Here is a 56,053-nt window from a genome sequence, read left to right as displayed (position 1 = left end):
AATCATTTCCAAGGCGGCACTGTGGGTCAGCGCGGTGCCGCGATCGTTCATCGCCTGGCGCAGGCGTTTGGCCTGGGCCTTCAATTCGTCAATGGCAGGATAGGTGGTCGTCATGGAGTGAGCCTTCGCAAGGCATGCTCTTCGACTGTAGATGGGAGCTCGCATTGCCGCCAGTCAGCATGCACAAGGGCCGTGACCATGATCGCGAGGACTTCACCATGGATTTTCATCCGCGAGCGGCCGGTGCCTCGAACCGGCCTTTGTATGCGCGAAGGCTGCCGACATGTCAAGAATGGCTGACATTGAGCTGGAGTGAGCAAATTTGGGGCAAATCTGCCCGAAATCGGTGCGATTTTCCCGCAAGTCCCCCATAAGCATTCAATCTTCACAATGTTCTTCAGCAATCGTCAGCATTCTTCAACTAATATCCTGTGGTAGAACAAGCGGAGGCTAAAAGGGCCTTTCAGATGCACCTCGACACAGACCACCCCAAGCCGGAACGTGCTTACAGGGAATTCAAGCTCGACAGGCCCGGCAATATCATTTTCGTCGGCCACCACCTCAGCACCGGAACGCAGGTGCGCTGCCTGATCCGCACGATCACCCTTGCCGGCGCACTGCTCGAAGTCAGCCCGAACCTGGAAATGCCGAGCCATTTCTTCCTCGAAATCCTCGGCATCCATGACGAGATCGGCGCGACCATGGTCAAGCGCGAAGGCGAATGGGTGACGGTCAGCTTCAACATGCTGCTCAATCCGGAATTCCTGCACCACGTGCTGCGGCTGAGCTTCGAAACCTGAGGCTTCGTCCAAGCTGCGCCTTGTGGCGGCGCCATCTCCTCGTCTCGCCTCTTCTCGAGGCCAGGTATGCCATGATCGGAACGATCCAGAGAAGTCCGCGCCATTCCGGTCCATCGAGCGGATCGGCCATGGGATCGCGGCGCATGCGGCGACTGCGGGATTCGACTTCCTCGAACAGAATGATCCAGTTGAGAAGCATTGCTTCATCCTCCATCTATTGCTGGAGCACTTGAGCTAGGCCTTCACGCCTCTCCGATGTAGAGGCGCTGGGGAAAGGGGGTTTTCATCCATGAAAGATGCGAACTGGGACGACCTGCAGCTGTTCTTCCATGTCGCGACCGGCGGCGGGCTTTCGGCGGCAGCCGCGCGCACCGGCCTCAGCGCGCCGACGATCGGCCGGCGCATGCTGGCGCTCGAACGGGTGACGGGCCGATCGTTGTTCAGCCGCGGCCCCACCGGTTATCTGCTGGCGAAAGATGGGCAGGAACTGCTCGACCGCGTGCGGCTGATGCAGGATGCGGCGCGGGCGATCTCCGACTGGCGCGGCGAGGTTCTGACGCTGCCGATCGTCTCGACGGCCGCCGACAGCTGGACCTCGCGCTTCATCGCCGACCATCTCGCCAGCGTCTGGACGCCGAAAGACAGCTTCCGCATGTGCTACAAGACCTGCGATACCGGCGTCGATTTCACCTATCGCCAGGCGCATATCGCCGTTGGCCACAGCCGGCCCGACAGCGGCAACGTCGCGATCCGCCGCTCGGTCAAGGTGGCGCATGCGGCTTACCAGGCAGCGGATTATGACGCGTCCAACTGCAACTGGATCTCGCTCGGCACCGATACCGCCGTCACGCCGGCGGATAAATGGACGTTTGAGCAGCCGGACTACTGGATCACCAGTTGGACAAACACGCCGCATATGCTGTTTCATCTGATCCGCGGCGGCGCCGGCCGCGGCGTGCTTCCCTGTTTCATCGGCGATCAGGACCGCAAGCTTGTCCGCGCCGGGCCGCTCATCGACGCGCTGACCTACGATATGTGGATCGTCGCGCATGACGACGAGAGGCAACGGCCGGAGGTCAGAATCGTCATCGACCGCCTGGCAGCGCTCTTTGCCGATCATGAAGCGCTGTTTGCCGGGCAGAGCCCGGCGATATAAAGCGAAAACGCGGGCCGTCAAACCCGCGTTTTCCCTATCGCTTTGTTTTGGATGTCTGGGAGATCGGCTTACCCTCAAGCAGCGAGATGCCGCTCGATCTCGTCCACCGGCATATTGGTATAATCTTTTGCCACCTCCGCGGTGATCGCGGCTTGCGTGTCGGCACGAAGCGCCGGCCGCAATGTACCGAGCGCCTTTGGCGGTGCAACGATAACGATGCGACGGGCGTTCTTCTTCTGCACCAGCTCATCGAGCTTTTCGGCCACCTGTTTCAAAAATCCGGCTTCGGCCTGGTCCTGCCAACTGGTCTCCTCAACAGCGCTGCCGCTCAAGCCGTCTGCGGCATGGGTCCGGCCTGGCTTATCGGCGCCCATCTCGCGATCCGGCGCGCTCGGCTGCGTCAGGGTTTCAAGCACCTTTAGGTTCATCAGTTGAGCGTCGCCAGCATTCTGCATGATCAGAGCCTTGGCTCCGTCGCAGACCACGACCCATGATTCCCAAGGGATTTTGACGTTGGTCATTTTCAACTCCTCGCTGTCGTCATTCGAAGCGCGCCGTGCTTCATCGATCAAGGCAGAACGCCCGGCCATTGAAAGAGTTCGCAAAAATTGCAGCAAAATCGATCGGACAGCGATCCGATCGGCCGTTGCCGCGTAGAAAGACAGGTTCGGAGATCAACGATGAAAACAGCATTGTTTGCTTATGCCGGCACCTTTCTCACCCTTCTCGTCTGCGACGGGATCTGGCTTGGACTGGTGGCGCGCAATTTTTATCGCGACCAGCTGGGAGCGCTGATGCTGCCCTCGCCCAATCTTGCCGTCGCCGCGCTGTTTTATCTGTTCTTTGCCGCCGCGGTGGTTGTGCTTGCCGTGCTGCCGGCATTATCAGCGGGCTCGATCGCCACGGCCCTTCTCCACGGTGCCATTCTGGGACTGGCGGCCTATGGCACTTACGACATCACCAATCTCGCAACGCTCCGCAACTGGCCGCTCACGATGAGCCTCATTGACATGGCCTGGGGCACGTTGCTGACGGGGGTGACTGCCGTCGGCGGATATCTCGCCGTCAGAATCCTTGGCTGAAAACGAGACCTCCGGTTGAAAGCCCGCGTCCCGATAATGAACATCGGGGCGTCCCGCTTGGGAACAAAGTTTGAACTCGTTAAAATTGTAATTTTATCCTTGACGAATGTGCAAAACATTCGTGTGACCTTGATCGTGATCAAGACCCCGCTTGATCGTGATCAAGACCGCTCGCTTGTGATCAAGACCCGCATGCTTGTGATGAAGACCCCAAATGCGTCCTGACTGACGGAGAATGTGAATGTCTATGCTCCGCGCCACACACCTTGCCACGGTCAAATCCGCCGTCTACGACCTGCGCTGGGAAGAGTTCAGCGTCAAGCGGCCAGCCCGTATCGTCGCCGTCCGTCCATGCCTCACCGGCGTCTCGATGCGAAGCGCCGAGATCATCGATATCTCCCAAGGCGGCGCCACGTTCATCGTGTCGACCACCGCCGGCCTGCCGAAACATTATTATCTCAACATTCTCGGCCTCGCCTACCGGATCGGCTGTGCCGAGGTCTACCGTCACAAGGAACGCATCGGGGTGCGGTTCATCAATATCATGGACCCCGAAGTTCTGCGCCGCGTCGTCCGCACCGATTTCCTTGTCGGCAACATGGAAGCAATCGCCGCCCGGCGGGCGCCGATCTTCCGCGCGTAAAACAGGCCGACAACAAGCTGGTTGCAGAAATAATGTTGCTTGCGTCGGTGGTGGCCGGGCCTATTGTTGCGCCGATCGTCAACATATCCGGGAAACTGCCTTCGCATGTCCGCCTTTTCGCGCTTCACGCCTCTTGCCAGCGCCCTGCCCTCCACTGTTCCCTTCGTCGGTCCCGAGGCGATCGAGCGCCAGCGCGGGTTTGCCGTTTCGGCTCGCATCGGCGCCAATGAGAATGGCTTCGGCCCCGCTCCTTCGGTGTTTGCAGCGATGCGCGAGGAGGCCGGCAATATCTGGAAATACAATGACCCGGAGAATTTCGCTCTCCGGCACGCGCTTGCAGACCATCTCGGCGTCCCCGCTGCCAATATCGCCATCGGCAGCGGCATCGACGAATTGCTCGGCCAGATCGTCCGGCTGGTGATCGAGCCCGGCGCGCCGGTCGTCACCTCGCTCGGCGCCTATCCGACCTTCAATTTCCACGTCGCCGGCTTCGGCGGCCGGCTTGTGACCGTTCCTTACGCCAACGACCGCGAGGATCTCGACGGCCTGCTCGATGCCGTCAAACGGGAGAACGCGCCGCTCGTCTATTTCGCCAATCCCGACAATCCGATGGGAAGCTGGTGGGATGCCGACAGGATCGTCGCCTTCGCCCGGGCGCTGCCCGAGACGACGCTGATGGTACTCGACGAGGCCTATAGCGAGACCGGGCCGGCAAGCGCGCTGCCGTCGATCGCCTCGCTGATCGAACTGCCGAACGTCGTTCGCACCCGCACCTTCTCCAAGGCCTACGGACTGGCCGGCTCACGCACCGGTTACGTGATTTCGACGGCCGGGACGGCGCAGGCTTTCGACAAGATCCGCAATCATTTCGGCATGAACCGGCTGGCGACGGCCGCAGCCCTTGCCGCTCTCAAGGACCAGGCCTATCTCGCCGAGGTAGTCGGGAAAATCCAGGCGGCGCGGGAGCGGATCGGCGGCATCGCCCGGGCAAACGGGTTTGAGCCCCTGCCCTCGGCTACGAATTTCGTGGCGATCGACGCCGGCCGCGATGGCGCCTATGCGCGGGCGATCGTCGATGGGCTGATGGAACGCGGCGTCTTCATCCGCATGCCCGGCGTGGCGCCACTCAATCGCTGCATTCGCGTCAGCGTCGGGCCGGAGGCCGATATGGCGCTGTTCGAAGACGCGCTGCCGCAGGTGCTGAAACAGATCGGCTGATAGAGCATGATGCCGAAAAGTGTCAGCGGTTTTCGGGCGACATCATGCTCTTACAGTTGATGTAAAACAGCAGAACCGCGGCCGGTGGAGGATCCGGCCGCGGTTCCGTTCTCCTGGCGTCGGGCCCATCGAAAGCGCCCTGCCGGCTCCCCTCTTTCCGAGGTTCTTATATCCATTCCCGCCGGGTCGGCAGGACAGGTTCAGTGGACCGTCATCCATTCGCGGGCGGCGCGCAGCGCCGCCACGATCTGCATCTTGTCCATGGCGGCGGCCACATCCGCACGAAGCTCGGCGGCGCGATCGTTGCCCTTGATTGCGGCGATGTTCAGCCATTTGTGGGCTGCGACCAGATCGACTTCGCAGCCGCGGCCGGTCGCATACATCAGACCCATTTCACAGAAGACATCGGCGCTGTTGTCGCCACCCATGGTGGCCGTTTCAGCATTGTGCATTTCAAAGCGTGCCATCGGTTTTATCCCTGTTAGCCTGTTTATGACTTACCCTGTTTTACCTCCGGGCCTTGCCGTCTATCGCGGCTTGCGGCCCTTGCGGTCCGGCGGGTTTGCCCCGCTCGTTTGATGGCTTCACTATGCCGAACGGCTTTCAAAAAACGCCTAAAATGCATGATTAATTCTAGACAAACAAAGTGCAAATGCTTGGTAAATTTGGGTTTTTGTTAAACATCAGATGCCTTGCAGCTTAAGGATTTTCGCTCGAATTTTACGAAAGATTCAGATCTGAAAATAAAGGGATCGTTCATCATGAAATCAGCAGCCGAAATTTTGAAAGGTCGCCGCATGAGTGTTTCTCGGCGCTTTTTCCGCCGCTAAAGCTTGTTGTTTTTATGCATGTCGTTATCCCGGGACCGCTGCACACTGCCGGGCGACATGCATTAGCCTGGAAAATGACCACGCATATTTACCTTTACGTTCGCGTCAGTTAATTTCGCGCCCGATCAGGGACATCATGGAGGAAAAGATGATCCGCAGCTTCGTTCTCGCCAGCGCCATCGCAATGATCTCGGGCATCGCCCATGCTGAAGAGCCGATCGTCGGCAGCTGGAAAACAGCCGCCGGCGACACGGCAGTGATCGTCTCCTGCGGCGGCAGTTATTGCGTGACGTTGAAGACCGGTAAATATGCCGGCCGGAAGATCGGCACGCTTGCGGGAACCGGCGGCAGCTATGCCGGGGAGATAACCGACCCGGCCGCCGACAAGACCTATAGCGGCTCGGGCAAGATTTCCGGCAATTCGCTGAGGATGCAGGGCTGCGTGATGAAAGTGCTCTGCAAGTCACAGACCTGGACGCGGCTCTGAGCGCATCAGGCAGTTCAACAACGATCATCAGACGCGGGAATGCCGATGCACCGGCATTCCCGCGGCCTTTCTGCCCCTTCGCCCGGACGCCGCGGGAAAGCCTAACGCATGGGAGCGTGGCCCTGAAAAACCCTCGTAAATTCTCTCCCGATCCCGCCCCCAGCGTGCCCGGCAAGGTGAACGGTGGATGAACCGGTATCTCAGCACTCATTCAGCCGCCCCATGGCAAAACTGTTGTCACGATAGAGTTGCGTATCGGGGGGAACGGCGATGGACATGTATATCTTGGCAAAACGGTTCAGCATTATCACACTGTTTGCGGCGATCTTCGCTGTCACGTTTTCGGCGGTGGTGGTGCATAATGGCGGCGGTGGCGCACAGTCGCATTTCGGCGCGAGCTATACCTGCCTGGAACGAAACGGCACTTTCTGCGCGCCATCGGTGCACTGACGATATCCGACACCAAAGAGGATAAAATAATCAGATTCCGCCGGGGCGCGTCGTTTGCTTGTCAAAAACAAGTCTCTATAATGCGTCATGAACAAACGAATCTCCCCTTTGTCGCCGCTCGACATATCTTCGCCACCTCCTTTCCAGCCTCAGAGCTTTGATGATCCCGCCAAGGCGGTGGAAGCGCTGACGGCGCTTTACGAGCGCAATACAGCGTTCCTGATCAAGAGCTTCACCGAGCTTGCGCAAGGCGCTCCGATCTCCTCGCGCTACCGTGCTTTCTATCCCCAGGTCAGCATCGAGACGACAAGCTTCGGCCACGTCGATTCGCGCCTTTCCTACGGCCACGTCACGGCACCGGGCATCTATACAACGACGGTCACCCGGCCGAAGCTCTTCAAACATTACTTGAAGGAGCAGTTGGCGCTCCTGGTGAAGAGCCACAATGTTCCGGTCATCGTTTCGGAATCGACGACGCCGATCCCCTTGCACTTCGCCTTCGGCGAGGGTGCGCATGTAGAAGCATCGACCAACGCCTTCATCGACATTCCGATGCGCGATATTTTCGACACGCCGGATCTCAACACCACCGACGACGAGATCGCCAATGGCGAATATATCCCGCCGCCGGGAGAGCCCTCGCCGCTTGCGCCGTTCACCGCGCAACGCATCGACTATTCGCTCGCCCGTCTGTCGCATTATACCGCGACGCATGCCGAGCACTTCCAGAATTTCGTGCTGTTTACGAACTACCAGTTCTATATCGATGAGTTCTGCAGCTGGGCGCGCAAGCTGATGGCGGAGGGCGGCGACGGCTACACCGCCTTCGTCGAGCCCGGCAACATCGTCACCCTGCCGGGCTCGAGCGCGCCGGAAACGGATGCGGCACTTGCCCGCCTGCCGCAGATGCCGGCCTACCATCTGAAGAAGAAGGGGCATGCCGGGATCACTATGATCAATATCGGCGTCGGCCCCTCCAACGCCAAGACGATCACCGACCACGTCGCGGTGCTGCGCCCGCATGCCTGGCTGATGCTCGGCCACTGCGCCGGTCTGCGCAACAGCCAGCGGCTGGGCGACTACGTGCTTGCCCATGCCTATATGCGCGAAGACCATGTGCTCGATGACGACCTGCCGGTCTGGGTGCCTATCCCGGCGCTCGCCGAAGTGCAGGTGGCGCTGGAGGCAGCCGTTGCCGAAATCACCGGCTACGAGGGCTTCGAGCTGAAACGCATCATGCGCACCGGCACCGTCGGCACCATCGACAACCGCAACTGGGAACTGCGCGACCAGCGCGGGCCGGTGAAGCGGCTCTCGCAGGCGCGCGCCATCGCGCTCGACATGGAGTCGGCGACGATCGCCGCCAACGGCTTCCGCTTCCGCGTGCCCTACGGCACGCTGCTCTGTGTCTCCGACAAGCCGCTGCACGGCGAATTGAAGCTGCCGGGCATGGCGACGGCCTTCTACCGCACGCAGGTCAACCAGCATCTGCAGATCGGCATCCGCGCCGTGCAGAAGCTCGCCGCCATGCCGACGGAAGCGCTGCATTCACGCAAACTGCGCAGCTTCTTCGAAACCGCCTTCCAATAGGCGGTTTCCTCACCGTCCCGCCACGATAGGTGCTGGGTGATCCGCAAGCATCTGCGGTCTGCCGGCGGCGGCATTCAGCCCCGATATCAGCAGGGTGAAGGCGATGAAGGCGAAAGCGGTGCGCTGGAGAATCTTCAGACCGTCGCTTTCATCGAACTTAGGCTGACGCTTTTCATGGCGGCGTGCCCAGATCTGGCTTGCCAGCGCGATTTCAAGAATGCTCATTTCAGTTCTCCTCGACAGGTTTCGATGAAGCCTTGTCGAGTGCTGCCTTGCGATTTCGACACCTGACCGGCACAAAAGATTTTTTTCCGCCGCTGTCGAAATGTACGGAGGTCGTTCGTCCAGGGGTATGGAACACGGCAAAGGAGGCTGCCTGCGATGAAATATCTCTGTCAGGTGTGGTTCGACGGCGCGATACTCGACGCCATGACGAAAGAAGAGAAGGCCGAGCTCGACGCGAATTCGCTGAACTACGACAAGGATCTCGCCGAAAGCGGGAATATGATCGTCGCCCAGGCGCTGCAGCCGCCGAAATCGGCGGTGACGGTCCGGGTGCGCAGCGGCGAAATGTCGGTCACGGACGGTCCCTTCGTCGAGACCAAGGAGGCGCTCGGCGGCTTCATCCTGATCGAGGCCAAGGACCTCAACGACGCGATCCGCATTGCCGCCGGCATCCCGCTTGCCAGGCTCGGCGCGATCGAGGTGCGGCCCATTCACGAATTCGCAGCTCAATGAGGAGGTACCAATGAAGTTTTTATGCCAGATCTGGTTCGACACGGAAAAAAGCAAGCTGGTCCCTCAGAGCGAATGGGATGCGCTCACACAGGAATGCATCGCCAGCGACAATCGCTGGCGCGACAGCGGTCATCTGCAAGCGGCGTTCGCCTTGCATGAGCCGTCAATGGCGATCACGGTCCGTCTGCACAATGGCGAAGTCTCCGCGACCGATGGACCGTTTGCCGAGATCAAAGAGCATCTCGGCGGTTTTGTGTTGATCGAAGCCGAGAATATCGAGGAGGCGAAGACCATCGCCTCCAGTTTTCCCATCCTCAAATATTGCTCGATCGAAGTGCGCCCGGCCTATTCCATTCAGGATGGGAGATAGGCATGCGCTACATCTGCCTGATCTACAATTGCGCCGATAGCGACGGCACGCTGACACCTGATGAAACCGATGACCTTATCAAAGCGCATTTCGCCTTCGACGAGGAACTGCGCCGTGACGGCATCATGATCCATGCCGATGCGCTAGAGATGCCCGACAAGGCGACCGTGCTGCGTGTGCGAAACAGTGCGCTGTCTGCGACCGACGGCCCTTATGTCGAGACGAAGGAACATCTGGCCGGCTTCTACGTCATCGAGGCGCCTGACATGGCGGCGGCAAAAGAAATTGCCGGGCGGATCCCCTCGGCGCGCTTCGGCGCGGTCGAACTGCGGCCCGTGCGGATGCTGACGTTGCCGGACTGAGGTGCCAGATTGGAAAACGTGATCGACGAGATCTACCGAACACAGTCGCGCCGGGTGCTGGCGACGCTGATCCGCCTGCTCGGCGATTTCGACCGGGCCGAGGAAGCGCTCCACGACGCCTTTGCCGCGGCCGCCAAGACATGGCCGGCGGACGGCATTCCCGGCAACCCCTTCGCCTGGCTGGTCTCGGCGGGCCGCTTCAAGGCAATCGACACGATCCGGCGGCGGGCGCGTTTCGATGCTTCGCAGCACCACATCGAGGACAGCCTCTACACGCCCGAGGCAACTTACATCAGCGACATGGACCCGATCGAGGACGACATGCTACGGCTGATTTTCACCTGCTGCCATCCCGCCATTCCTGCCGATGCGCAGATGGCAATGGCGCTTCGGGAAATCTGCGGACTAACCACCGAAGAAATCGCCCATGCCTTCCTCGTGCCGGCACCGACGATTGCCCAGCGGATCGTCCGCGCCAAAGGCAGGATTCGGGCTGAGAAGATCCCCTACGAGGTGCCGGGCCACGAGGCGCTGCCGCAGCGGCTCGAGCAGGTTCTGCACGTGATCTACCTTGTCTTCAACGAGGGCTATTCCGCTTCTTCGGGCGAAGACGTGGTCCGTGCCGACCTGACCGCAGAGGCAATCCGTCTGGCACGGCTGCTTCTGGCGCTGCTGCCGCATCCCGACGTCTCCGGCCTGCTGGCGCTGATGCTGCTGCAGGAGTCCCGCCGCACCGCCCGCAGCAGCGAGCGGGGGGCGCTGGTGCTGCTTGCCCATCAGGACCGCTCGCTCTGGGATCATGCGAAGATTGGGGAAGGCCTGGCGCTGCTTGCCGAAACAATGAGAGCAGGAGAGATCGGCAGCTTTACGCTGCAGGCGGCGATCGCCGCCGAGCATGCCAGGGCACCGGTTGCGGAAGAGACCGACTGGCGGCGGATCGCCTTCTACTACGATCTGCTTCTGACGGCCCAGCCCTCCCCGATCGTCGAGCTCAACCGCGCCGTGGCGATCGCGATGGCGGAGGGGCCGGCGAAGGGGCTGGAACTGATCGACGCCATTCTGGAGCGCCGGGAACTGCAGACCTATCATCTCGCCCATTCGGCGCGCGCCGATTTCCTGCGCCGCCTTGGCCGGAGGCAGGAGGCGATCGCAGCCTATGAGAAAGCGCTGTCGCTCTGCCGGCAGGAGCCGGAGCAGGTCTTCTTAAGAAAACGGATTTCAGAGCTTGCCGCGACGCCCGAGCGGCAGTGAGATCGCCGTGCCGGTGAGCGCCGAGACGATGATCAGCAGGTGGGCATTGACGCTCGCCTGGGCGAGCGCGGCCAGGGCCAGCCGCTCGCTCGAAGCCCCGAGAGCAATGGCGCCGGCGGTGATGCCGGCCGGATAGGTGCCGACGCCGCCCGGCGCATGGACCGGCAGCACGGAGGAAAGCTCGCCGCCGAGCGCGCCGCCGAAGCTTGCCGCCATCGGCAGCACGCCCATCAGGCCGAGCGCCCAGGCCAGCACCATGACCTTTACCAGCCAGTTGACGATGGTCATCGCCCAGGCGCGCGCAAAGGCGACGGCATCGAGCGGCAAACCGTTTTCGATCTCGGCGACGAATTTCCGCGCCTTTTCCGGCAGCAGCCTGGCAGCGAGGCGCAGCAGCGGCTTGCGGGCGGCAAAGGCTGCGACCGGCAGCAGCAGAAAGCCGGTCCAGAGCGACCAGGCAACGATCGGATCGGCGGAGGCGACGGCAAAACCGATGCCAGCGGCAGCGACAAGCGCGTGCAGGTCGAGCAGCCGCATGACGAGGAGTGCCGAAGTTGCACGCGTCAGCGGAATGCCGAACTCCGAGCGCATCAGCAGTGGAAAGCTGGTCTCGCCGGTGCGGAAGGGCAGCATGATGTTCAACAGGTTGTGGATCTGCGTGACGCGGAAGAGGACGGCGAACCGGCCGGCCGTCTCCTTCGGAAAGTAGTCATAGATGCGCCAGGTGCGCAGGAAATAGGTGCTCGTCAACAGCACCAGCGCGCCGATCACCGGGCCGGCGCCGACATCGGCCCACTGCCGAATAATGACGGGCCAACCCCAGAACCATTGGATGAAGAGGGCATAGGCTGCGACAATGACGACCGTCAGCACCGTCATGCGATTGCGCATAAACCAGGATTGCCGGCTTTCAACGATCGAACTCTTCATGTAGTAGGCATTCCTCGCTTGGCGTCGGCATCGGCCCCGTTCGCCAGGCCTTTTAGGAGAAATGACGGTTGCGCACAACGGCGGAGTTGATGGGCGATGGCAGCGAACACGCTTCCCCGCCGACGATCCGAGCGCTGACCGCTAAATCACTCGCCTTGCCGGCTTGACGCGGAGATCGATGTTGGAGCGGATTACCAGAAACATTCCGAGCGCAAGCCTTTTTCTGGCAGCCTATTTCCTGCTCAATATCGCGCTTCGCATCGCCTTGCCGCATACGCTCGATCTCGACGAGGCCGAGCAATCCTTCTATTCGCAATACCTGCTTGCAGGCTACGGCCCGCAACCGCCGTTCTACAACTGGATCCAATATGCCATCGTTTCGGTGACCGGCATATCGATGTGGGTGCTCTCGGTCCCGAAGAACATCATTCTCTTCGGCTGCTATGTATTCTATGGGCTTGCCGCCCGCGAGGTGCTGAAGAACCGTTCGCTCGCAGCCGTCGCCATGCTGAGCCTGATTACGCTGCCGCAGGTGGGTCTGATGGCGCAGCGCGAATTGACACATACCGTCGCGCTCTTGTTTGCGACCTCGCTCTTCCTCTTCGGTTTTTTCCGTACACTGCGCCAGCCGACGATTACAAGCTTCCTGGTCATCGGCATCGCCACCGGCATCGGGCTGATCTCGAAATATAATTTCGCCATCCTGCCGGCCTCAGCGCTCATCGCCGTGCTGCCGGACCGTGAGTGGCGCAGCCGCCTCATCGACTGGCGCTTGCTGCCGGCGATCGTCGTCGCCATCCTGATCGTGCTGCCGCATGCGCTCTGGCTGCCCGACAATCTCCTCAGCGCCTCTGCGCCGACACTGGAGCGGATGACCGCCGAACATGTGGCGCCTGCAGGCATCCCCCGTATCGGACAAGGACTATTCTCTCTCCTCATCGCCGTGCTCGGCTTCGTCGCATTGCCGATCGTTCTGCTTGCCGCCGCCTTTCGGCGGGATTTCTTTCGCGCGCTGTCCTCGTCCAGCCCGATGATCCGGGTGATCGAGCGGATGATGCTCGTCAGCCTGCTCGCTTTCGTCGGCGTGATCCTCGTCGCCGGCGCAAGCGATATTCACGAGCGCTGGCTCGACCCCTGCCTGCTCGTCCTGCCGATCTATCTGTTCCTGAAACTGAAAACCGCAGATGTCGATCTTTCCGCCGGCCTTGCACGCTTCCGCCCCGTCGTACCGGTGTTCATGGTGATCATCCTGTCGATCCTTCTCTTCCGGATCATCGGCATTCAATACATCGGCACCTATACGAGAACGAACGTCCCCTTCGCCGGCTACGTCGCCGAACTGACCGCGACCCGCAAGCCGGTTCTCATCGTGGCTGGAACCAAGTTCGTCGCCGGCAATATGAAGCTTCAACTACCCGATGTTCCGGTGGTGATACCGTTCTTCCCGGGTTCCGGGGTTCCCGAATATGCGACGGCGAAGGGGCCGGTGCTGGTTATCTGGCGCGGCGAGACCGCAGATGACCCGACAATTTCCCCCGGCTTTGCCAACGATCTGGTGAGATCGGGCATTCATCTGCAGGAGTTGAACACGCTGACGCTGCCCTATCTCTTCGGTGACGGCAAACGCAGTTTCTCCATCGGTTATTCCTGGGTGGAGGGGGGCGCGAAATAGCGTTCCCACAGGTCGGCCGATTGCGGGGAAACCGGCATTGTCCGCTGGCAACCGGTGGACACTTCATGTACTAGCCTTCCGCAAGCGCGGCGGCGGCAGTAAAGATTGCCTGGCCGTCCGGCCTTTTGGAGATGAAAGTTGCAGACAACCGTAGAGCCCATGCGCGGTACGACTGATCCGGTACAATCGCTCGAGCTGTCGCTGGTCGTGCCCATTTTCAACGAAGAGGAAAGCGTCGGCCCGCTCGTCGAGCGCGTCGTGGCTGCGATGGCCGGCTATCCCCATCACTGGGAGTTGATCCTCATCGACGACGGCAGCACGGATGCGACGCTCGTCAACGCCCGCAAATTCGTCGGACGCGAAGGGCTGGCGCTCAGGATCGTCGAGCTGCAGCGCAATTTCGGCCAGACCGCCGCCATGCAGGCCGGTATCGACACCGCCCAGGGCCGCCTGATCGCAACGATGGACGGCGACCTGCAGAACGATCCGAAGGACATTCCTTCGATGGTCGCCGAATTGGAACGGCGTGAACTCGACCTCCTGGTGGGATGGCGCAAGAACCGCAAGGACGGTCTGTTCCTGCGTAAGATCCCATCCTGGTGCGCCAACTACCTGATCGGCCGCATCACCGGCGTCAAGCTGCACGATTACGGCTGCAGCCTGAAGATCTATCGTGCCTCGATCATCAAGCAGGTGAAGCTGATGGGCGAAATGCACCGCTTCATCCCGGCCTGGGTGGCGGGCGTCGTCCCGAGCTCGCGCATCGGAGAGATGGCCGTCACCCACCATGCCCGCGAGCACGGCGTTTCGAAATACGGTATCTCGCGCACCTTCCGCGTCATCCTCGACCTGTTGTCGGTGATGTTCTTCATGCGCTACAAGGCCCGGCCCGGGCATTTCTTCGGCTCGCTGGGACTTGGCCTCGGCGCGGTCGCCATGCTGATCCTCCTCTATCTCGGCTTCGACAAGTTCATCATGGGCAACGATATCGGCACGCGCCCGATGCTGATGGTCGGCGTCGTGCTGCTGCTGTCGTCGGTGCAGATGATCACAACCGGCATCCTGGCGGAGATGATCGCGCGCACTTACTACCGCGACGATGCCTCGCCGAACTATATCGTGCGGCAGATCTTCGACGATCGAAGCCAAGCCTAAGCCGGCAGCACGATGCTGGAGCGCGCGACGAGGACGATCAAAACCGCGGGCCTGCTGCTTGCGGCCTATTTCGTGCTCAACATCGTGCTGCGCATCGCGCTTCCGCATTCGCTGGAGCTCGACGAGGCAGAGCAATCCTTCTTCTCGCAATATCTGCTGGCGGGCTACGGCCCACAGCCGCCCTTCTACAACTGGATGCAATATGCCGTCGTTTCTGTGACGGGCATGTCGATCGGCGCGCTGATCGTGCCGAAGAACATCCTGCTCTTCCTGTGCTACCTTTTTTACGGCCTTGCCGGGCGCGAAGTCTTAAAGGATCAGGCGCTTGCCGCCATCGGCATGCTGGCGCTGATCACCCTGCCCCAGGTCTCCTTTATGGCCCAGCAGGATCTGACCCACACGACGGCGCTGCTCTTTGCCAGCGCATTGTTTCTCTACGGCTTCTTCCGCACGCTCGACCGGCCCGCTATCGGCAGCTATCTGCTGCTCGGGCTTGCCACGGGCATCGGGCTGATCTCGAAATATAATTTCGCGCTGATGCCGGCCGCTGCCTTGATCGCCATACTCCCGGATGCCGAATGGCGGCGCAGGGCGATCGACTGGCGCATGCTGGCGGCGATCGCCGTCGCGCTCGTCATCATCCTGCCGCACGCGATCTGGCTGCGGGACAATCTCGCATTCGCATCCTCCGATACTCTGGTGAAGATGGCCGCCGGCAACGAACCGGCCGGCATCGCGCGAGCCGGCAAAGGCCTCATCGCCTTTGTCGTCGCCATCATCGCCTTTGCGGCCCTGCCGGTCGCAATCTTCGCCGCCGCTTTCCGCCGGGATTTTGTTCGTGCCGTTTCGGCCGGCAACCGCTGGACCCGGATGATCGAGCGGATGATGCTCGCAAGCCTTGCCGGCATCGTTCTCATCGTGCTCTTCACCGGTTCCACCACCGTGCGCGAGCGCTGGCTCGACCCGTTCCTGCTGGTGCTGCCGATCTATTTCCTGGCGAAGATGCAGGCTGCCGGCATCGACCTTTCCGCGGGGCTGCGCCGCCTCCGGCCGGTGCTGCCCGTGCTGATGGCTTGCGTGCTGATCGCGCTCGGCCTGCGTGTCGTCGGCGCCGGCCTGTTCGGCGTCTACGCGAGGCCGAACGTGCCGATGGCGGGCCTTTCCCGCGAGATGACGCGGCAGGCGGAACCGGCGCTGGTGATCGCCTCGGACACCTATATCGGCGGAAACATGCGGCTGCAATTTCCCGATGTGCCGGTGATCATCCCGGATTTTCCGGCACCGGGCATTCCCGCCTATGCCGAGGCGAAGGGACCGGTGCTGGTCGTCTGGCGCGGCAAGAAGACGGCGACGGCCGCCGATGCGGTCATGCCGGAACGGTTTTCGTCGGCACTGGCAACGGCGGGCATTGCGTCGCAGGAGATCGGCTCGCTGTCGCTTCCCTATTATTTCGGCCGCCAGGGCGATAATTTCGCGCTGGGCTATGCCTGGGTTCAGCCGGGGACCAGATAGATGACCGAAACCGACAGCCGCGACATCCGCTGGATTTTCGTCCTGCTGGCCGCCTATTTCGTGCTTCAGATCGGCGTGCGGCTGGCGACCTCGCATTCGCTCGATCTCGACGAGGCCGAACAGGCCTTCCGCTCGCAATGGCTTGCCGCCGGCTACGGCCCGCAGCCGCCCTTCTACAACTGGCTGCAATACACCGTCTTCCAATTTACAGGCGTGTCGCTTGCCGCACTTTCGGTGGTCAAGAACCTTCTGCTGTTCATCTCCTATCTGCTGTACGGCTTGACCGCACGGCTCGTCCTGCGCGACAGGGCGCTGGTGGCGATATCGACGCTGGGGCTGCTGACCATCCCGCAGATGGTTTTCGAGATGCAGCGCGACCTGACGCATACAGTCGCGGTATTCTTCTCGGCCAGCATCTTCTTCTACGGCTTCATCCGCAGCCTGAAGCAGCCGAGCCTTGCTTCCTATCTGATCGCCGGCATCGGCATCGGTTTCGGCCTGCTGGCCAAATATAATTTCGCAATCCTGCCGGCGGCAGCGCTGATTGCCGCGCTGGCGGATGCGCGTCTGCGGCCGCGCATCTTCGACCGGCGGCTGCTACTGACCGCTGTCGTGGCGCTTATCATCGTCCTGCCGCATCTCTTCTGGCTGAAGGACAATCTCGATTTCGCCACCGCCCGCACGCTGGAGAAGATGACCGCGAGCGGTGATGCGAGCTATTTCATGCAGGTCACCATGGGTGTCAGCTCGCTTGCTCTGGCCATCATCAGCTTTGCCGGATTGACCGTGGCGGTCTTCGCCATCGTCTTCGGCAACGCTCTTCGCCCGGCGCTCACCGCCGGCTCGGAATGGACGCAGCTCATCGAGCGGATGATGCTCGTCTTCCTCATCGGCATTCTCTTTCTGATCGTCTTCGGCGGCGCGGCCGGCATCAAGGATCGCTGGCTGGTACCGATGCTCTTCATCCTGCCGCTCTATTTCTGCTTGAAGATCGAGGCCGCCGGCGTCACGACAGGTAGGGCCTTCCGGCGTTTCATGGTCGCCGTCGCCATCATCATGATCGGCGTACCGGCCGCCCTTTACGCCAGCGTCGCGGCGGCACGCTTTTCCGGTCATTACGAACGATTGAACAGGCCCTATGCCACGATGCTGGAAAGCTTGCGAAAACAGGCCGAGCCGGCGGCGATCCTCGCCGGCGACAGCCTGCTTGCCGGCAATCTCAGGCAGGATATTCCCGGCGTGCCGGTCCTCTCCGTCGATTATCCCGGTTTCAACCCCGATCTGACCGGCCGGCGACCACTTCTCCTCGTCTGGCTGATACCGCCGAAGGGCGGCAGCGAAGCACTCCCGCCTGATATGGCGCAATGGCTCCAAGCCAATCTCGGCGCATCCGCACCTGAGGGATTGGTGATCGACGTGCCCTATTTCTACAGGCGCGGCGACGACAGCTACCGTTTCGGCTATGCCTGGATCAACCAGCTGAACTGAGCGAAATCAGGATTTCAGCTCCTTCCAGGCCAAATCCAGCGCCAGCCTGGTAATCCTTGCCATCTCGTCCACCTCCGCATGGCTGATGACGAGCGGTGGCGAGGCGAGCATCCGGTCGCCGGTGGCGCGCAGCACGAGGCCGTTGGCGAGCGCGTGGTTGCGCACCAGCGCCCCGACCTGATCGGGTTTTTCAAAACGGGCGCGGGTGCTTTTGTTGGCGGCAAGCTGCAGGGCGCCCATCAGGCCGATACTGACGGCCTCACCGACGAGATCATGATCAGCGAGCGCCGCCCAAGCCCTGCCGAAATAGGGGCCGATATCGTCGCGCACGCGTTCGACCAGTTTCTCCTCCTCGATGATGCACAGGTTTTCGAGGGCGGCGGCCGCACAGACCGGATGGCCGGAATAGGTGAAGCCGTGATTGAACTCGCCGACCTCGTCGATCAGCACATCGGCGATGCGGTCGCTGACGAGGACGCCGCCGATCGGCAGGTAGCCGGAGGACAGCCCCTTGGCGATCGGCGCGAGATCCGGCTCGACGCCGAAATGCTGGTGGCCGAACCAGGCGCCCAACCGGCCAAAACCGCAGATCACCTCGTCGGTTACCAACAGGATATTGCGCGCCTTGCAGATGCGGTCAATCTCCGGCCAATAGGTCTCGGGCGGGATGATGACCCCGGCAGCGCCTTGCACCGGCTCGGCGACGAAGGCCGCGACGTTCTCTTCGCCCAGTTCGTCGATCTTCGCTTCGAGCTCGCGGGCGACCTTGAGGCCGAATTCATCAGGCGAGAGATCGCCGCCCTCGCCGTACCAGTAAGGCTGGCCGATATGGACAATGCCCGGGATCGGCAGGTCGCCTTGCTCGTGCATATATTTCATGCCGCCAAGGCTGGCGCCGGCGACGGTCGAACCGTGATAGCCGTTCTTTCTCGCGATGACGATCTTCTTCGACGGCTTACCGACGGCGCTCCAGTAAACACGGGCCATGCGGAACCAGGTGTCGTTCGCCTCCGAGCCGGAGCCGGTGAAGAAGATGTGGTTGAAACGCGGCCCGGCATGGGCGGTGACTTTCTGCGCCAGCAGCGTCGCCGGCGCCGAACTCGTGCCGAAGAAGGTGTTGTAATAGGGCAGCTCGTTCATCTGCCGTGCGACGGCCTCGGTGATTTCCCGGCGACCATAGCCGATATTGACGCACCAGAGGCCGGCAAAGCCGTCGAGATATTTCCTGCCGTGATTGTCGAAGATATGGACGCCCTCGCCGCGCTGGATGATGCGCGTGCCATCGGCATTCAGCTTCTTCATGTCGGCGAAGGGATGCAGGTGATGCGCGGCGTCGATCGCCGCAAGGTTCGAGGGTGGGGAAGTATCGGGCATAAGGTGAGGGCTCTCGCGGATTGAAAGGCTGCTATCGATGGGATAGGAGCTTGGCCTTGTCCCGGAGGATTTTCAAGGTCATGGCGAGCGGCAGGATGGACGGCAAGACCGAGGGCGGCGACCCGCGTTTCGAGATCCTGATCGTCGGCATGAACGGCGATCTGCGCGGCAAGCAGCTTCCATCAGGCGCCGAAGGCAAGGTCTGGGCCGGCGAAATCCGCCTGCCGACCTCGACGCAATCGCTCGACATCTGGGGCGACGACAATGACGACATCACCGGCCTGTCGCTGACGATCGGCGATCCGGACGGCAAGGTCATCCCCGACAGGCGCAGCCTGGCGCCGATGCCCTGGGCGCCCGAAGGCTCGATGCAGGTGCTTGCCACCATGCATGAATTCGACGGCAGCCCGAGCTTCATGGATCCGCGCGCCATCCTCGCTTCGGTGGTCGAGCGCTATGCGGCGCGCGGGCTGACGCCTGTCGTCGCCACCGAGCTGGAATTCTACGTGATGTCCGGCGACTGGCGCGAAACCGGGCGCCCTTCCCCGCCTGAAAGCCTCACCTATCGTGGCGAGCCGAACGGTTTCCAGCTCTACGACATGAGCGCAGTCGATGCGCTCGACGGCTATCTCAAGATGCTGAGGGCCTATGCGAAGGCGCAGGGACTGCCTGCGGATGCAACGACGGCGGAATTCGGCCCCGGCCAGTTCGAGGTCAACCTGCTGCATCGCCCCGATGCACTGGCGGCCGCCGACGATTGCCTCTACCTCAAGCGCATCGCCGAGCAGGCGGCGCGCCGCCACGGGCTGAAATCGACCTGCATGGCCAAGCCCTATTCCGACCATGCCGGCTCCGGCCTGCATGTGCATGCAAGCGTCATCGACAGCCAAGGCCGCAACATCCTCGACGCCAAGGGCGGCGAGCCGACGCGGCTGAAATCGGTCACGGCAGGCCTGCTCGACACGATGCGCGCAGCGCAACTGGTCTTCGCCCCCTTCGCCAATTCCTATCGCCGCTTCCAGCCGGGCTCGTTTGCACCTGTCGATCTGACCTGGGGCAACGGCCATCGCGGCACGGCGATCCGCATACCCGACAAGGACGGGCCGGCCGCCCGCATCGAGCACCGCGTCGCCGGCGCCGACGCCAATCCCTATCTGCTGCTGGCGGCGATCCTCGGCGGCATGCTGCTTGGCCTCGACGGCGAACTCGATCCCGGCGAGGAGACGACGCCCGCCCACACGCCTGCCGAGACGACACGGCTGACCCATGATTTCCTCAGCGCGGTCGAGACCTTCCGCACCTCGCCCTTCATCGCCGATACCTTCGGCGCACGCTATCAGGCGCTTTATGGCGACACCAAGCGCAAGGAAGCACTCGCGCATCTGCGCACCGTCTCGGATTTCGATTACCAAACCTATCTCCCGCGGCTCTAAAACTTGCGCCGCGGCCGACTTACGCGGCGGGCTCGCGCCGTTCGGCCTCATCCACCTGCGCTGCCAGGCCCTGCTTGACCAGAACCTTCAATTCGCCCGGATGCAGCCGGATCGAGACATTGCGTTCAAGCGGCAGCAGTTCGCCGTCCATCACGCAATTGGCCTTGGAGCGCAGTTTCGGGAAATGCAGTTGCACTTCGGCCGGGTGCATCACCATGACGTCGGCATTCTCGCGGACCTTGCCGCGCAGCATGTCGATGGCGAGGCGGGCGACACCGAGGGGCTTTAGCGGATTTGCCGTATAGAAGCCGAGTTCGCCGGTTCTGAGATTATCGGCGTAGAGCAGCGCATTCTCGCCGAAAGGATTGTTGGAGACCGAGATTGCCGACACCCAGCGGCGCTCCCGCATGCCGGCCGCCTCGAACTCGACTTCGAATTCCGGCGGATTGAACACGACACCCAAAGCCGCCTTCGTGCTCGCCCGGATCTTGCCCAGGCGGGAACGATAGCTGTAGGCGTTGCGGTAGCGCACCATGCGGGCGTGCAGGCCGGCGGAAAACTGGTGGATGAAGGGGCGTCCGTTGGCGCTGGCAATATCTACATTGTCGATCTCGCCGGTGGCAAGCACATCGAGCGCCTGCCAGATATCGAGCGGCACACGCAGCGAGCGGGCAAAAAGGTTCATAGTGCCGGCCGGCACGACGCCGAGCGCAATGCCGTTTTTCCAGGCGATCGATGCCGCGGCCGAAATCGTGCCGTCGCCGCCGCCGGCGACGATGCCGTCGATATCGTCACGCTTGGCCGCCCGCTCCATGGCGGGAATGATCTCCTTTCCGGAGAAGACGATGGCGTCGAAATCATGCCCCGCGTCGCGGAACGCCTCCTCCGCCCTCTTTTCGTAGGCCAGCATATCGGTGGTCCTGAAGGTGCCGCCGTCGCGATTGAAAAAGCCTACAAGCTTCATAAGGGCTCCCGTCCCTGGCGCGGAATTGTTCCTGCCTTTGCCTTGAGATGGTTGCGGCATCGGCGATTTCAAGCACAACCGCCTTTCCGAAGGAATGACTGAATTGCAAATATTGCAACGGACATATGCACATAGCAGGACGCTGCACTGCGAAAAATGCACTCGACGCCTGCCGGTACATCACGGATAGATCAGATATCGGAGAGATCGTCTCCACTTCCCGCCATAGACCACGATCGCCTCGCGGCCGCGCTTGCGCCTGAGGCCAATGCCAAGCAGCGACCGTCCCGAGGAGCGCTCATGAGTGAGATCGCCATCAATGATTCCATCGAAAGCCAGCCGGATGACGAGCTGCCATCGGCAACGACCGTCGCCCTGGTTCAGCTGGCGCTCGCCTGCGGCGGCTTCGGCATCGGCACCGGCGAATTCGCGATCATGGGGCTGCTGCCGAATGTCGCCGACACCTTCTCGGTGACGACGCCGCAGGCCGGCTACGTCATCAGCGCCTATGCGCTCGGCGTCGTCATCGGCGCGCCCGTTATCGCCGTGCTCGCCGCGAAAATGGCGCGCCGAACGCTGCTCCTAACGCTGATGCTGATCTTTGCCGCCGGCAATATATCCAGCGCCATGGCGCCGACCTTCGAAACCTTCACGCTGCTGCGCTTCGTCAGCGGCCTGCCGCATGGCGCCTATTTCGGCGTCGCGGCGCTGGTCGCCGCCTCGATGGTGCCGGTGCATCGCCGCGCGCGGGCCGTCGGCCGCGTCATGCTCGGCCTGACCGTCGCGACACTTCTCGGCACGCCCTTGACGACATTCTTCGGCCAGTCGCTCGACTGGCAGATCGCATTCTTCTCCGTCGGCATGCTCGGCCTGCTGACGGTAGTGCTGATCTGGTTCTACGTTCCCCAGGACAGGGTTTCCGAAGAGGCAAGCTTCCTGCGCGAACTCGGCGCCTTCCGCCGGCCGCAGGTATGGCTGACGCTCGGCATCGCCGCCGTCGGTTACGGCGGCATGTTTGCAATGTTCAGCTATATCGCCTCGACGACCACTCAGGTGGCGATGCTGCCGGAAACGGCCGTCCCGATCATGCTGGTACTGTTCGGCGTCGGCATGAATGCCGGCAATTTCATTGGCTCCTGGCTTGCCGACAAATCGCTGCTCGGCACGATCGGCGGCTCGCTCGTCTATAATATCGTCGTGCTGACCACCTTCTCGCTGACCGCCGCCAATCCCTATATGCTCGGCCTCTCGGTCTTCCTGGTCGGCTGCGGTTTTGCCGCCGGCCCGGCGCTGCAGACGCGGCTGATGGATGTCGCCGCCGACGCGCAGACGCTTGCCGCCGCCTCCAACCATTCCGCCTTCAATATCGCCAATGCGATCGGCGCCTGGCTCGGCGGCCTCGTCATCGCCTGGGGTTACGGTTTTGCCGCAACCGGCTATGTAGGCGCAGCACTTTCCTTCCTCGGCCTGTTCGTCTTCGCCGCCTCCGCACGGCTGGAGCGCCGCGCCGGCGCATAGAGCCCGTCTGACGCCATGCGCAGCTCACGCCCTTCAGGGCTGCAGAAGACGTAATCGTCGCCCCAGGCGGCGAGCGCGTCGACGACCGGCTTCAGCGTCATGCCGAGCGGCGTCATGGCATAATCGACATGCGGCGGCACGACGGGATAGACGGTGCGCGACACCAGCCCGGACTGTTCCAGTTCCCGCAGTTGCTTGGTCAGCATGCGCTGGGTGACGGCCGGCAGCTTGCGGCGCAGTTCATTGAAGCGCAGCGTGCCCTGCATCAGGTGAAAGAGGATCACCCCCTTCCATTTGCCGTCGAGAAAACCCAGCGTCGCCTCCACAGGGCAACCGGGGAAATTCTTGATGAATTTGGCGCGGGGCAACGACATTTTTACAGTATCCTTTTTGGTACTATGTACAGAATTTGTGCATTCTTGCGCTGTTTCAGCATAGTGCGCATCTAGCCTCCGTGCAAAGAACACAGGAGTTTGCCATGCGCGCCGTTGCGTACAATAGCCCACAACCCATTACCGCCGAAACCTCGCTGATCGATATCGAGCTGCCGATACCGGAAGCCCGAGGCCACGACCTGCTGGTCGAGATCAAGGCCGTTTCCGTCAATCCAGCCGATGTCAAAATCCGCGCTCATGTGGCGCCGCCCACGGACGAGCCAAGGGTATTGGGCTGGGATGCCGCCGGCATCGTGAAGGCCGTCGGCGCCGACGTCACCCTGTTCAAGCTCGGCGACCAAGTGTTCTATTCGGGCGCCCTCGCCCGCCCCGGCACGAATGCCGAATTCCATCTCGTCGACGAGCGCATCGTCGGCGCCAAGCCGAAGAGCCTCGATTTCGCCGCCGCTGCAGCGCTGCCGCTGACCACGATCACCGCCTATGAGGCGCTGTTCGATCGGCTGAAGGTGCAAGATCCGGTTTCGGGTGCGGCGCGCTCCATCCTCATCATCGGCGGCGCCGGCGGGGTCGGCTCGATCGCCATTCAGATCGCTCGGGTGCTGACCGATCTCACCGTCATTGCCACGGCGTCGCGGCGTGAAACGCAGGACTGGGTGAAGGATCTCGGCGCCCATCACGTCATTGACCATTCCAGCCCGATCGCACCGCAGGTGGCAGCGCTCGGCATCGGCGCCCCGGGCTTCATCTTCTCGACGACGAACACCGATCTCCATATCAGCGACATCGTCGAAGTCATCGCGCCGCAGGGCCGCTTCGCGTTGATCGACAATCCGAAGACCCTCGATGTCGTGCCCTTCATGCGCAAGAGCGCCTCTATCCACTGGGAGCTGATGTTTACCCGTCCGCTCTTCGAAACGCCCGACATGATCGAGCAGCACAGGCTGTTGAACAGGATTTCCGAGCTCGTCGACGCCGGCAAGATCCGCACGACACTTTCCGAAACCATTGGCCCCATCAATGCGGCGAACCTGAAGAAAGCGCATGCGATGGTTGAAACGGGCCGGATGAAGGGCAAGGCGGTGCTTGCCGGGTTCTGAGACCCGGTCGCCCGTGCAAATACCTCTCTTGGAATGTTGCATCGCGAGGTGCGACATTCTGGCGTTAAGCATTTCTCCCGCTTGACTTATTCCGCGTTCGGGACCACCTAGCATGACACGTGGATGACACTTGTCTTCCACGGATTTTAACGGAGCCATCACTCAGATGCCAAGCGACAGTAGCAGTCGATTGCCTTTGCCGTACGCGGCCCTCGTGCGCTGACCGACTCCTGTCGGCTCGCCCGTTCGGGACGCTACGGCGGATCGACGGAAAGGCGAGCCTCAATGAACATCAATCGCTTCCCACTTCGGGCAGGCCATGCCGCCCGTGCCTTCATCAACAACAGCCGCGGTGCAACGATCGCCGAACGCGTCGATGCGTTGAACGCGCTTGCCGTCCAGGACGCCGGCCGTGTGCTGACCGGCATGCCGCTCGACTATGCCGTCAATATTCTCGACCGGCCGGAGCTTCGCAACGCCGCGCAGATCCTGGCGCTGGTCAGTGCCGAGGATGCCGCACGGCTGCTGCATGGCATGTCCAACGACCGTGTCGCCGACGTGCTGCTCGAACTCGACGGCGAGACCCGCGCCCGGCTGTTTGCTAGCCTCGACGAACCGGTGCGCATCGCGATCCAGCACCTGATGGGCTATCCGCCGCGCACGGCCGGCGGCATCATGACGACGGAGTTCGTCAGCGTGCCGATGAACTGGACGGTCGCCCAGACACTCGACCATGTGCGCCAGGTCGAACGCTCGCGCGAGACCGTCTATGCGATCTATGTGCTCGACGAGATCAGCCATGCGCTGATGCATGTGGTGACGCTGCGCCGCCTCATCACCGGCGAGCCTGATGCTTCCATCCTCACGGTGGCGCAGAAGGGCACGCCGGTTTCGGCCGATCCGCTGATGAAGCAGGAGGATGTCGCCCGGCTGATCCGCAAACACGACCTGCTCGCCCTGCCGGTGACCGACGAGCACGGGCAGATGCTCGGCATCGTCACCGTCGACGATGTGATTGACACGATGATCTCAGACACGACGGAAGCGGCCCAGAGGTTCGGCGGCATGGAGGCGCTCGGCCAGCCCTATATGAAGATCGGCTTCGCCGGCATGATCCGCAAGCGCGCCGGCTGGCTCGCCGCCCTGTTCCTCGGCGAGATGCTGACGGCAAGCGCCATGCAGCATTTCGAAGGCGAGCTGGAAAAGGCCGTGGTGCTGACGTTGTTCATCCCGCTGATCATGAGCTCGGGCGGCAATTCAGGTTCGCAGGCGACCTCGCTGATCATCCGGGCCTTGGCGCTCGGCGAGCTGAAGCTTTCGGACTGGTGGAAGGTGCTGCTGCGCGAACTTCCCACAGGCATCGTACTCGGCGCGATCCTCGGCCTCGTCGGCTTCACGCGCATCGTCTTCTGGCAGTCGGCCGGGCTCTACGACTACGGCCCGCACTGGCAGATGGTCGCCATCACGGTGTTTGCCGCCCTGATCGGGATCGTCACCTTCGGCTCGATCTGCGGCTCGATGCTGCCTTTCGTGCTGCAGAAGCTCCGGCTCGATCCGGCGAGCGCCTCAGCCCCCTTCGTCGCCACGCTCGTCGATGTCACCGGGCTCGTCATCTACTTCTCGGTGGCGCTGCTCATCCTCAGCGGGACGCTGCTGTAGCACCCAAGACCCCTCGCCAACCCCTGCCCACAAGGGGAGGGGCTTAAACTGCCGCACCCGCATCCCAAATATTGACCCTTGGTGGGGAGCGAGACGGTGCCCCAGATTAGTCCCTCCCGCTTGTGGGGAGGGGTTTTTATTAGCGAGAAAAACTATTGGGAAATCATCTTCCCTCGGGCAGCTTCAACGGTCCGTGTGTCTTGATGCTGCGGATGGCGAAGTTCGAGCGGATGTCGCTGACATTCGGGAGCGTCAGAAGCGTTTCCGTCAGAAGCCGCTCGTAGGCGGCAAGATCCTCCACCACCACTTCGGCGAGGAAATCGGCGGTGCCCGAAATCAGGAAGCAGGAGACGATTTCGGGGATGGCGAGCAACGCCTTCTGCTGCGCCTCGGAATTCTCGCGGCTGTGATGAACGACCTTGAACTCGACGAAGACGGTCAGGCCGAGCCCGACTTCCTTGCGGTCGATATCGGCCGTGTAGCCGCGGATGATGCCGGAGCGTTCGAGATTGCGGATGCGGCGCAGGCAGGGCGACGGCGAAAGGTTCACCTTCTCGGCGATCTCGACATTGGTCGCCCGCGCATCCTCCTGCAGGCACTTCAGTATGGCGATATCGAATTTATCGAGATTTGGCATTTTCGCGATCCCCGTTGGCGTCGTTTGGCAGAAGATTGCGCGTAGCATGATTTTTGAGCCAGAGATAGCAAGGACATGCCCTGCCCTCTCGAACTAATCTTCTCCTCGACCGGAACGCTCCGGATGAAGGAAGGGACAGGACGATGAGCACGATTGCATTTACGAACGACAAGTCGCCATCGCAGGCACTGGGTTATGCCGGCGGCACCGTTACCGTACTGATCTGGGCGACATGGTTTCTTGTCACCCGCCACAGCGCCGCAACGCCGCTCGGCTCGATCGACATCGGGCTAATCCGCTTCGGAATTCCCGCACTAGTGCTGTCGCCGGTCTGGCTGAAGACCGGGCTGCTGCCGAAGTCCGTGCCGCTGCATCTGCTGGCGATCATGGTGTCCGGCTCGGGCGCCGTCTTCTTCCTGCTGACCACGCTGGCAATTCATTCGACGCCGGCTGCCTCTTCGGGCATTCTGCTCGGCGGCTCGATGCCGCTCGCTGCGGCGCTGATCGGTATAACCCTGTTTGGCGAAAGACCCGACACCACCCGCATCGCCGGGCTCGCCGCGATCGTCGCCGGCGTGCTGATCCTGCTCACGCACAGCCTCGCGGATGCCTCGCTGCCATGGACGAGCTTCCTGCTGCTCCCGGCCGGCGCTTTTCTGTGGGCGAGCTATACGCATGCCTTCCGCCGCTCGGGCCTGACGGCCGTGCAGGCAAGCGCGCTAATCGCCGTCTGGTCCTTCCTGATCATGGGCGTGCTTGCCCTCATCTTCGGCATCTCCCTGCCGCAGGCGCCTCTCCCGGAAATCGGCCTGCAGGTGCTAAGCCAGGGCGTTCTTTCCGGCCTCGTCGCCATGGTCGCCTACGGCACCGCCGTCAGAACACTCGGGGGAACACAGGCCGCCGCCTTCACGGCGCTGACACCGGTGCTGGCGACGCTGGGCGGTGGCTTCCTGCTTGGCGAACCGATCGGGCTAACGGAAATCAGCGCCGCCGTGATCACCGGCATCGGCGTGGCACTTTCCACCGGGATCGCCGCCCGGCACCGCTGACCGCCAGCCGGACCTAACAAAGTCGAAAGTCGCCGACAGCCATCGCTGCGGCGGCTCTTTCAATGAAACTGATTTGGACCGCTCAGGCCTGGATGACGACGACCCTGGCGCCGACTTCGACACGGCTATAGAGGTCGATCACGTCATGGTTCATCATGCGGATACAGCCGCTCGACATGGCGAGACCGATTGATTGCGGCTGGTTGGTGCCGTGAATGCGGAAATGCGTGTCGCCGCCGCCGCGATAGAGATACATGGCACGTGCGCCGAGCGGATTGTTCGGGCCGCCCGGCATGCCGCCAGCGAGTTTGCGATAGCGCTCTTCGCGACGCTGCATGTTTTCGGTGGGCGTCCAGCTCGGCCATTCCGCCTTGCGGCCGATATAGGCGTTGCCGGCAAAGGCCAACCCCTCGCGGCCAACACCGACGCCGTAGCGCACCGCCCGGCCGTCGCCGAGGACATAGTAGGCGCGCCGTGCCGGGGTATCGACGATCACCGTGCCCGCTGCATGGGTGGTTTCATAGGCCACTTCCTGGCGGCGGAGCTCCGGCTTGATCTTGTCGATCGGCACCTGCTTCAACGGGAATTTTTCATCCGGAAGTGCGGCGTAATTCGTCTGGCTGTTGAGGCCGGTCGAGGAGCAGCCGGCGACAAAAAGCGGCAGAGCGATCAGAAAGCCCCGGCGGGAGATCGTCATGAAATGTGTCCTTAGTGCGTCAACAAGATGTCGCAAGCTAAGGAAATTATGGTTAACGAACGGCTAACGGCAGCCCGCAGCAAGTGACCACGAAGGCGGCAGCACCTAAAAATTGTCGGCGGTGGGGATAATCCGCCTCACATATTCGGATATACCGGCCCCTCGCCGCCCTGCGGCGGCACCCAGTTGATGTTCTGGTTGGGGTCCTTGATGTCGCAGGTCTTGCAGTGGACGCAGTTCTGGGCGTTGATGACGAAGGTCTCCTGCCCGTCCTTCTCCACCCATTCATAGACCCCGGCCGGACAGTAACGCGTCGACGGGCCGGCATAGATATCGTGTTCCGAACGCTTCTGCAGGCCCATGTCCTTGACCTGCAGATGCACCGGCTGATCCTCCTCGTGATTGGTGTTCGACAGGAACACCGAGGACAGGCGGTCGAAGGTCAGGACGCCATCGGGCTTCGGGTAGGCGATCGGCTTGTGCTGCGCGGCTGGCTCCAGCGACTGCGCATCGGTCTTGCCGTGACCAAGCGTGCCGAAGAAAGAAAAGCCGAACAAGGTGTTGGTCCACATGTCGAGACCGCCGAGCGCCACGCCGAGCGCGGTGCCGAATTTCGACCACAGCGGCTTGACGTTACGCACCCGCTTGAGATCCTTGCCGATGTCGCCCTGGCGCCATTCGTTTTCGATCTCGACGACCTCGTCATGGCTGCGGCCGGCTGTGATGGCGGCGGCGATCTTCTCGGCCGCCAGCATGCCCGACAGCACCGCATTGTGGCTGCCCTTGATGCGGGGAACGTTGACCAGACCGGCCGAACAGCCGATCAGCGCTCCGCCCGGGAAGGAAAGCTTCGGCACCGACTGGTAGCCGCCCTCGGTGATGGCGCGGGCGCCATAGGAAAGCCGCTTGCCGCCCTCGAAGGTGCCGCGGATCGCCGGATGGGTCTTGAAGCGCTGGAACTCCTCGAAGGGATACAGATAGGGGTTCTTGTAGTTCAAATGGACGACGAAGCCGACGGCGACCAGATTGTCTTCCAGGTGATAGAGGAAGGATCCACCGCCGGTCTTCATCCCCAGCGGCCAGCCGAAGGAATGCTGCACCAGGCCCTGTTTGTGGTTTTCCGGCTTGACCTGCCATAGCTCCTTAATGCCGATCCCGAACTTTTGCGGTTCGCGGTCCTTCTGCAGATCGAATTTGGCAATCAGCTGCTTGGCGAGCGAGCCGCGCACGCCCTCGCCGATCAGCACATATTTGCCGAGCAGTTCCATGCCACGGGTATAGTTCGGGCCGGGCTCGCCGTTCTTCTCGATGCCCATGTCGCCGGTGGCGACGCCGATGACCGCGCCCTTATCATCATAGAGCACTTCGGTGGCGGCAAAGCCCGGGTAGATCTCGACGCCGAGCTCCTCCGCCTTACCAGCCAGCCAGCGACAGACGAGCCCGAGCGAGACGATGTAATTGCCGTGATTGTTCATCAGCGGCGGCATCAAAAAATTCGGCAGCCGGATCGAGCCGGCAGGACCGAGCAGCAGGAAGTGGTCGGCATTGACCTCGGTCTTGAAGGGATGGTCGGTTTCCTGGCGCCAGCCGGGCAGCAGTCGATCGATGCCGATCGGATCGACAACTGCGCCCGAGAGAATATGGGCCCCGACTTCCGAGCCCTTCTCCAGCACGACGACCGACAGTTCCGGATTGACCTGCTTCAGCCGGATCGCCGCCGAAAGACCGGCCGGACCTGCGCCGACGATCACCACGTCGAATTCCATGCTTTCGCGTTCGGGCAACTCAGTCGTCTCAGTCATTCACTCGTCTCCGCTTGGCGGCACGCGGCCGTCATCCTCATAAGCACTTTCTTGTCAAAACGAGAAAGCGTTGTCGAGCCGGGATACGACAGCCAATCTTCAATTCGCACAATGATATGCCTTGTGCGTTGAAATTATATGACGCTTACGTCAACGTCAATTAGCGAACGCCGCCGAACCGTCACACTCCCTTTCCTTTTCCGCCGATTGCGCCTTATACAACGCTCGAACAGTTTGGAGGACTACCATGGATCTCGGCATCGAAGGCAAACGGGCGCTCGTCCTCGCCTCCTCACGTGGCCTCGGCCTCGGCATCGCCACGGCACTGGCGCGCGAAGGCGCGAATGTGCTGCTTTGCGGGCGCAGCGGCGAGCAGCTGGAGGCCAATTGCAAGGCAATCAACTGCGAAGGCAAAGGCCGGGCCGACTGGATCTGGGCCGACCTCGGGGACGAACGCTTCGTCGAAACAGTGACGAGCGCAGTGAGGGAGAAGTTCGGCGGGCTCGATATCCTCGTCAACAATACCGGCGGGCCGACGCCCGGCACGACCGAGGACATGACGGGTGAAAAGCTCGAGACCTATTTCCTCTCGATGGTCGCCCGCGTCATCACGCTGACCAATGCGCTGCTGCCCGGCATGAAGGCACAGGGCTGGGGTCGCATCCTGACGGTCGCCTCCTCAGGCGTGATCGAGCCGATCGCCAATCTGGCGCTGTCGAATACGCTGCGTCCGGCACTTGCCGGCTGGAGCAAGACACTTGCCTCCGAAGTGGCGGGCTTCGGCGTTACCACCAACCTGCTGTTGCCGGGCAGCATCCTCACGGGCCGTCTCGACGATCTCGACGGGGCGGCGGCAAAGCGGACCGGCAAGAGCCTCGAAGAAATCCGCAGCGACAAGGAAGCGCGCATTCCGGTCGGCCGCTACGGCCGGGTGGAGGAATTTGCCGCAGCGGCTGCCTTCCTGTGCAGCCAGCCGGCAAGTTACATCACCGGCTCGCTGATCCGCTGCGACGGCGGCGCGGCCCGATCCGTCTGACAGTATTTCAGCCGGCGTGGGCCGCTATGGCCGCCCAACTGGCGGCATTTTGGACCATCGATCCAACATGAGCCGGATCGTCGGCAAGCTCGGCGAGCTCGGACAAACGGTGGAAGCCCGTCAGGATCGCGATGCGCCGCCGGTCGAGTCTGCGTCCGGTCAGCATTTCATAGGCTGATATGATGCGGGCGGTTAGGTCGGGCGAGATGAAGTTCGAGTAGATGAATTCCTGGTGCAACGGCCCGAAGCCCGAATCGGCGAAATCGTAAATGCCATTGAGCCTTCCTTGCGCATGGTTGAAGGCCATGTTCCAGCCATGACCGTCGAAAAAGCCGTAGATGTTGCCGTGGGGATCGGGCGGCAAGGTTTCGAAATCGATAATAAGGGCCTCGGCAAAGCTCCTGATCTCGGGCGGCAACAGCGGTAAAGCCTTTTCTCGCACCGTCTCGGGCGATTGCCAGGGCTGGATCGGCCCGGCGCCGGCCGAGCGCATGCGATCGGCATCGAGCACATGCAACTCGGCGTAAAAGCGTGCCAGATCGTCCGCAAGGTGCTGACGATTGCCTTCGCCAAGCGCATCGTAATCTTCGGCAATGAGATGTTCGCCGTCGATCTTGGCGTGGCTGGAGAAGATCGGCGGCCCGTCGTGAATGTGCATATCGGGAACCGCCATCGACAGCGACGGCCTGATGATGTCGAGCAAGGCGGCTTCCTTGACAAGCGCTCTTTCCGCGCCTGAATGACGGGGAAATTTGAAGATCAGCGTGTCGTCGACGTCGACGGCAAGCGAATCCCAGCCCTTCGCCGCCAGCTTGAAGGCGGAGCCCGTGAGTTTAGGAAACACGCTTATGATGAGAGAGCGAAATTCGCTGGCGTTCAACTCGGTCATGACCGACCTGCTTTCTCTGGTTTTTTCCCGTGTTTTTCGCCGGGCAACGAACGGCACGCGGACCGATTTCGTCTTGTCGCGAACTGCCTGCCTGTCGGCCGTCAAACGGCACCGGATTACACTGGACCTATATTAGTACAGTTTGAATATTACGGAATATTCATTACAAAAATTTAAGCCGTTATAACCACTTAGTGATTGCGACCGGGGAATTATGTCTTTTTTGCGCCGCAATATAAGCGGCTCAATCGGGCCATAAAAATCGCACCCCCCTTTCAACACCCGGTCTCGCCCATGAAGAAATTTTGGATCACTGTCAGCGTTATTGCAGTTGCCGCCGTCGGCGTCTGGCAATTCGGGAATCTGATCCCTTATGCCTCCCGCATTCCCACCCTCTCGCAGTTCATCAAGCAGCCGGTTGGCGGCAATGGCGGGCAGCCGGCACAGGGCGATCAGGCGCAGGCCGATCAAGCGCAGAACGGTGGGCAACATCAGGGCGGCGGGCGTAGACGCGGCGGTGGTGGCCCGACGATCGTGAAGACCGTTGCAGCTGTGAAAACTGCGCTGCCGACGGATGTGACGGCTTCCGGCTGGGCCGATGCCGACGACAACACAACCATTGCCGCACAGGAACAGGGCCTGATCGTCAGCATCAATGGCCAGGATGGGGCGACCGTCAAAGTCGGCGACCTGATCGCCAAGCTCGACGACCGGACGGCCAAGGCCGCCGTCGACAAGGACAATGCGATGATCGTGCGGGACACGGCGACGCTTTCGGAATCCGAAACCGCGCTGGTGCGCGCCCAGGACCTCTTCGATCAGAAAGCCGGCACTCAGCAGAGCCTCGATCAGGCGAGAGCCGCCCGCGATACCGCCGCCGCCACGGTCGACGCCGATAAGGCGACGCTGGCCTCGGATCAGATCATTCTTGAAAATACCGATATCCGCGCACCCTTCGACGGCCGGCTCGGCGATATCGCCATCAGCAGGGGCGCTTTCCTCAATGCCGGCTCGGCGATCGTCACCATCGCCAAATACGATCCGATCTATGTGAAATTTCATCTGCAGGAACGCTATCTCAGGGAATTGAAGACCGCGCTCGCAGCCGGCCCGGTCGAGGTCAGCACGGTTCCCGCCTCCACCAAGGGGCAGGTCCGCAAGGGCGAGATCAGCTTCTACGACAACACCGTCGACACCGCCTCGGGCACGATCCTCGCCAAGGCGAAATTCGAGAATGCCTCCGGCGCGCTCTGGCCCGGCCAGTCGGTCAACATCGTCGTGCATTTCAACAATGACGAACAGCAGGTGGTGGTGCCGACCGTGGCCGTCAGCCCCGGTCCGGAGGGGTTCTTCGCCTTCGTCGCCAAGGACGGCAAATCGCATCTGACGCCGGTCACCGTCGCCCGCGCCAATGGCGGCTTCACCGCCATCGCATCGGGTCTTTCGGAAGGCGACCATGTCGTCGTCGAGGGCCAGGGCCAGCTCAGCGACCAGCAGGCGATCAACGAGCAGTTCGACGAAAAAGCGCTTGATGTCGCCTCCGCCGACGAACCTCGGCAGCCCCAGCTATCCGAGACGATCGCGGTGGGAGCTCAGCAATGATCCCGAATTTCTGTATCCAGCGCCCCGTCGCGACGACGCTGCTCGCCATCGGCGTCATTCTGGCCGGTCTTGCCGGTTACCGGCTCGTGCCCGTCGCGGCCCTGCCGCAGGTCGATTTTCCGACGATCAACGTTTCGGCGCAGTTGAGCGGCGCCTCGCCGCAGACGATGGCGACCTCGGTCGCCACACCGCTGATCAAGCAGTTCGAGACCATTCCCGGGATCACCGAAATCAGCGCCTCGAGCTCGCTCGGCAGCAGCAGCATCGTGCTGCAGTTCGATCTCAACCGCGATATCGACGCCGCTGCGGCCGACGTGCAGGCGGCGATCTCGCATGCCACCCGGCAGTTGCCCGACAATCTGACGACGCCGCCGAGCTACCGCAAGACCAACCCGGCCGATGCGCCGGTCATGCTGCTCGCCGTGCAGAGCAACACCATGCCGCGCAGCAAGCTCGACGAGATCGCCGAGGACATCATCTCGCCGTCGCTGTCGACGCTTCCCGGCGTCGCTCAGGTCAGCGTTTTTGGCGCCCAGACCTATGCCGTGCGCGTCGAGGTCGATCCCAACAAGCTGCTTACCCGTGGCATCGGCATCGATACCGTCAACAAGGCGCTTGCTGCCGCCAACAGCCAGCAGCCGGTGGGAACACTGCAGAATAATTCGCAAAGCATGACCATCACGGCGAACACCCAGCGCACCAATGCCGAACAATTCCGCTCGCTGGTCATTGCCAATCCGAACGGCGCGCCGATCCATCTCGGCGATGTCGCCGATGTGCAGGACAGCGTCGAGAACCAGTATACCGGCAGCTGGTATGACGGCCAGCGCGGCATCATCCTCGCCATCCAGCGTCAGCCGGATGCCAACACGGTCGATGTCATTGATGCAATCAACGCCAAGCTGCCGCAGCTTCACGCCGAAATCCCGCCGTCGGTGAACACCGTCGTCATGAACGACGCGGCAAAACCCATTCGCGCCGCCATTTCAGACGTGAAGTTCACGCTGTTCCTGACGATCGGCCTCGTCGTTCTCGTCATCTACCTCTTCACCGGTCATGCCACGGCAACGATCATTCCGGGACTTGCCGTTCCGCTGTCGCTCATCTCGACCTTCGGCATGATGTATGTGCTCGGCTACAGCATCGACAACATCTCGCTCTTGGGGCTGACGCTCGCGGTCGGGCTGGTGGTCGACGACGCGATCGTCATGCTGGAAAATATCCTGCGCCATGTCGAAGAAGGCATGCCGGTGCGGGAGGCGGCGATCAAGGGGGCCGGCGAAGTCAGCTACACCATCATCTCCATGTCGGTTTCGCTGATCGCGGTGTTCATCCCGATCCTCCTGATGGGCGGCGTCGTCGGCCGCGTGTTCAACGAATTCGGCATGGTGGTCGCCATCGCCATCATCTCCTCGGCGATCGTCTCGCTGACTGTGACGCCGATGCTCGGCTCGCGCCTCTCCAACAACCACAGCCGCCCGCCGCTCCTCATCCGCATCTTCGATGCCGGCTTCGAGCGGACGCTCAACGGCTATGACAGGGCGGTCGGCTGGTGCCTTGGCCATCGCCTGACGATCCTCGGGGTTTTCGCCGGCTCGGTGGCGCTGACGATCTATTTCTTCATGGCGCTGCCGACGAGTTTCTTCCCGCAGGAAGACATCGGCCGGCTGACGATCAGCACCCAGGCGCGGCAGGACATTTCCTATACCGCCATGGAGGCGCTGCAGCAGCAGGCGGCAGCCGCCGTCAAGGCGAACCCGGCGGTCAACCACGTGATGTCGACGATTGGCGGCAACCCGAACAAACCGCAGAACAACGGCTCGATGTTTGTCGAACTCAAGGACAAGAAGGAGCGCCCGCCGCTTGACCAGACGCTGCGCGAGCTGCGCACGGCGATCAACAAGATCCCCGGATTGCAGGCCTTCGTGACGCCGAACCAGAGCCTGCGTTTCGGCGGCCGCCAGACCGCCAGCCAGTATCAGCTGGTGGTGCAGGCGCTCAGCGCCGACCAGACCAACCTCTGGGCCGGCAAGATCCAGGCGGCGATGCGTGGCGACCGAGGCCTGTTCACGGATGTGACCTCGGACGCCCAGAACAACGCCCTGCAGGCCAATATCGTCATCGACAGCGAGCGGGCCGCCGCCTACGGCATCGACAACGACACGCTGCGCACGACGCTGCAGGAATCCTTCAGCGGCTATGCGGCCGCAGAAATCCAGTCGACCGGCGACAGCTACGACGTCATCGTCGAATACGACACCAGCAAACCCTGGGACGACCAGAAGCTGTCGGAAATCCGTGTCATCTCCGCCAATGGCAGCCTGGTGCCGCTGTCGAACTTCGCCCATGTACAACGCACCACCGGCCCGGTCACCATCAACCAGACGGGTCAGCTGGTCTCGACCACGGTGTCCTTCAACCTGCCGGAAGGTGTGTCGCTCAGCGACGCCACGGCGGCGATCGAGCAGATCAAGAGGGACATCAGCGTGCCGGCCGACGTCTTCACCTCCTATGGCGGCACTGCGGAGATTTTCCAGCAGTCGCAGGGCAATACACCCTATCTGATCCTGGCGGCAGTGCTGACCATCTATGTCGTGCTCGGCGTGCTCTATGAGAGCTTCATCCATCCGCTCACCATCCTCTCCGGCCTGCCGGCTGCGGCCTTCGGCGCGCTGCTGGCACTTGACATCATGGGCTTCGATCTGTCGATCATCGCTTTGATCGGCCTGTTGATGCTGATCGGCATCGTCAAGAAGAACGCGATCATGATGATCGACGTGGCGGTGGAGACCATGCGCACAACAGGCGAAAAGGCTACGGCAGCGATCCATGAGGCCTGCGTGCGGCGCTTCCGGCCGATCATGATGACGACCTTCTGCGCCCTGCTCGGCGCCCTGCCGATCGCGCTCGGCACCGGCGCAAGCTCGGAACTGCGCCAGCCGCTCGGCATCGCCGTCGTCGGCGGCCTGATCGTCTCGCAGATGCTGACGCTCTTCATCACCCCGGTCATCTTCGTCGAGATGGACCGCTTCGGAAACTTCCTCGGCCGCCTGATCGGCCACAAGAAGGTAGAGGAGCCGGAGGTGCAGGAGGCAAGGGCAATGGCCGCCGAGTGATGACGGCCCTCTGACTTCGGCATTGCCGATTGCCCCTTGCGGCGCACTTCTTCTTCCAACCGGGAGAAGAAGTGCGCCCGCGATCACATCAACTTCCGCTCCTCTTGAATGTGTCACGCCTCTGTGGCATCACCCGCCCTCCTGAATCCGGGGCGTGCTTACGTCCCTTCGCGGAGCCACGCTCCGTCTCCAACAACAATCGGCATGAAGAGGTGCGGGCATGGCTCAGGCGCTGGGTTTGGACTTCGGCACGACGAATACGGTTCTCGCCATGGCGGATGGCGGGGCGACGCGCTCGATGGCATTCACGAGTACCGAAGGCACGGCCGACAGCATGCGCACGGCGCTTTCCTTCATGAAGGATGCGCAGCTCGGCGCTTCGGCGCTGAAGGTGGAGGCCGGCCATGCGGCGATCCGCCAATTCATCGACAATCCCGGCGAATGTCGCTTTCTGCAGTCGATCAAGACGTTTGCGGCGAGCGCGCTGTTCCAGGGCACGCTGATCTTCGCCAAGCGGCATAATTTCGAGGATCTGATGGAGATCTTCGTGCGGCGCCTGCGCAACTATGCCGGCGACCACTGGCCTTCGGATGTCAGCCGCATCGTCACCGGCCGGCCGGTGCATTTTGCCGGCGCCAGCCCCGATCCCGATCTCGCGACCGAACGCTACAATGAGGCGCTGTCGCGCTTCGGCTTTCCCGAGATCCACTATGTCTACGAACCGGTCGCCGCCGCCTTCTACTTCGCGCAGAACCTGAAGCAGGATGCAACCGTGCTGGTCGCCGATTTCGGCGGCGGCACGACCGACTATTCGCTGATCCGCTTCGAGACCGTCGCCGGCAAGCTGACGGCAACGCCGATCGGCCATTCCGGCGTCGGCGTCGCCGGCGACCATTTCGATTACAGGATGATCGACAACATCGTCGCGCCGCAGATCGGCAAGGGCAGCCATTTCAAAAGCTTCGACAAGATCCTCGAAGTGCCGTCCAACTACTATTCCAGCTTCGGCCGCTGGAACCAGCTGTCGATCTTCAAGACGACGCGCGAATTCGAGGATCTGAAGAAGCTGGTGCGCACCAGCCTGGAACCGGAAAAGCTCGAAATCTTCATCGACCTGATCGATCATGACGAGGGCTATCCGCTCTATCAGGCGGTGTCGGCGACAAAGATGGCGCTGTCGGCGGCCGAAGAGGCGCCTTTCGATTTCGCGCCGCTTGGCCGCGGCGGGCATCGCAGCATCCGGCGCAGCGATTTCGAAGGCTGGATCGCCGAGGATCTCGCCCGCATCGAAGGCGCGCTCGACGACGTGCTCGACAAGACCAGGACGAAGCCCGGAGAGATCGACAAGGTGTTCCTCACCGGCGGCACCTCCTTCGTGCCGGCGGTGCGGCGCATCTTCACCGAGCGCTTCGAGCGCGACCGGATCGAAAGCGGCGGCGAGCTTTTGTCGATCGCTCACGGTCTGGCGCTGATCGGCGAACGCGACGACATCGCGCAATGGACTGTGCAATAGGCTTGCAAGGGCGGCCAATATGCCGCGCGCCCTTTCAATGCCCATTTCTCTCCGTTAAGCTTGCCGCATGATTTCCACCAACGATCTTTCCCCCGCCGAGCTTGCAGCGCTTCTGCACTTCCATGCGGATGCCGGCGTGGAGTGGCTGCTGGAGGAAGAGGCGATCGACCGCTTCGCCGAGTTCGAAGCGATGAAAGCGGCGCGGCGCCCGGCCACGCAAGCGCAGCCGCAACCTGCCGCCGCCGGGGAGCGTGCCGCGCCCGGCGAAAGCCGGACATCGCCGCGTCCGAATGCAGCGGCACGCCCGGCCCCGGCTGAACGCGCCGCTTCCGGCCCGCAACCGGCGATCCCGGATGGCGAGGCCGTGCAGCAGGCGCGTTTCGTCGCCGAATCCGCGCGGTCGCTGGCAGAGCTCAAGACCGCACTCGAAGCCTTCAACGGCTGCAATCTCAAGCACAGCGCCCGCTCGACCATCTTTGCCAGCGGCGATGCCGAAAGCGGCATCATGGTGATCGGCTCGGCGCCAGGCGCCGAAGACGATCGCGAAGGTGTGCCCTTCTCCGGAAAATCCGGCCAGCTGTTCGACAAGATGCTGGCGGCGATCGGGCTGAGGCGTTCAGCCATTCTGCTGACGCAGGTCATCCCGTGGCGGCCACCCGGCAATCGTGCGCCCTCGGCCGCCGAAATGGATATCTGCCGGCCTTTCATCGAACGGCAGATCGCGCTGGCCGAACCCAAGGCCATCCTGCTGCTCGGTAATTTTTCGGCCCGCTTCTTCTTCGGCGAAAACGACACGATTCACGGCCTGCGCGGCCGCTGGAAGGAAATTGCCGCTGCGGACTGTGTCATTCCTGCCATAGCCAGCCTGCATCCGCAGGATCTGTTGACCGCGCCCGTCAACAAGCGGCTGGCCTGGAACGACCTGCTCGCTTTTCAAGCAAAGCTTAAGTCCCTCTCTTTGCTTAGAAATTAGCCAAAGTTGAATAATTTGTGAATCGATCTATGCGTATATCGCATGGCTGCATCCCGCCGTGACGCATTGCGGAATCAATGCTGCACCGCAATATGAGGTGGTGTCTTGGGAGGAACCACAGGAACCAAGGCCATGAACAAGCATTTTCGTCCTATCCATAGCGGGTTTGAAACCCTTCGCCTCGCCGGCGACCAAGTTCGTTCCACCCACGGCTACAGCCGTTTCGGCTTTGCCGCGAACGAACAGATGACCGCCCGCGGCACCGGCATCAACGGCCGCACGGCGCGCCCCGACGCGATTTTCTCGGACTTCCAGCAGTATTGAGCGGCAGGCACTCTGCCTGCCTTCAAGAGTAAAGAGTAACAAGATGACGATCCTGATATCGCTTCTGCGCAACATCGAAATCTTCGAGCATATCCGCGCTGCGCTCTCCGCCGCGCGGGAATATGAACGCGAGCTTTCGGTGAAGCCGGCCGATGCCGGCAGACATGGCCGAAGTGCCGCGGCAATCGTTCTCTGATCAGACGGCCATTTCCTCGAACTGGGCTTTCGCCCATTCGAAGGCCTCGTCGACATAGGCGAACTTGACCGCCTGCCAGGCGCAATATTGCTCGACGAAATCCCGAGATATCCACAGATGCGCCTTGCGCGGTTCATCATCCCAGCCGACGCAGCCGCGCTGCGCCGCCTTTGCCAGTAGCCGCTGCAGATGGGTGCGCGACATCATGAAGTCGGCCGCGAGCGCGCGGGTTTCGACGCGGCCGACGGAATACCTCCCTGGTTCGCCGCTTTCTATATCCATGCGGGCGATGAAGTTGTCGATGACGAGGCCGCCGGCTTCCGTCCAGAGGAACAGCGCCACCTGTTCCGGCGGCTCGCGCCAGGCGGCGTCTTCCAGGCAATGGCGGGCAATGCGCGGCTGAACCAGCCGCATCAATGATGGGTTTGCCTGGAAAAACGCTGCCCTTTGACCGCCATCCAGCAGATCGAGCGCACCGAGATTGGAATGAATCCAGGCAAACATCGCCTGATGGCTGACCTCGGCCGGCTCGAAATGACGCGGCCGCCGCCGCTCGTCGCCCGGTGTGTGGACAATGAAGCGGTAGGTATAAAGCTCTTCGATGAAGGCGAGCACGGTGTTGCGGCTCGCCACCTTATGCGCGGTGATGCGTCCGGTCAGCCGGACGGCGGTGAAACCCGAGGTCGGGTCGCGCGGATCATATTCCAGGTTGAGGGCATAGGCAGTCTGGGTCAGAAGCCAGCGCTGATGCGAAGCGAGCAATCGCGCCAACCGTGGGCCGGCATCGAACATACCGCGCATCTGCCCAGCCAAAAAGCGGATGCTCAGCAGAAAGGAACAGTTCCCCGCCAATTGCTCCGCCGTGAATGCCATTACGCTTTTCTCCACCTCCCCTCGCCGGCCGGCGATCGGAGTAACGACACCGAGCGCTCTTCCGGCATCAGCGCCATTCAGACATGCACAGCTTCGAATAAATGATACTCTCTCATCTTCAACAAACATATTCCAAGAAGCAACGGTATCCCAAGAATTCACCATTCTTTTCGTCCCTTGCGCGCAATTTTCGAATCACGGCAACCACCACATTAAAGCCTTTCATATCAGCAGCTTGCCGGTGTCAGGCCGGCGGCGTCGTGGCTTTGCGCGCCTCCCGTTGCTCGATTCCCAGCTGATGCTCGCGATAGATGATGAAGATGCCGGCGGAGACGACGATCAGAGTGCCGATCAGCATGGTCACGCTCGGCACGTCGCCGAAGACGAAATAGGCAACGATGCCGCCGAGCAGGATCGAGGTATATTCAAACGGCGCGATGGTGGAGACGTCGGCATGGCGGTAGCTTTCGGTCAAGAGGATCTGTGCGACGCCGCCGCAAAAGCCGGCCGCGATCAGATAGAGCGCCGACGGCCAAGGCAGAATGAGCCAGCCGAACGGCAGGGAGGCCAGCGAGAAGACCGAAGCGGTGAGCGAGAAATAGAGCACGATCGTCGCCGTCTTCTCCTCCTCGACGAGACGGCGCACCTGGATCATCGCCATGCCGCCGAGAACGGCCGAGATGAGCACTGCGAGCGCGCCAATGGCCTGTTCGGCTTCCATGCCGCCATCGCGGAACAGCGTCAGCTTCGGCCAGGAGACGATGGCGACGCCGACGATGCCGACTAGGACGGCGCTCCAGCGATAGATGCGCACGGTCTCGCCGAGAAAAACCGCGGCGAAGATAACGGCGACGAGCGGCAGCGCATAACCGAGCGCGATCGCCTCCGGCAGCGGCAGATGCAGGAGGCCGTAGAAACCGAAAGCCATCGACATGATGCCGATCGTGCCGCGCTTGAGGTGGCCGACCGGATTGGCAGTGTAGAAAGCGGCGCGCAGTTGCCCGATATAGGCGAGATAGGCGATGATCGGGAAGAGCGCGAAGAAGGACCTGCAAAAAGTGACCTGCCCCGGCGGGATGGCCGAGCCCGCCAGCTTGATGAAGGTCTGCATGGCCAGGAAGACCACGACCGACGAGACTTTCAGCGCAATGCCTCTCATCGGGTTTTTGAGAACCGCGTGCATGATCCTGGCTCTTGATATCGACTTAACAGGAACGGGAAGACGCGTTCGACTCGGGAACGCTGGGGATGACCTCTTCCATCGTAGCGGAAGAAAATCCCGATTGGCGAAAAATCGCAGGCGGCGCGGAAGAATCACAAAATTGCTTTCCGCCGCAGGCCCGACGATGCGGCAATGCGCGCCCTCGCGTCGAATTTTCGCTCTCTTCAGCCATTCCCCCCGAAATGTTTACCTCTGACCGCTCGGTGTTAACCAATTGAAAACCATAGGCACGCATCGTTTTCGCTGATCTCGAAATTTCCTCGCCCCCAAGACGATTGCCGCCCTTCCAGGATCATTTGATGAAGCCGCTCAGCGCAGAAACCATTGCCCAGTCGCAGAATGCGACACCGCGCTCGATGCGCGTCGTCACCGACGGCATCAGCACCGACCTTGAGCGCTTCAGCGCCGAAAACACCAATATCGTCAAGCAGATCAAGCTGCTCGCCATCAATGCGCTGATCGAAGCGGCAAGAGCCGGTGAGACCGGAAAGGGCTTCGCTGTCGTTGCCAACGAGGTGCAGCGGTTGGCGCAGATCGCAACCGACATCACCGGCAGGTTCGAGAGCAACGTGCTCGGCCGCATCGGCCTCAGCCGCGCCATGGCGGATTGCCTGGTCGAGCAGATGGAGGGCGTCCGCCTCACCGACCTGGCGCAGACGCTGGTGCAGCTCATCGTCCGCAACCTCTTCGAGCGTACCGCCGATGTGCGCTGGTGGGCGACGGACCCGGCACTCTGGCAGGCGCTGCAGAACCCCGATCGGGACACCGTCGCCTTTGCAGCGCAGCGCCTCGGCGCCATCAACCGCTTCTACACTGTCTATCTCGATCTCGTCGTGACCGATCTCTCGGGCAAGGTGATCGCCTCCGCCAATCCCAAGTTCCAGCGCAAGATCGGCGGGGCAAGCCTTGCCGGTGATCCGTGGTTCCGCGCGGCTTCGGCGTGCTCCTCCGGTGACGCTTATAGTGTCGACGAGGTCAAATCGAGCCCGCTCCACGACAACAGGCATGCGCTCGTCTATGCCACCGGCATCCGCGAAGGCGGCAAGATCGACGGGCGGCTGATCGGCACGCTCGGCGTCTATTTCGACTGGCAGAACCAGGGCCAGGCGATCGTCGAGAAAGAGGCGAACCTGCCGCCGCAGCTGGCGGAGAAAACGACGGTCATGCTGCTCGACGGCAAGAGCCGGGTCATCGCCAGCACTAATCCCGCCCTGCTCTTTTCCCATTTTGCCCTCGCCAACCCGTCCGGCCGGGCCAAGGGTAGCTACTACGACAATAGCGGCTCGATCGTCGCCTTCGCACGCACCCTCGGCTACGAGGATTACGACGGGCTCGGCTGGTACGGCGTCGTCGTCCAGCGGACGGAAAACGACGCGACGATCAAGGCAGCGCTCAATTTGAAATAGCGCCATCCCGCCAGCAGCGGCGTTCATCCGCCCGAAACAGGATATTTTGCCCGCGAACTTGGTGTTCGCGGGCAATTTGCTTTAACTTTAGTTCAGACTTTAATGTAATCATGCCCGGCAAATTTATGGCAGAGTGCGCCCGCCTCTGTATTCCGCGGTTGTCAAATAACGGTCTTCAGGAAACACCATGCGAACAGATAACGGCCAGATCATTCATCTGGCAGATTACCGTCCCACCGACTTCGTGCTGGAACGCGTGGACCTGACGTTCGAACTCGATCCGACGGAGACAAAGGTCGAGGCACGCCTGATCTTTCATCGCCGCCCAGGCGCCGATCTGGCAGCGCCGATCGTGCTTGACGGCGACGAGTTGACGCTGTCGGGGCTGCTCTTCGACCAGGTGGAGCTCGAACCTTCGCGGTATGACGCTACAGCGGAAAGCCTGACGGTGCGCGACCTGCCGGAAAGCGCTCCCTTCGAGCTGACGATCACCACGCTCATCAATCCCGAGGCCAACACCCAGCTGATGGGCCTTTACCGCACCGGCGGCATCTACTGCACGCAATGCGAGGCGGAAGGTTTCCGCCGCATCACCTATTTCCCCGATCGTCCGGACGTGCTTGCACCGTTCACGGTCAATATCATCGCGGACAAGGACGCCAACCCGCTGCTCCTCTCGAACGGCAACTTCCTCGGCGGCGCCGGCTACGGCCCCGGCAAGCATTTCGCCGCCTGGTTCGACCCGCATCCGAAGCCAAGCTATCTCTTCGCGCTCGTTGCCGGCGATCTCGGCGTCGTCGAAGACACGTTCACCACCATGTCCGGCCGCGAGGTGGTGCTGAAGATCTATGTCGAACACGGCAAGGAGCCGCGCGCGGCCTATGCCATGGACGCGCTGAAGCGCTCGATGGCATGGGACGAAGAGAGGTTCGGACGCGAATACGACCTCGACATCTTCATGATCGTCGCCGTCTCCGACTTCAACATGGGCGCGATGGAGAACAAGGGTCTCAACGTCTTCAACGACAGATACGTCCTTGCCGATCCCGAGACCGCGACCGATGCCGACTACGCCAATATCGAAGCGGTCATCGCGCATGAATATTTCCACAATTGGACCGGCAACCGCATCACCTGCCGCGACTGGTTCCAGCTGTGCCTTAAGGAAGGCCTGACGGTCTATCGCGATCAGGAATTCTCCTCCGATCAGCGCTCGCGCCCGGTCAAACGCATCGCCGATGTTCGTCACCTGAAATCCGAGCAGTTTCCGGAAGATGGCGGCCCGCTCGCCCATCCTGTGCGGCCGACGACCTATCGCGAGATCAACAATTTCTACACGAGGACCGTCTACGAGAAGGGCAGCGAAGTGACGCGGATGATCGCGACGCTGCTCGGCAAGGACGACTTCAAGAAGGGCATGGACCTCTATTTCGACCGCCATGACGGCCAGGCGGTGACGATCGAGGATTTCGTCAAATGCTTCGAGGATGCGAGCGGACGCGACCTCACGCAATTCTCGCTCTGGTACCATCAGGCCGGCACGCCGCTGGTCACCGCATCGGGCAGCTATGATGCGGCGGCGGCCACCTTCACCCTGTCGCTCGAACAGATGATCCCGGCAACGCCCGGCCAGTCGAGCAAGGAATCGATGCATATTCCGCTCAGCCTGGCGCTCTTCGGCGAAAACGGCGGCAAGCTCGAGCCGAGCTTGGTCGACGGCGCCGAATATGCCGGCGAGGTGCTGCATCTCACCGGCCGCACGCAGACGGTGGTGTTTCACGGTATCGGCTCGCGGCCGGTCGTTTCGATCAACCGCAGCTTCTCGGCGCCGATCAATCTGCATTTCGATCAGAGCCCAGCCGATCTCGCCCATCTCGCCCGCCATGAGACCGATCACTTCGCCCGCTGGCAGGCCCTGACCGATCTGGCGCTGCCGAACCTCCTGAAAGCCGCCCGCGACGCGCGCGAGGGCAAGCCTGTTGTCTGCGAGGCGACTTTCGTCGGGACGCTGATTGCGGCCGCCGCCGACGACACCCTCGAGCCCGCCTTCCGCGCCCAGGCGCTGGCGCTGCCGAGCGAATCCGATATTGCCCGCGAACTCGGCGGCAATAACGATCCCGATGCCATCCATGCCGGCCGGCAGGCGATCCTGAAACAGGTCGCCGAGGCCGGAAAGGATGTTTTTGCCGGCCTCTACGCCGCGACGGCGACATCGGGCGATTTCAGCCCGGACGCAAGGAGCGCCGGCCTCAGGGCGCTGCGCAATACGGCGCTGACCTATCTCTCGCACGCCGAGCAGACGCCGGCCCGCGCCAGAGCCGCCTTCGATGCGGCCAACAACATGACCGATCTCAGCCATGCGCTGACGATCCTCGCCCATCGTTTCCCCGACAGCACCGAGACCGCCGAGGCGCTCGCCGCCTTCCGTCAGCGCTTTGCGGAGAATGCGCTCGTCATCGACAAATGGTTTGCCATCCAGGCCGGCATTCCCGGCTCAAAAACCCTGGAACGGGTCCGCACCCTGATGGACGATTCGCTGTTCAAGCGGACCAATCCGAACCGGATGCGGTCGCTGGTCGGCACCTTCGCCTTTGCCAATCCGACCGGCTTCGGCCGCGCCGACGGCGAAGGCTATCGTTTCCTCGCCCGTCAGATTCTCGATATCGACGAGCGCAATCCGCAGCTTGCCGCCCGCATTCTGACTTCGATGCGCTCCTGGCGCTCGCTCGAACCGGTGCGGGCCGATCATGCCCGCGCAGCGCTGAACGAGATCGAGCGGGCTGCCGCTCTTTCGACCGACGTGCGCGATATCGTCGAGCGCACGCTGAAGGGGTGATTTGCTTCGGCCGGCTGCCGCGAATAATTCGGCGGCCGGTTGCCGAGCAAATCGAATTGCCCGAAAAACACGAGATTCTAAATAGTTAACGGATTTTTACCTTTGCCTCTGGACAAGGCGAATCACCCATGATTCTCTAGGTCAGGTTCGAGCGAGCGGCGCGCGAATCACACGAGGGACAAGGCGAAGAGATGATGGACGTGCGGCGGGCAACCGTGGCCGGAGGACGGCTGCGTGTCGATTTTGACGGGTTGAAAGCCTGGCGAGACAGCCTTTCCGGTCATGCGACATCGGAACCACTTCTCCGTCATCTGCCGAAGGCGGAACTGCTCCTGAAGCGCGCCATTCCGGCGCTGATCGTCGCCTTCCTCTTTGTTGTCGCCGCCTCGCATTTCTTCGGCATGGTCAGCGAATATTCCCGCCTGGAAGCCTCGGCCCGCCATGCCACCGCGCTTTCGGCCGCGACCGCCTCCGCAGTGTTTGCCGATACATCCGAGATTTTCGACAGCGGCGACATCGCGGAAGCGCAGGCAAGGCTTGCCAGGTTCCTGCCGCAGGACCGGCTCGACAGCGGCGCCTTCGTGCTCCTTGTCCAGGCAAGCGGCAAGGTCTTTGCCGCAACGACCGCCGGGCTTTCGCATGTCGGCAGCAATGTCGGCGATTTCTTTCCCGAGGTCTCGGCAATCCGGCGTTTCGGCGATCGCGCCGGCGTCATCGAAACGACGATCGGCGGCGTGCCGCACTATGCCGAGATCACGCTGATGGGCAATGCCGGCGGTTATATCGTCGCCGCCACCTCGCTCGACGAGATCAGCCGCCTCTGGCGCGAGCAGCTCGCCCTCAACGTCACGCTGTTTGCCGGCATCTCCTCGATCCTGCTGGTCATCCTCTATGCCTATTACACGCAGGTGAAACGCGCCCGCGACGCCGACGACATCTTTCTGGAATCGAACCTGCGCGTCGAGACGGCGCTGTCGCGCGGCCGCTGCGGCCTTTGGGACTTCGATTTCGAGAACCGCGAATTCTTCTGGTCGCGCTCGATGTACGACATGCTCGGCCTGCCGGGTTCCGACAAGACGATGGGTTTCGGCGAAGCCGCGCGACTGATGCATCCCGATGACGGCGGGCTCTACGAGATCGCGCGCGCCATCGCCAAGGGCCACTCCGGCCAGGTCGATCAGATCTTCCGCATGCGCCATGCCGGCGGCCACTATGTCTGGATGCGCGCCCGTGCCCAGGTGATCCGCAGCAATTCCGGCCGCGTGCACCTGATCGGCATCGCCATGGACGTGACCGAGCAGCATCGGCTTGCCCAGCGTTACGCCGAAGCCGACCAGCGCCTTGCCGACGCCATCGAATGCACCTCTGAGGCCTTCGTGCTCTGGGACAAGAACGATCGGCTGGTCATGTGCAACACCCATTTCCAGCAGGCTTACGGCTTGCCGGACAGCGTGCTGGTGCCCGGCACCGAGCGCTCGATCGTCAATGCCGCCGCTGCCCGCCCCGTCATCGAACGTCGGATCGCCGACGCCGACGGTTCCGGCTATTCGCGCACGACCGAGGTGCAGCTTGCCGACGAGCGCTGGCTGCAGATCAACGAGCGGCGCACCCGAGACGGCGGCAGGGTCTCTGTGGGAACCGACATCACCCTGATGAAACGCCATCAGGAGCGGCTGCGCGAATCCGAACGCCGGCTGATGGCGACGATCGGCGATCTCTCCGCCTCGCGGCAGACGCTGGAGATCCAGAAATCCGAGCTTTCGACGGCGAACGCCAACTACCAGGCGGAGAAAGAGCGCGCCGAGGCCGCCAACAAGGCGAAATCGGAATTTCTCGCCAACATGTCGCATGAGCTGCGCACGCCGCTGAACGCCATCCTCGGCTTCTCCGAAATCCTGCAGAACCAGATGTTCGGACCGCTCGGCTCGCTGAAATACGACGAATATGCCCGTGACATCCATGACAGCGGCAAACATCTGCTCAACGTCATCAACGACATTCTCGACATGTCGAAGATCGAGGCCGGCCATCTCAGGCTGCATTGCGAGCGCATCGATCTCGTGCCGCTGATCGAGGAAAGCCTGCGCTTCACGGCCATTCCGGCGGCCGAGAAGAACATCGTCATCGATCAGCGCATCTCATCCGGCCTGACGCTGACCGCCGACCGCCGGGCGATGAAACAGGTGCTTCTCAACCTGCTCTCCAATGCCGTGAAGTTCACCGACAATGGCGGCCGCATCGCGGTGCGCACACGCCGCATCGACGGTGCCGTGCTCGTCACCATCGCCGATACCGGCATCGGCATTCCCCGCTCGGCGCTGTCGAAGATCGGCCAGCCCTTCGAACAGGTGCAGAGCCAATATGCCAAGAGCAAGGGCGGCTCCGGCCTCGGGCTTGCCATCTCCCGCTCGCTGACCGCGCTGCATGGCGGCCGCATGAAGATCCGCTCCCGCGAAGCCGTGGGCACGGTGATCTCGCTGCGCATCCCGGACGACGTCTAAGGAACGGCGGCGGCGTCGCCGATGCATTCAAGCCTTCACGACAGTCAGGAAGATCTTCCTGACCGCCTTCGAAAGCCGCTTCACTTCACCTTCCAGCGTCCTGATATCAGGGCAGTCGCCGGCGCGGCAGACCAATTCGACGAGACCGGCGGGCGCGTCGTTCGGATCGAACAGGCCGTCGATGCAGAGGCGGATCAGCTGCGACAGGCTGGTATAAAGGGCAAAAGCCTCAAGGCATGTGTCGAGATCGGCCGTCGCCATCAGCCTATCGCCAATCACCTTCAGCGCCTCGCCGGTGCTCAGCCCGTTGACGGCAGTGCCGACGCCTTTGGTGGGGGCGATCAGCGCCAGGTACTGGGCAATGAATTCGAGGTCGATGACGCCGCCGGAGATCAGCTTCAGGTCCCAGGGGGTGGATGGCGGCTTTTCCGTGTCGATCAGCGCGCGCATCTCGGCGACGTCATGCGCCACCTTGGCAATGTCGCGATCTGACGTCAGCACCTCGCGGATGATATGCTCCGCCTCGGCGATCAGGCTGTCATCGCCTGAAATCAGCCGGGCGCGGCTCAGCGCCATGTGCTCCCAGGTCCAGGCCTCCTCGCGCTGATATTTGCCGAAGGCATTGATGCGGGTGGCGACCGGTCCCTTGTTGCCGGAAGGGCGCAGCCGCATGTCGACCTCATAGAGCACGCCTTCGGCGGTCGGCGCCGACAGGGCGGCGATCAGCCTTTGGGTGATGCGGGTGAAGTAACGCGTCGCGTCGAGCGGCTTTGCCCCATCGGATTCGGAGGCAGCATCGTCATAGTCATAGAGCAGGATCAGGTCGATGTCGGAGCCCGCCGTCAGCTCGAAGCTGCCGAGCTTGCCCATGCCGGCAACGGCGATGCGTCCGCCGGGATAGTCACCATGTGCCCCCCGCATCTCACTCACCACGGCATTGAGCGCGGCTGATATGATGAGGTCGGCGAGATGGGTGAAGGCGCGGGCGGCCATGTCGCCGTTGATCGCGCCGGTCAGCAGGCGTATGCCGATGAGGAAGCGCTGTTCGGCCGCGAAGATGCGCAGCCGGTCGAGCACCTCCTCATAGTGGCGGGCCTGGGCAAGCGAGCCCTTCAGCCGCTCGCCGAGATAATCGCGGGTCGGCAGTTCGGCCATCAGGCCGGGATCGAGCATGCCGTCGAAGACATGCGGCCTGGCGGCAATCACCTCGGCAAGGCGGGGTGCCGAGGACATGATGTTGACGATCAGCGACAGGAGCGCCGGATTGCTGCCGAGCAGCGAGAACAGCTGGATGCCGGAGGGAAGGCCGGAGATGAAGCTGTCGAAGCGCAGCAGCGCTTCGTCGGCGCGCTTGCTTTCGCCGAAGACCCGCAAAAGCTCCGGTGCCAGCTCCGTCAACCTTTCGCGCGCCTCGACCGATTGCGTCGCGCGGTAGCGGCCGTAGTGCCAGGTGCGGATGATGCGCGAGATGTCGGAGGGCCGGGTGAAGCCGAGCTTCTTCAGCGTCTCCAGCGTATCGGGATCGTCGCCCTGGCCGGTGAAGACGAGGTTTCCGGTGCCGGTGGAAAGTTTGCTTTCCTGTTCGAACAAATGCGCATAACGCCGCTCGACCGTCTTCAGCACGCCGACCAGCCGTTCGGCAAAGCTCGGCGTATCGGTAAAGCCCATCATGAAAGCGATGCGCTTCAGGTCGCCATCGGTTTCCGGCAGCAGGTGGGTCTGCTCGTCGCGCACCATCTGGATGCGATGTTCGACATCGCGCAGGAACCAGTAGGCCTCCGTCAGTTCGTCCCGCGTCTCGGCATCGATCCATTTCGCCTTGGTGAGTTCACCGAGCGTTTCTTCCGTCGCCCGGCCGCGCAAGGCCGGCATGCGGCCGCCGGCGATCAGTTGCTGGGTCTGGACGAAGAATTCGATCTCGCGGATACCGCCGCGGCCAAGCTTGACGTTGTGGCCTTTGACGGCAATGGCGCCGTGGCCCTTATGCGCGTGGATCTGCCGCTTGATCGAATGGATATCGGCGATCGCCGCATAATCGAGATATTTGCGGAAGACGAAAGGGGAAAGCCCGCGCAGGAAATCGCTGCCCGCCGCAAGGTCGCCGGCGACGGCGCGCGCCTTGATGAAGGCTGCCCGCTCCCAGTTCTGACCCCTGCCCTCATAATAGATCATCGCCGCCTCGACCGGGATCGCCAGCGGCGTCGAGCCGGGGTCGGGGCGCAATCTGAGATCGGTGCGGAAGACGTAGCCGTCCGCCGTGCGCTCCTGCAGGATGCGCACCAGCCGGCGCATCATCCGGGGGAACACCTCGATCGCGTCATCGGGATCGGGCACGATGCCGGCCTCTTCATCGAAGAAGACGACCAAATCGATATCGGAGGAATAGTTGAGCTCGCAGGCGCCAAGTTTGCCCATGCCGAGCACGATCAGCCCGGAGCCGTCGCTCGGGGCCGCCGGATTGCGCAGCCTGAGCTTTCCGCCCTCATGGGCCGCCAGCAGCAGATGGTCGATCGCGGCGGCGACCGACGCTTCGGCCAGCTCGCTCAGCCAGGCCGTCGTCGCCCGCCCGTCGAAAATGCGCGAGAGATCGGCGAGCGCGACGAGGAAAGCGACCTTGCGCTTGATGATGCGCAGCCTGGTCATCACCACGGATTCGGCGGGTGCTGCCCCCTCGCCGTCCGGCCGCCAGCAACCGCGCGCTTCGGCGACTAGCGCCTCGATCTGGGGCTCCAGCGGTTGCGCGATGGCGCCGGCAAGGATGGCGGGATCGAGATTGGCGATTTCGCGCAGATAAGGCGACAGCGTCAGCGCCGCGGCAATAAAATCGCGTAGCGGGCCTTCCGTCTTCAGCATCGCAGCCACCGACGGCTGGCTTTTGCCAGCCTCCTGGAGGTCGGCCAGCGCCAGCTTCAGCTCCGTCTGGCTCAGCGGACGCAGCAGCCCTTCGGCCACGTCCTTCAGGCCATGCGTCGATTTCGTCAGCATGCGCTCTCCCTGGCTTTAGGCGAAAGGAGCGACCACGTCGAATCGCGAACTGTCTCCTTCGGTCGGGATTAAACTAGGGTCTTGGCACCAAACCGCCAATACGCGATTCAGCCTATCGGACTTCGGCGGAAAAGATCACGCGGCCTTGGCCGGGAAGATCATGCTGACGGTCAAGCCGCGCTGTTCGGGCTTGTCGGGATCGGTGTCCGAAAGTTCCAGGCGGCCGTTGTGCAGCTCCATGACGGCTTCTACCAGCGAAAGGCCGAGCCCCGTGCCGGGCTTCGAACGACTTTCGTCGAGACGGACGAAGCGCTTCACCACATCGTCGCGCCGTTCGGCCGGAACGCCCGGACCGTGGTCGGCCACCGAAAGACAGATGCCGTCCGGGCGGCGGGCAAGCTTCAGCGACACCGTGCCAGCGCCTTCGGTATCGGAGGAATATTTGATGGCATTGTCGAGCAGGTTGAAAATCGCCTGGCCGATCAGTTCGCGATTGCCCTGGACCTCGACGCCTGGCTCGACGCTGGCGCTGAGGCCGAGCCCAGCTTCCTCGGCCGCCGGCTCGTAAAGCTCGGCGCTGTCGGAGACGATCGCGGAAAGCTCCACCGTTGACATCTCCGCCGCCACCGACCCGGCCTCGACGCGGGAGATCATCAGCAGCGCGTTGAAGGTGCGGATCAGCTGGTCCGATTCGGAAATAATGCCTTCGAGCGCTGTCCGCCGCGCCTCGCCATCGGCCATATCGACCGCATCGGCCGCCTTGTTGCGCAGCCGCGTCAGCGGCGTCTTGAGATCGTGGGCGATATTGTCGGAGACCTGCCGCAGGCCCTCGTTCAGCTTTTCGATGCGCTCCAGCATGGTGTTCAAAGACATGGACAGCCGGTCGAATTCATCGCCGGAGCCGCCGACCGGCAGGCGCTGCGACAGGTCGCCGGCCATGATCTTCTTGCTCGCATCCGACATGCGGTCGATGCGTTTCAGCGCATTGCGGCCGATGGCGAACCAGATGATGATCGCGCCGAGCCCCATGATCGCCAGCGCCACCATCAATGCCTGACGCACCAGGAGGCGGAAACGTTCGGGATCGCCGAGGTCCCGGCCGATCAGGATCCGCAAGCCGTTGTCGAGAACGAAGATATTGGCGATCGCCCGATGACGGCGCTCGACACCGCCGCCGTCGGTATAACGTTGATAGGCGAAGGGCGCGGAGGTCCAGCCGACCTCCTCGAAGACGCCCGGCTGCACAGAGGCGACGTTACCTGCGAGAATATCGCCCGAGGGGCCGGCGATGATATAAAGATTGGCGCCCGGCTGGCGGGCACGCCGCTCCATCGTGCGCAACAAAAGGTTCATGCCGCCGGTGTCATAGGCGCGCTGCACCTGCTCTACCTCCTGCTTGACGGCGTCGCGGATCTGGCCGGTCAGCAGCCGTTCCGACATCGCCGTCACATAGAAGACGAGGGTCGCGGCGCAGATGGCGAAAAGCAGGATATAGAGTGCCGAAAGGCGGACTGCAGTGGACTTGAAGAGAACCCTGAAGCGGCTCATCCCTCATCCTTGATCATGTACCCCGCGCCCCGAATGGTCTTCAGGAGCGGCTGGCTGTAGTCCTTCTCGATCTTCGAGCGCAGCCGCGAGACGTGGACGTCAATGACATTGGTCTGCGGATCGAAGTGATAGTCCCAGACATTTTCGAGCAGCATGGTGCGGGTCACTACCTGGCCGGCATTCTTCATCAGATATTCGAGCAGGCGGAATTCGCGCGGCTGCAGCGGGATTTCCTTGCCGCCGCGGCGCACCTCGTGGGAGAGTCGATCGAGTTCGAGATCGCCGACGCGATAGACGACGTCCTGATCCGGCGTGCCCTTGCGGCGGCCGAGTACCTCGACGCGCGCCAGCAATTCGCTGAAGGCATAAGGCTTCGGCAGGTAGTCGTCGCCGCCGGCGCGAAGGCCGGTGACGCGGTCATCGACCTGGCCGAGGGCGGAAAGAATGAGAACCGGGGTATGAATCGCCTTGCGGCGCAGCTCGCTGATGACGGAGAGACCGTCCCGGCGCGGCAGCATGCGATCGATGACGATGACGTCGTAGGTGTTTTCCGACCCCATGAACAGGCCGGCCTCGCCGTCGCTGGCGTGATCGGCAACGATACCCGCCTCGCGAAAGGCTTTCGTGAGGTAGACCGCGGCTTCGAGATCATCTTCGATGATGAGAATCTTCATGCGGCCGACATTACCCACCGGCTGCGTTTCGGCAAGGCTCAAAGCATCTTCCTGCGGCGCGGCGCTCATCGCGATCATCCTTCAAAGGTCAGAAGAATCAAGCCGCGCGGATTTTCATCCGCACGGCTCCTGTTTTCTTAAAGGATCAGCCCCGGCCGTTGATCGGAAGCGCGACGAAACGGCTTCCTTCGCTGGACTGGATCTGGAACAGCGCGCGGGTGCGGCCGTCCTTCTTGGCCTGGTTCAGCACCTTGACGACATCGGCGGGGCTGGAGACTTCCTGGTTGTTGACCGAGGTGATCTTCTCGCCTTCCTTGATGCCCTTGTCCGCGGCGTCGGAGTCCGGATCGATGCCGGTGATCGCCAGGCCCTTGCCGTCGTCGGAGGGACCGACCGTCAGGCCGAGGTCGGCGAGCGCCTTTTCGGACGCCGGCGCTTCGGGCTGCTGCGGCTGGCTGTTGTCATCGGCGTTCGCATCCTTCTGGTCGGCCGGCAGCGTGCCGAGTTCGACGGTCAGAGGCTGGGCCTTGCCGGCGCGCCAGACCGAAAGCTCGACCTTGCTGCCCGGCTGCATCGCGCCGATGCGGCGGCTGAGATCACGCGCATCCTTGATCGTTTCACCGTTCAGCGCCGTGACGACGTCGCCGGCCTTCATGCCGGCCTTGTCACCGGGAGAGCCCGCCTGCGGGGCGACGACAAGGGCGCCGCTCGGCTCGGACAGACCGATAGATTCGGCGATATCCTTGGTCACCGGCTGGATCTGGACACCCAGCCAGCCGCGAGACACCTGGCCATCCTTCATCAGGTCGGCGACGACATCCCTGGCGGTCGAGGCGGGAATGGCGAAGGCGATGCCGACGCTGCCGCCCGACGGCGAAAAGATCGCGGTGTTGATGCCGACGACTTCGCCGCTGAGGTTGAAGGTCGGGCCACCGGAGTTGCCGCGGTTCACGGCCGCGTCCACCTGCAGGTAATCGTCATATGGACCGGAACCGATATCGCGACCGCGGGCCGAAACGATGCCCGCCGTGACCGTGCCGCCGAGACCGAAGGGGTTGCCGACCGCGACGACCCAATCGCCGACGCGGACATTGTTGTCGTCGGCCCAGTTGACATAGGTGAACTTCTTGCCCTTGCCGTCGACCTTGAGCACGGCGAGATCGGTGCGCGGATCCTTGCCGATCAGCTTGGCATCGAGTTCGGTGCCATCATTCATGACGGCGACGAAGGCCTGGCCATCGGACACCACGTGGTTGTTGGTGACGATGTAGCCGTCCTCGGAAATGAAGAAGCCCGAGCCTTGAGCGACCGGACGCAGCCGGCCCTTGCCGCCCGGGCCATTCGGGCCGCCCGGACCGTTCTGGCCAAAGCGCCGCTGATGGCCCTGCTGATCATTTGGGTCCTGGCCGCCGAACTGCTTGAAGAAGCGCTTCAGCGGATGATCATCGGGAAGATCATCGAAGCCGCGGCCGTTGAAATCGAAGGACAGGCCATCATTGTCAGAGACGGGATTGACGCGGTTTTCGACACGAACGGAAACGACGGCCGGCGAAACGGCGTCGACAACATTGGCGAAGCTCGGCACGGCAGGCGCCTGAACCTTGACGGCTTCGGCATAAGACCGGGTGATTTCGAGCGGAACGCCGGTTGCGAGCACAGCGGCTGCGATACCGGCGACGGTAGAAGCCTTGAGCACGGTGGCGAGGGACGGACGTCCGTTGAAATTCTTGAGCATTGGAGCACCTTCTCTTGTTCTTAAATCTTCAGCCCGGCAGCGCCGGATCAGTCGATGCATCAAGATATAGGATGGCGCACCTTACTGCGAACTGTCCGGCCAATGAAAAATTGGTAATGTGTGAAAATGTTTGGTCGCGGGCTGGCGATTGCCGCCGGCGGACCGCTACTTTTCCAGGAGCTCGTTCAACTTCGACTGCTCATCCGCGGTCAATTTACTTCCTGTCGGCTTGCCTGACCGCCTGCGGGCAAAGACCAGCAGTGAC

51 protein-coding genes and 1 pseudogene (1 of these 52 cut by a window edge) are annotated in these 56,053 nt (G+C 62.3%); 32 read left to right on the top strand and 20 right to left on the bottom strand.

The features are described 5' to 3' along the window. On the bottom strand, window positions 1-114 hold the 5' portion of the coding sequence (locus OS035_RS16795; protein WP_097629502.1) for a glyoxalase superfamily protein. Its footprint begins 327 nt before the window's first position; the window shows 114 of its 441 coding nt (coding positions 1-114); its start codon is at window positions 112-114; its stop codon lies off the left edge, out of view. 353 nt (window positions 115-467) lie between these two features. On the opposite strand from OS035_RS16795, the gene OS035_RS16790 reads away from it, so the two are divergent. Beyond that, window positions 468-800 (top strand): hypothetical protein, encoded by a 333-nt coding sequence (locus OS035_RS16790; protein ID WP_003587619.1) that lies wholly within the window; start codon window positions 468-470, stop codon window positions 798-800. On the opposite strand, the gene OS035_RS16785 is transcribed toward OS035_RS16790, so the two are convergent. Then, on the bottom strand, window positions 751-999 hold the full coding sequence (locus OS035_RS16785) for a hypothetical protein (RefSeq protein ID WP_097629515.1): 249 nt from the start codon (window positions 997-999) through the stop codon (window positions 751-753). The two genes, OS035_RS16790 and OS035_RS16785, sit on opposite strands and share 50 nt — an antisense overlap. A 90-nt stretch (window positions 1,000-1,089) precedes the next feature. Here OS035_RS16785 and OS035_RS16780 point away from each other — a divergent pair, with 90 nt between their 5' ends. Beyond that, window positions 1,090-1,956, top strand: coding sequence for a LysR family transcriptional regulator (locus tag OS035_RS16780; protein ID WP_097629501.1), 867 nt, complete (start codon window positions 1,090-1,092; stop codon window positions 1,954-1,956). A 74-nt stretch (window positions 1,957-2,030) separates the two neighbouring features. Here the strand turns inward: OS035_RS16780 and OS035_RS16775 are convergent, their stop codons facing one another. Further along, window positions 2,031-2,477, bottom strand: a complete 447-nt coding sequence (locus tag OS035_RS16775) for a baeRF12 domain-containing protein (RefSeq protein ID WP_097629514.1) — start codon at window positions 2,475-2,477, stop codon at window positions 2,031-2,033. A 159-nt stretch (window positions 2,478-2,636) separates the two neighbouring features. Between OS035_RS16775 and OS035_RS16770 the strand changes: the two genes are divergently transcribed. The 3 genes from OS035_RS16770 to OS035_RS16760 all read left to right on the top strand — a co-directional run bounded on the left by OS035_RS16770 (window position 2,637) and on the right by OS035_RS16760 (window position 4,899). Further along, window positions 2,637-3,038: a DUF2177 family protein gene (locus tag OS035_RS16770; protein WP_097629500.1), complete on the top strand. Its 402-nt coding sequence runs from the start codon at window positions 2,637-2,639 to the stop codon at window positions 3,036-3,038. Window positions 3,039-3,279: 241 nt separating this feature from the next. Next, window positions 3,280-3,681 carry a pilus protein PilZ gene (locus OS035_RS16765; RefSeq protein WP_003569234.1) on the top strand — a complete coding sequence of 134 codons (402 nt, stop codon included), beginning with the start codon at window positions 3,280-3,282 and terminating at the stop codon, window positions 3,679-3,681. A 105-nt stretch (window positions 3,682-3,786) separates the two neighbouring features. Continuing rightward, window positions 3,787-4,899: a pyridoxal phosphate-dependent aminotransferase gene (locus OS035_RS16760; RefSeq protein WP_097629498.1), complete on the top strand. Its 1,113-nt coding sequence runs from the start codon at window positions 3,787-3,789 to the stop codon at window positions 4,897-4,899. 200 nt (window positions 4,900-5,099) lie between these two features. Here the strand turns inward: OS035_RS16760 and OS035_RS16755 are convergent, their stop codons facing one another. Continuing rightward, on the bottom strand, window positions 5,100-5,366 hold the full coding sequence (locus tag OS035_RS16755; RefSeq protein ID WP_003569238.1) for an SEL1-like repeat protein: 267 nt from the start codon (window positions 5,364-5,366) through the stop codon (window positions 5,100-5,102). A 511-nt stretch (window positions 5,367-5,877) separates the two neighbouring features. Here OS035_RS16755 and OS035_RS16750 point away from each other — a divergent pair. From OS035_RS16750 to OS035_RS16740, 3 genes are all read left to right on the top strand, one after another. Further along, window positions 5,878-6,216, top strand: coding sequence for a DUF2147 domain-containing protein (locus OS035_RS16750; RefSeq protein WP_097629497.1), 339 nt, complete (start codon window positions 5,878-5,880; stop codon window positions 6,214-6,216). A 270-nt stretch (window positions 6,217-6,486) separates the two neighbouring features. Further along, a complete protein-coding gene (locus OS035_RS16745) occupies window positions 6,487-6,666 on the top strand; it encodes a hypothetical protein (protein WP_003587629.1) in 180 nt (59 codons plus the stop codon). Between the two features lie 87 nt (window positions 6,667-6,753). Then, window positions 6,754-8,256, top strand: coding sequence for an AMP nucleosidase (locus tag OS035_RS16740; protein ID WP_097629496.1), 1,503 nt, complete (start codon window positions 6,754-6,756; stop codon window positions 8,254-8,256). A 9-nt stretch (window positions 8,257-8,265) separates the two neighbouring features. Here the strand turns inward: OS035_RS16740 and OS035_RS16735 are convergent, their stop codons facing one another. Next, window positions 8,266-8,481: a hypothetical protein gene (locus OS035_RS16735; protein WP_310808769.1), complete on the bottom strand. Its 216-nt coding sequence runs from the start codon at window positions 8,479-8,481 to the stop codon at window positions 8,266-8,268. Between the two features lie 156 nt (window positions 8,482-8,637). Between OS035_RS16735 and OS035_RS16730 the strand changes: the two genes are divergently transcribed. Genes OS035_RS16730 through OS035_RS16715 form a run of 4 tightly spaced genes read left to right on the top strand, consistent with a single transcriptional unit; the run spans window position 8,638 to window position 10,977 of the window. Beyond that, the gene (locus OS035_RS16730; protein ID WP_310808768.1) at window positions 8,638-8,994 is read left to right on the top strand and encodes a YciI family protein; all 357 of its coding nucleotides are present in this window, start codon (window positions 8,638-8,640) and stop codon (window positions 8,992-8,994) included. 10 nt (window positions 8,995-9,004) lie between these two features. Next, complete coding sequence (locus OS035_RS16725; RefSeq protein WP_097629493.1) at window positions 9,005-9,364, top strand: YciI family protein; 360 nt, start codon at window positions 9,005-9,007, stop codon at window positions 9,362-9,364. A 2-nt stretch (window positions 9,365-9,366) separates the two neighbouring features. Continuing rightward, window positions 9,367-9,726, top strand: coding sequence for a YciI family protein (locus OS035_RS16720; protein WP_310808767.1), 360 nt, complete (start codon window positions 9,367-9,369; stop codon window positions 9,724-9,726). A 9-nt stretch (window positions 9,727-9,735) separates the two neighbouring features. Further along, window positions 9,736-10,977 (top strand): RNA polymerase sigma factor, encoded by a 1,242-nt coding sequence (locus OS035_RS16715; RefSeq protein WP_331813914.1) that lies wholly within the window; start codon window positions 9,736-9,738, stop codon window positions 10,975-10,977. On the opposite strand, the gene OS035_RS16710 is transcribed toward OS035_RS16715, so the two are convergent. Continuing rightward, complete coding sequence (locus tag OS035_RS16710; RefSeq protein ID WP_310806600.1) at window positions 10,945-11,907, bottom strand: lysylphosphatidylglycerol synthase domain-containing protein; 963 nt, start codon at window positions 11,905-11,907, stop codon at window positions 10,945-10,947. The two genes, OS035_RS16715 and OS035_RS16710, sit on opposite strands and share 33 nt — an antisense overlap. A 178-nt stretch (window positions 11,908-12,085) precedes the next feature. On the opposite strand from OS035_RS16710, the gene OS035_RS16705 reads away from it, so the two are divergent. The 4 genes from OS035_RS16705 to OS035_RS16690 all read left to right on the top strand — a co-directional run bounded on the left by OS035_RS16705 (window position 12,086) and on the right by OS035_RS16690 (window position 17,734). Then, window positions 12,086-13,579, top strand: a complete 1,494-nt coding sequence (locus OS035_RS16705; protein WP_331813913.1) for an ArnT family glycosyltransferase — start codon at window positions 12,086-12,088, stop codon at window positions 13,577-13,579. Window positions 13,580-13,717: 138 nt separating this feature from the next. After that, window positions 13,718-14,734 (top strand): glycosyltransferase family 2 protein, encoded by a 1,017-nt coding sequence (locus OS035_RS16700; RefSeq protein WP_097629488.1) that lies wholly within the window; start codon window positions 13,718-13,720, stop codon window positions 14,732-14,734. 12 nt (window positions 14,735-14,746) lie between these two features. Beyond that, window positions 14,747-16,246: a glycosyltransferase family 39 protein gene (locus tag OS035_RS16695; RefSeq protein ID WP_097629487.1), complete on the top strand. Its 1,500-nt coding sequence runs from the start codon at window positions 14,747-14,749 to the stop codon at window positions 16,244-16,246. Continuing rightward, window positions 16,247-17,734 (top strand): ArnT family glycosyltransferase, encoded by a 1,488-nt coding sequence (locus OS035_RS16690; protein WP_331813912.1) that lies wholly within the window; start codon window positions 16,247-16,249, stop codon window positions 17,732-17,734. A gap of 6 nt (window positions 17,735-17,740) precedes the next feature. Here OS035_RS16690 and OS035_RS16685 read toward each other — a convergent pair whose 3' ends face one another. Next, the gene (locus OS035_RS16685; RefSeq protein WP_310808762.1) at window positions 17,741-19,108 is read right to left on the bottom strand and encodes an aspartate aminotransferase family protein; all 1,368 of its coding nucleotides are present in this window, start codon (window positions 19,106-19,108) and stop codon (window positions 17,741-17,743) included. Window positions 19,109-19,188: 80 nt separating this feature from the next. Here OS035_RS16685 and OS035_RS16680 point away from each other — a divergent pair, with 80 nt between their 5' ends. After that, window positions 19,189-20,541 carry a glutamine synthetase family protein gene (locus tag OS035_RS16680; RefSeq protein ID WP_097629484.1) on the top strand — a complete coding sequence of 451 codons (1,353 nt, stop codon included), beginning with the start codon at window positions 19,189-19,191 and terminating at the stop codon, window positions 20,539-20,541. Window positions 20,542-20,560: 19 nt separating this feature from the next. On the opposite strand, the gene OS035_RS16675 is transcribed toward OS035_RS16680, so the two are convergent. Next, a complete protein-coding gene (locus OS035_RS16675) occupies window positions 20,561-21,505 on the bottom strand; it encodes a diacylglycerol/lipid kinase family protein (RefSeq protein ID WP_097629483.1) in 945 nt (314 codons plus the stop codon). Between the two features lie 300 nt (window positions 21,506-21,805). On the opposite strand from OS035_RS16675, the gene OS035_RS16670 reads away from it, so the two are divergent. Further along, on the top strand, window positions 21,806-23,023 hold the full coding sequence (locus tag OS035_RS16670; protein WP_131711782.1) for an MFS transporter: 1,218 nt from the start codon (window positions 21,806-21,808) through the stop codon (window positions 23,021-23,023). Here OS035_RS16670 and OS035_RS16665 read toward each other — a convergent pair. Further along, window positions 22,942-23,397, bottom strand: coding sequence for a winged helix-turn-helix transcriptional regulator (locus OS035_RS16665; protein WP_097629481.1), 456 nt, complete (start codon window positions 23,395-23,397; stop codon window positions 22,942-22,944). The genes OS035_RS16670 and OS035_RS16665 overlap by 82 nt on opposite strands. Window positions 23,398-23,501: 104 nt before the next feature. Here OS035_RS16665 and OS035_RS16660 point away from each other — a divergent pair, with 104 nt between their 5' ends. Together OS035_RS16660 and mgtE are read left to right on the top strand one after the other, a co-directional pair. After that, window positions 23,502-24,515, top strand: a complete 1,014-nt coding sequence (locus tag OS035_RS16660) for a zinc-binding alcohol dehydrogenase family protein (RefSeq protein WP_097629480.1) — start codon at window positions 23,502-23,504, stop codon at window positions 24,513-24,515. 285 nt (window positions 24,516-24,800) lie between these two features. Then, window positions 24,801-26,174 (top strand): magnesium transporter, encoded by a 1,374-nt coding sequence (mgtE, locus tag OS035_RS16655; protein WP_097629479.1) that lies wholly within the window; start codon window positions 24,801-24,803, stop codon window positions 26,172-26,174. A gap of 163 nt (window positions 26,175-26,337) precedes the next feature. Here mgtE and OS035_RS16650 read toward each other — a convergent pair whose 3' ends face one another. Further along, complete coding sequence (locus tag OS035_RS16650; protein ID WP_179867185.1) at window positions 26,338-26,859, bottom strand: Lrp/AsnC family transcriptional regulator; 522 nt, start codon at window positions 26,857-26,859, stop codon at window positions 26,338-26,340. 95 nt (window positions 26,860-26,954) lie between these two features. Here OS035_RS16650 and OS035_RS16645 point away from each other — a divergent pair, with 95 nt between their 5' ends. Further along, window positions 26,955-27,860 (top strand): DMT family transporter, encoded by a 906-nt coding sequence (locus tag OS035_RS16645; RefSeq protein WP_097629478.1) that lies wholly within the window; start codon window positions 26,955-26,957, stop codon window positions 27,858-27,860. An 82-nt stretch (window positions 27,861-27,942) separates the two neighbouring features. On the opposite strand, the gene OS035_RS16640 is transcribed toward OS035_RS16645, so the two are convergent. After that, the gene (locus tag OS035_RS16640; protein WP_097629477.1) at window positions 27,943-28,557 is read right to left on the bottom strand and encodes a L,D-transpeptidase; all 615 of its coding nucleotides are present in this window, start codon (window positions 28,555-28,557) and stop codon (window positions 27,943-27,945) included. 137 nt (window positions 28,558-28,694) lie between these two features. Further along, the gene (locus OS035_RS16635; protein WP_183782282.1) at window positions 28,695-30,359 is read right to left on the bottom strand and encodes an electron transfer flavoprotein-ubiquinone oxidoreductase; all 1,665 of its coding nucleotides are present in this window, start codon (window positions 30,357-30,359) and stop codon (window positions 28,695-28,697) included. A gap of 247 nt (window positions 30,360-30,606) precedes the next feature. Between OS035_RS16635 and OS035_RS16630 the strand changes: the two genes are divergently transcribed. Continuing rightward, window positions 30,607-31,395 carry an SDR family oxidoreductase gene (locus tag OS035_RS16630; RefSeq protein ID WP_097629475.1) on the top strand — a complete coding sequence of 263 codons (789 nt, stop codon included), beginning with the start codon at window positions 30,607-30,609 and terminating at the stop codon, window positions 31,393-31,395. A gap of 7 nt (window positions 31,396-31,402) precedes the next feature. On the opposite strand, the gene OS035_RS16625 is transcribed toward OS035_RS16630, so the two are convergent. Next, the gene (locus tag OS035_RS16625) at window positions 31,403-32,284 is read right to left on the bottom strand and encodes a phosphotransferase family protein (RefSeq protein ID WP_097629474.1); all 882 of its coding nucleotides are present in this window, start codon (window positions 32,282-32,284) and stop codon (window positions 31,403-31,405) included. 294 nt (window positions 32,285-32,578) lie between these two features. On the opposite strand from OS035_RS16625, the gene OS035_RS16620 reads away from it, so the two are divergent. The 6 genes from OS035_RS16620 (at window position 32,579) to OS035_RS16595 (ending at window position 40,008) form a co-directional block, all read left to right on the top strand. Further along, window positions 32,579-33,886, top strand: coding sequence for an efflux RND transporter periplasmic adaptor subunit (locus tag OS035_RS16620; RefSeq protein ID WP_097629473.1), 1,308 nt, complete (start codon window positions 32,579-32,581; stop codon window positions 33,884-33,886). Then, entirely contained in the window at window positions 33,883-37,002 is a 3,120-nt protein-coding gene (locus tag OS035_RS16615; protein WP_097629472.1) for an efflux RND transporter permease subunit, read from the top strand. Before OS035_RS16620 ends, OS035_RS16615 begins: the two co-directional genes overlap by 4 nt. 220 nt (window positions 37,003-37,222) lie before the next feature. Then, the gene (locus tag OS035_RS16610; protein WP_097629471.1) at window positions 37,223-38,515 is read left to right on the top strand and encodes an Hsp70 family protein; all 1,293 of its coding nucleotides are present in this window, start codon (window positions 37,223-37,225) and stop codon (window positions 38,513-38,515) included. Window positions 38,516-38,582: 67 nt separating this feature from the next. After that, window positions 38,583-39,488 carry a uracil-DNA glycosylase gene (locus tag OS035_RS16605; protein WP_097629470.1) on the top strand — a complete coding sequence of 302 codons (906 nt, stop codon included), beginning with the start codon at window positions 38,583-38,585 and terminating at the stop codon, window positions 39,486-39,488. A 132-nt stretch (window positions 39,489-39,620) separates the two neighbouring features. Next, complete coding sequence (locus OS035_RS16600) at window positions 39,621-39,812, top strand: hypothetical protein (RefSeq protein WP_003569328.1); 192 nt, start codon at window positions 39,621-39,623, stop codon at window positions 39,810-39,812. A 43-nt stretch (window positions 39,813-39,855) separates the two neighbouring features. Next, window positions 39,856-40,008, top strand: a complete 153-nt coding sequence (locus OS035_RS16595) for a hypothetical protein (protein ID WP_165503977.1) — start codon at window positions 39,856-39,858, stop codon at window positions 40,006-40,008. Here OS035_RS16595 and OS035_RS16590 read toward each other — a convergent pair whose 3' ends face one another. After that, the gene (locus OS035_RS16590; protein WP_097629469.1) at window positions 40,009-40,881 is read right to left on the bottom strand and encodes a hypothetical protein; all 873 of its coding nucleotides are present in this window, start codon (window positions 40,879-40,881) and stop codon (window positions 40,009-40,011) included. It lies immediately after the preceding gene. Between the two features lie 244 nt (window positions 40,882-41,125). After that, a complete protein-coding gene (locus OS035_RS16585) occupies window positions 41,126-42,064 on the bottom strand; it encodes a DMT family transporter (RefSeq protein WP_131711783.1) in 939 nt (312 codons plus the stop codon). Window positions 42,065-42,129: 65 nt separating this feature from the next. Between OS035_RS16585 and OS035_RS16580 the strand changes: the two genes are divergently transcribed. From OS035_RS16580 to OS035_RS16565, 4 genes are all read left to right on the top strand, one after another. Further along, the gene (locus OS035_RS16580; RefSeq protein ID WP_165503978.1) at window positions 42,130-42,321 is read left to right on the top strand and encodes a hypothetical protein; all 192 of its coding nucleotides are present in this window, start codon (window positions 42,130-42,132) and stop codon (window positions 42,319-42,321) included. A gap of 81 nt (window positions 42,322-42,402) precedes the next feature. Further along, complete coding sequence (locus OS035_RS16575) at window positions 42,403-43,509, top strand: cache domain-containing protein (protein WP_331813911.1); 1,107 nt, start codon at window positions 42,403-42,405, stop codon at window positions 43,507-43,509. A 187-nt stretch (window positions 43,510-43,696) separates the two neighbouring features. Beyond that, window positions 43,697-46,345 carry an aminopeptidase N gene (gene pepN, locus OS035_RS16570; protein ID WP_097629465.1) on the top strand — a complete coding sequence of 883 codons (2,649 nt, stop codon included), beginning with the start codon at window positions 43,697-43,699 and terminating at the stop codon, window positions 46,343-46,345. A gap of 191 nt (window positions 46,346-46,536) precedes the next feature. Next, window positions 46,537-48,846, top strand: coding sequence for a PAS domain-containing sensor histidine kinase (locus OS035_RS16565; protein WP_097629464.1), 2,310 nt, complete (start codon window positions 46,537-46,539; stop codon window positions 48,844-48,846). Between the two features lie 27 nt (window positions 48,847-48,873). Here OS035_RS16565 and OS035_RS16560 read toward each other — a convergent pair whose 3' ends face one another. The 5 genes and pseudogenes from OS035_RS16560 to OS035_RS16540 all read right to left on the bottom strand — a co-directional run. Next, complete coding sequence (locus OS035_RS16560; RefSeq protein ID WP_097629463.1) at window positions 48,874-51,831, bottom strand: bifunctional [glutamine synthetase] adenylyltransferase/[glutamine synthetase]-adenylyl-L-tyrosine phosphorylase; 2,958 nt, start codon at window positions 51,829-51,831, stop codon at window positions 48,874-48,876. A 135-nt stretch (window positions 51,832-51,966) separates the two neighbouring features. Then, a complete protein-coding gene (locus OS035_RS16555) occupies window positions 51,967-53,379 on the bottom strand; it encodes a sensor histidine kinase (RefSeq protein ID WP_097629462.1) in 1,413 nt (470 codons plus the stop codon). Further along, a complete protein-coding gene (locus tag OS035_RS16550; protein WP_375166091.1) occupies window positions 53,376-54,131 on the bottom strand; it encodes a response regulator transcription factor in 756 nt (251 codons plus the stop codon). The genes OS035_RS16555 and OS035_RS16550 overlap by 4 nt, the downstream gene beginning before the upstream one ends. A gap of 67 nt (window positions 54,132-54,198) precedes the next feature. After that, complete coding sequence (locus OS035_RS16545; RefSeq protein WP_097629461.1) at window positions 54,199-55,788, bottom strand: Do family serine endopeptidase; 1,590 nt, start codon at window positions 55,786-55,788, stop codon at window positions 54,199-54,201. A gap of 165 nt (window positions 55,789-55,953) precedes the next feature. Continuing rightward, window positions 55,954-56,053 (bottom strand): annotated as a pseudogene (locus OS035_RS16540) (cytochrome c-type biogenesis protein CcmH); the annotation flags it as partial.

It is taken from the genome of Rhizobium sp. 268 (assembly GCF_036571585.1).
GTDB classification, from domain to species: Bacteria; Pseudomonadota; Alphaproteobacteria; order Rhizobiales; family Rhizobiaceae; genus Rhizobium; species Rhizobium redzepovicii.
The sequence above is the reverse complement of the archived record's forward strand: the minus strand, read 5'-3'. Positions and strand labels throughout refer to the sequence as shown.

What these genes read in the sequence shown, in the direction of transcription:
- OS035_RS16790 (WP_003587619.1), top strand. Translation starts at nt 468, where the DNA reads ATGCACCTCGACACAGACCACCCCAAGCCGGAACGTGCTTACAGGGAA.
- OS035_RS16785 (WP_097629515.1), bottom strand. Translation starts at nt 999, where the DNA reads ATGCTTCTCAACTGGATCATTCTGTTCGAGGAAGTCGAATCCCGCAGT.
- OS035_RS16780 (WP_097629501.1), top strand. Translation starts at nt 1,090, where the DNA reads ATGAAAGATGCGAACTGGGACGACCTGCAGCTGTTCTTCCATGTCGCG.
- OS035_RS16775 (WP_097629514.1), bottom strand. Translation starts at nt 2,477, where the DNA reads ATGACCAACGTCAAAATCCCTTGGGAATCATGGGTCGTGGTCTGCGAC.
- OS035_RS16770 (WP_097629500.1), top strand. Translation starts at nt 2,637, where the DNA reads ATGAAAACAGCATTGTTTGCTTATGCCGGCACCTTTCTCACCCTTCTC.
- OS035_RS16765 (WP_003569234.1), top strand. Translation starts at nt 3,280, where the DNA reads ATGTCTATGCTCCGCGCCACACACCTTGCCACGGTCAAATCCGCCGTC.
- OS035_RS16760 (WP_097629498.1), top strand. Translation starts at nt 3,787, where the DNA reads ATGTCCGCCTTTTCGCGCTTCACGCCTCTTGCCAGCGCCCTGCCCTCC.
- OS035_RS16755 (WP_003569238.1), bottom strand. Translation starts at nt 5,366, where the DNA reads ATGGCACGCTTTGAAATGCACAATGCTGAAACGGCCACCATGGGTGGC.
- OS035_RS16750 (WP_097629497.1), top strand. Translation starts at nt 5,878, where the DNA reads ATGATCCGCAGCTTCGTTCTCGCCAGCGCCATCGCAATGATCTCGGGC.
- OS035_RS16745 (WP_003587629.1), top strand. Translation starts at nt 6,487, where the DNA reads ATGGACATGTATATCTTGGCAAAACGGTTCAGCATTATCACACTGTTT.
- OS035_RS16740 (WP_097629496.1), top strand. Translation starts at nt 6,754, where the DNA reads ATGAACAAACGAATCTCCCCTTTGTCGCCGCTCGACATATCTTCGCCA.
- OS035_RS16735 (WP_310808769.1), bottom strand. Translation starts at nt 8,481, where the DNA reads ATGAGCATTCTTGAAATCGCGCTGGCAAGCCAGATCTGGGCACGCCGC.
- OS035_RS16730 (WP_310808768.1), top strand. Translation starts at nt 8,638, where the DNA reads ATGAAATATCTCTGTCAGGTGTGGTTCGACGGCGCGATACTCGACGCC.
- OS035_RS16725 (WP_097629493.1), top strand. Translation starts at nt 9,005, where the DNA reads ATGAAGTTTTTATGCCAGATCTGGTTCGACACGGAAAAAAGCAAGCTG.
- OS035_RS16720 (WP_310808767.1), top strand. Translation starts at nt 9,367, where the DNA reads ATGCGCTACATCTGCCTGATCTACAATTGCGCCGATAGCGACGGCACG.
- OS035_RS16710 (WP_310806600.1), bottom strand. Translation starts at nt 11,907, where the DNA reads ATGAAGAGTTCGATCGTTGAAAGCCGGCAATCCTGGTTTATGCGCAAT.
- OS035_RS16705 (WP_331813913.1), top strand. Translation starts at nt 12,086, where the DNA reads ATGTTGGAGCGGATTACCAGAAACATTCCGAGCGCAAGCCTTTTTCTG.
- OS035_RS16695 (WP_097629487.1), top strand. Translation starts at nt 14,747, where the DNA reads ATGCTGGAGCGCGCGACGAGGACGATCAAAACCGCGGGCCTGCTGCTT.
- OS035_RS16690 (WP_331813912.1), top strand. Translation starts at nt 16,247, where the DNA reads ATGACCGAAACCGACAGCCGCGACATCCGCTGGATTTTCGTCCTGCTG.
- OS035_RS16685 (WP_310808762.1), bottom strand. Translation starts at nt 19,108, where the DNA reads ATGCCCGATACTTCCCCACCCTCGAACCTTGCGGCGATCGACGCCGCG.
- OS035_RS16680 (WP_097629484.1), top strand. Translation starts at nt 19,189, where the DNA reads ATGGCGAGCGGCAGGATGGACGGCAAGACCGAGGGCGGCGACCCGCGT.
- OS035_RS16675 (WP_097629483.1), bottom strand. Translation starts at nt 21,505, where the DNA reads ATGAAGCTTGTAGGCTTTTTCAATCGCGACGGCGGCACCTTCAGGACC.
- OS035_RS16670 (WP_131711782.1), top strand. Translation starts at nt 21,806, where the DNA reads ATGAGTGAGATCGCCATCAATGATTCCATCGAAAGCCAGCCGGATGAC.
- OS035_RS16665 (WP_097629481.1), bottom strand. Translation starts at nt 23,397, where the DNA reads ATGTCGTTGCCCCGCGCCAAATTCATCAAGAATTTCCCCGGTTGCCCT.
- OS035_RS16660 (WP_097629480.1), top strand. Translation starts at nt 23,502, where the DNA reads ATGCGCGCCGTTGCGTACAATAGCCCACAACCCATTACCGCCGAAACC.
- mgtE (WP_097629479.1), top strand. Translation starts at nt 24,801, where the DNA reads ATGAACATCAATCGCTTCCCACTTCGGGCAGGCCATGCCGCCCGTGCC.
- OS035_RS16650 (WP_179867185.1), bottom strand. Translation starts at nt 26,859, where the DNA reads ATGCTACGCGCAATCTTCTGCCAAACGACGCCAACGGGGATCGCGAAA.
- OS035_RS16645 (WP_097629478.1), top strand. Translation starts at nt 26,955, where the DNA reads ATGAGCACGATTGCATTTACGAACGACAAGTCGCCATCGCAGGCACTG.
- OS035_RS16640 (WP_097629477.1), bottom strand. Translation starts at nt 28,557, where the DNA reads ATGACGATCTCCCGCCGGGGCTTTCTGATCGCTCTGCCGCTTTTTGTC.
- OS035_RS16635 (WP_183782282.1), bottom strand. Translation starts at nt 30,359, where the DNA reads ATGACTGAGACGACTGAGTTGCCCGAACGCGAAAGCATGGAATTCGAC.
- OS035_RS16630 (WP_097629475.1), top strand. Translation starts at nt 30,607, where the DNA reads ATGGATCTCGGCATCGAAGGCAAACGGGCGCTCGTCCTCGCCTCCTCA.
- OS035_RS16625 (WP_097629474.1), bottom strand. Translation starts at nt 32,284, where the DNA reads ATGACCGAGTTGAACGCCAGCGAATTTCGCTCTCTCATCATAAGCGTG.
- OS035_RS16620 (WP_097629473.1), top strand. Translation starts at nt 32,579, where the DNA reads ATGAAGAAATTTTGGATCACTGTCAGCGTTATTGCAGTTGCCGCCGTC.
- OS035_RS16615 (WP_097629472.1), top strand. Translation starts at nt 33,883, where the DNA reads ATGATCCCGAATTTCTGTATCCAGCGCCCCGTCGCGACGACGCTGCTC.
- OS035_RS16610 (WP_097629471.1), top strand. Translation starts at nt 37,223, where the DNA reads ATGGCTCAGGCGCTGGGTTTGGACTTCGGCACGACGAATACGGTTCTC.
- OS035_RS16605 (WP_097629470.1), top strand. Translation starts at nt 38,583, where the DNA reads ATGATTTCCACCAACGATCTTTCCCCCGCCGAGCTTGCAGCGCTTCTG.
- OS035_RS16600 (WP_003569328.1), top strand. Translation starts at nt 39,621, where the DNA reads ATGAACAAGCATTTTCGTCCTATCCATAGCGGGTTTGAAACCCTTCGC.
- OS035_RS16595 (WP_165503977.1), top strand. Translation starts at nt 39,856, where the DNA reads ATGACGATCCTGATATCGCTTCTGCGCAACATCGAAATCTTCGAGCAT.
- OS035_RS16590 (WP_097629469.1), bottom strand. Translation starts at nt 40,881, where the DNA reads ATGGCATTCACGGCGGAGCAATTGGCGGGGAACTGTTCCTTTCTGCTG.
- OS035_RS16585 (WP_131711783.1), bottom strand. Translation starts at nt 42,064, where the DNA reads ATGCACGCGGTTCTCAAAAACCCGATGAGAGGCATTGCGCTGAAAGTC.
- OS035_RS16580 (WP_165503978.1), top strand. Translation starts at nt 42,130, where the DNA reads ATGACCTCTTCCATCGTAGCGGAAGAAAATCCCGATTGGCGAAAAATC.
- OS035_RS16575 (WP_331813911.1), top strand. Translation starts at nt 42,403, where the DNA reads ATGAAGCCGCTCAGCGCAGAAACCATTGCCCAGTCGCAGAATGCGACA.
- pepN (WP_097629465.1), top strand. Translation starts at nt 43,697, where the DNA reads ATGCGAACAGATAACGGCCAGATCATTCATCTGGCAGATTACCGTCCC.
- OS035_RS16565 (WP_097629464.1), top strand. Translation starts at nt 46,537, where the DNA reads ATGATGGACGTGCGGCGGGCAACCGTGGCCGGAGGACGGCTGCGTGTC.
- OS035_RS16560 (WP_097629463.1), bottom strand. Translation starts at nt 51,831, where the DNA reads ATGCTGACGAAATCGACGCATGGCCTGAAGGACGTGGCCGAAGGGCTG.
- OS035_RS16555 (WP_097629462.1), bottom strand. Translation starts at nt 53,379, where the DNA reads ATGAGCCGCTTCAGGGTTCTCTTCAAGTCCACTGCAGTCCGCCTTTCG.
- OS035_RS16550 (WP_375166091.1), bottom strand. Translation starts at nt 54,131, where the DNA reads ATGATCGCGATGAGCGCCGCGCCGCAGGAAGATGCTTTGAGCCTTGCC.
- OS035_RS16545 (WP_097629461.1), bottom strand. Translation starts at nt 55,788, where the DNA reads ATGCTCAAGAATTTCAACGGACGTCCGTCCCTCGCCACCGTGCTCAAG.